This is a genomic window from Roseovarius sp. D0-M9 (assembly GCF_037083805.1).
Classification (GTDB): Bacteria; Pseudomonadota; Alphaproteobacteria; order Rhodobacterales; family Rhodobacteraceae; genus Roseovarius.
The window spans coordinates 1-48,869 of the sequence record NZ_JBAPKZ010000029.1; the positions used below are offsets into that span (position 1 = coordinate 1).

Consider the following 48,869-nt stretch of genomic DNA (forward strand, 5'->3'; position numbering starts at 1 on the left):
TCGCCGGTCGGCTCAAGCACCTGCCCGCGTCACCCTACGACACAACATCTGGTGTGGTCGTGAACTGACCGGAGACCCGCACACCCACACAAACCGCGAAGAAGCCCGAGTTTTTCGCCATGATCGAGGCGACGACGAAAGGATAGTCCACTCAGCGGCGCACCATCATCGCCAGACGGATCAGCGCGCGCTCGACCAGTGCCATCTGCGGCGCGGTCTGCCCGGCCGAGCGCAGCGCCAGATCCACTTCGGTCAAAACGCCCAGCGCCGATTGCAGGTTGGCCGCCCCCCAGGCCTGCGCCTGTCGCTGCATCCGGTCGCGGCGCGGGCCAAAGACGGGCGGGCGCATCCGCGCGATGCCCTGGCTGACGCCGCCGGGGTCAGATGCCGCCGTATAAAGCGCGCGAAAGTGCCGCGAGGCCGCAATGACGAGGGCCACGGGCTGCACGCCTTGGGCGCGCAAACGCTTCATCATCGGGCCGATCTCACCCGAGCGCGCTTCGGCCACGATATGCAACACATCGTCCAGATCCGCCTCGACCGAAGCGGGCGCGCAGGCGGCGATATCCTCGGGCGTCACGGGGCCATCATCGCTCAGCTTGTAAAGAGAAAGCTTGTCCATCGTCTGGCGAAAATCACCGGGGTCCAGTGCGCGCCCCAGGTCGTTGAGGTCGCGCATCGCCTCGGGTCCTATATTCTTCAGCCCGGATTTTTGCAGCATCGCCTCGATCTCGGCCCGGCTGGGCGGCTCGTCATAGATGGCGGCGGCATAGGCGTTCTTGTGCGCCTCGAAGGTCTTGCGCAGCTTGGACGTGGGCTTGAGCTGGCCCGCCGTGACGATGATCTGCGCGTCGCCCTCGCGCCAGTCCTCAAGCGCCGCGAGGATGGGCGCAGCCAACGCCTCGGTCGCATCCTCGACGAAGGCAACGCGCGGGCCGGGAAAGAAACTGGCGGCCTTGACCGCGTCATTGAGGCGCGCGGGGTCCTTGCGCAGCTCGCCCGCGGGCATGCGCGTGACGCGCATCTCCTCCTCACCGGTGGGCCCGGCAAGGGCGGCGATCACCTCGGCCCGGCGAAGCGCAATGCGCATCGCGTCGGCCCCATAGATCAGAAGGCCCGCACGCCCCGGCTCGGGCCGCGCGAAATAGCCAGCCGCGTCGCGCGGGCCAAGCTTCATAGCCCGGACTTGGGCACGGAGACGAGCAACCGGGTGATGATCTGATCCGCGAGGATCGTCATCAGGCGCTCGCGCGCATCGCGCTCGGCCGCCTGTGTCGCCACAGTCGAGCCCGATGCAGAATAACCGGTGAAATTATTGACCTTGCCGCTGGCGATAACCGCCTGCGTATCAAGGTCGCGCAGCGCATAGGTCGTCTCGCCAAGGAGGTTGTAGCGCGTCGTGACGTTGGCCCTGGAAATGGCAATCGCCTCACTGCCGATCGCGGTCGAATAGCTCAGCCCGTAGCGCCCCGGATTGGCGCGGCCCAGCCGCGTCTCCAGCTCGCGGGTCAGCAGGTAATCCTCGCGGGTGACGGGCGTGTCGACCAGCACCGCCCCTTGCAGCGCGTTACCTGCGCCACCCGGTCCATAGACCGGCGCAAACCCGCAGGCCGGCAAGGCAGCGAGCAAGCCAACGGCAAAGGCGCGGCGCGTGAGGCGTGTGCGGTTCACTTGTGGCTCCTCCGGGATGGTATTCAGACGACGACGTTGACGATCCGGCCGGGCACGACGATCACCTTCTTGGGCTGCCCGCCTTCCAGCGCCCTTTGCACAGCATCGGTCGCAAGCGCGATCTTTTCAACCTCATCCTTGGGCATGTCCTGCGGCACTTCGATCTCGGTCCGCCGCTTGCCGTTGATCTGGACGGGCAAGGTGATGGTGTCATCGACCAACATCGCGGCATCGGCCACCGGCCAGGGCGCCATCGCGACAAGGCCATCGCCGCCCAGCATATGCCACAGCTCTTCGGCCAGATGCGGCGTCATGGGCGACATCAGTTGCGCCAAAGTGCGGGCCGCCTCGCGTTTGGCTGCGCTGCCCGCCTCGCTCTTGGCGAGCGCGGCGGTAAAGGCATAAAGCCGCGCGATGGCCGCGTTGAAGCCAAAGGATTCGACGCCCGTGCTGACATCATGGATCGCCTTGTGCATCTCGCGCAGCAGCGCCTCGTCGGCTTCGGCGGCCTCCGGCGCATCGCTGCGGGCGATTTCGGAGGCGATGCGCCAGACGCGCGCCAGATGCTTGTGCGCGGCCTCGGCGCCGGCGGCAGTCCATTCGACATCGCGCTCGGGCGGGCTGTCGCTCAGGACGAACCAGCGCGCGGTATCGGCGCCATAGGCGTCGATGATGCCAATGGGATCGACGACGTTCTTCTTCGATTTCGACATCTTGGCCGAGGGGATGATTTCTACCTCGGTGCCATCCGCCAGTTTGCCGCCCGTTACATCCTCGGGCAGATGATAGACGGGGCGGCCACGATCGTCTTTCGTCTGGTAGATCTCATGCGTCACCATCCCTTGCGTGAAAAGCGCATCGAACGGCTCGACCGCGGATTTCGGCAGGTGCCCGGTGATCTGCATCGCACGGGCAAAGAAGCGACTGTAGAGCAGATGCAGGATCGCGTGCTCGATCCCGCCGATATACTGATCGACATTCATCCAGTATTCGGCATCCGCCAGATCGGTGGGCGTCTCCGCATGGGGTGCGGTGAAACGTGCATAATACCACGAACTGTCGACGAAGGTGTCCATCGTATCGGTCTCGCGCCGGGCCGCTGCGCCGCATTTGGGGCAACTCACGTTGCGCCATGTCGGGTGGCGGTCCAGTGGATTGCCCGGCACGTCAAAACTGACATCATCGGGCAAACGGATGGGCAGGTTTTCCTTGCGCTCGGGCACAACGCCGCAGGTGTCGCAATGCACGACCGGTATCGGACAGCCCCAATAGCGCTGCCGGCTGAGGCCCCAATCGCGCAGGCGGAATTTGGTCACGCCCTGCCCGACACCATTGGCCTCGCAAAACGCGATGGCCGCATCGATCGCCTCATGCGCGGTCTGATGCGCCTCGCCGGCAAAGCCGCGAATGTAGTAAACGGGTTGCGTCTTGGGCGGCACGAAGGCCTCGGCCAGATCCTCGTCCGCCTCTTCCGAGGGCAGGAAGGTGGGGATGATCGGCAGCTCGTATTTCACCGCAAAGTCAAAATCGCGCTGGTCATGCGCGGGGCAGCCAAAGACCGCGCCCGTGCCGTATTCCATCAGCACGAAGTTGGCCACATAGACGGGCAGTTCCCACGCCGTGTCAAAAGGATGGCGCACCGTCAGGCCGGTGTCATACCCACGCTTTTCCGCCTTCTCCAGCGCCTCTTCGGTGGTGCCGCCCTTGCGGCATTCGGCGGAAAACCCAGCCAGCGCCTCGTCCTCATGCTCCAGCCGCTTGGCGAGGGGATGGTCGGGCGAAATGGCCAGAAAGCTGGCCCCCCTCAGGGTATCGGGCCGCGTGGTATAAACCTCGATCCGGTCGAAGCCTTCTGGCGCATCGTTCAGGCCAAAGGCGAATTGCAGACCGCGCGATTTGCCGATCCAGTTTTCCTGCATCAGGCGCACCTTGGCGGGCCAGTTATCGAGCGTGTCGAGCGCGCCCAACAGTTCCTCGGCCATCTCCGAGATCGCAAAGAACCACTGCGTCAACTCGCGCCGCTCGACCTCGGCGCCCGAGCGCCAACCCTTGCCGTTTTCGACCTGCTCATTAGCCAGAACGGTCATGTCGACCGGATCCCAGTTGACGACCGCGTTCTTTCGATAGACCAGCCCCGCCTCGAGCATATCGAGGAACAGCGCCTGCTGCTGGCCATAGTATTCAGGATCGCAGGTGGCAAATTCACGCGACCAGTCGATGCTGAGGCCCAAGGGCTTCATCTGGGCGCGCATGTCGGCGATGTTGCCGTAAGTCCACTCTTTGGGGTGGCCGCCAATGGCCATCGCGGCATTCTCGGCGGGCATCCCGAAGGCGTCCCAGCCCATCGGGTGCAGCACGTTATGCCCTGTCGCCAGCTTGTGCCGCGCGATCACGTCGCCCATCGTGTAATTGCGCACATGGCCCATATGGATGCGCCCCGAAGGATAGGGAAACATCTCGAGCACGTAGTATTTCGGCTTGTTCCCGCCCGCCTTGGCGCAAAAGATCCCGGCGTCATCCCAGGCTTTCTGCCAGTTGGCTTCGATTTCAGCGGCGGAATAGCGGGACATGGCAGGCTCTTTCAATGGGCATTGGAACAGTGCAGCGCAATGGCGCAGATGCGTTGCCAGCGGTGATAGGGCGCACGGCGGCCAGCGTCCAGTGGGCCCGCACAAAAAGGCGCGGCGCGCGCAAGGCCCTTGGGGGGCTTTGCAGGACTTCGGCGGCTGCTATAACCGTCCGGGCGGGCAAGGCAGGCAGGCACGATGAACATCCTCTTTATCCATCAAAATTTCCCCGGCCAGTTCAAGCATCTGGCGCCGGCGCTGGCCGCGCGGGGCCATGGCTGCACGGCGCTGACGCTGAAGGTCAAGGAAGAGGTGACTTGGAACGGGGTTCGCGTGCTGCCCTATGCGCTGCCGAAACGACCGGCGCAGCAGACCCATCCATGGCTGATCGATCTGGACACCAAGGTGACGCGCGGCGAGGCGTGCTGGCGCGCGGCGCGGGATCTGGCGGCGGGCGGCTATGTGCCCGATCTGATCCTGGCGCACCACGGCTGGGGCGAATCGATGTTTCTGCGCGATCTGTGGCCGGGTGCGCGCATGGCGCTTTATTGCGAACTTTACCATCAGGCGGGCTATCCGCACCTCGATTTCGACCCCGAATTCAAATCGCGCGAGCCAGACGTGCAGCCCCTGCGCATCCGGCTGAAGAATCTGGGAAACCACCTGCATTTTCCGCTGGCCGAGGCGGGCATCAGCCCGACAGCGTTTCAGGCCGACACCTTTCCACCCGAGTTTCGCGACCGCATCACCGTCTGTCATGACGGCATCGACACGGACTGGTCCGCGCCCGACCCCAAGGTGACGCTCAGCCTCAAGGGACATCCCGAATACAGCCGCGATACCGAGATCATCACCTTCATCAATCGCAATCTCGAGCCGTATCGCGGCTATCATGTCTTCATGCGCGCGCTGCCGGACCTACTCCGCGCGCGGCCCAACGCCCGCGTCATCATCATCGGCGGTGATGAGGTGAGCTATGGCAGTGCCCCGCCCAAGGGCCAGACATGGAAGCAGATCTTTCGCGACGAGGTGCAGGGCCAGATCAGCGCCGAAGATTGGCGCCGCGTCCATTTTCTGGGGCGCATCCCGCACGACCAGTTCACGCGCGTGCTGCAAATCAGCCGCGTCCATGTCTATCTGACGTATCCCTTTGTGCTCAGCTGGTCCCTGATGGAGGCGATGTCCTGCGGCGCCGCCATTGTCGCCAGCGATACCGCGCCTGTGCGCGAAGTGATCGCACATGACAGGACCGGAAGGCTGGTTGATTTCTTTGATCGCAAGGCACTGGTGCGCGAGGTCTGTGATCTGCTTGATGACCCACTGGCGCGCGCGCGCCTTGGCACGGCCGCCCGCGCGCTGATGGTGGAACGCTATGATCTGAAGCGCACCAGCCTGCCCCGGCAGTTGGCTTGGGTGGACGAGGTCATGCAGATGCCACTGGTGACAAAGCCACCAGCGCCACCGCCGCCCGCCTGATATCAGAAGTTTTCGGCCTGAATGCGCAGTTGCCGGGCGCGCGTCAGGATAGCGTCCTCGACCGCGCGGCGCGTGCCTGCATCGACAGGACCGCTCTGCGTTGAAACCGAAACGTTGAGCGAGCGTGCATCCAGCGCCGGATCACTGATCAGGATCGTCGCGCGATACGCGCGACCGCCGCCCGGAGGCACGCCATAGCCGGTCGAAATGACGCCGGTGAAGGGATCAGCCGATTGGATGGGAAGGAAATCGAGCACCTGTAGCGACGCCGTCCAGAGATAGCGATTGACCTTTACGTCTGCGCCACCGCCACGAAAGATGTCGAGAATACTGGTGTCGGAGCCAACGCGCGCCGGGCCCTTGGCCTCCCTGCCGCCTTCGATGACGATCGCATCGGGATCAAATTTTGGCGGCTCGTCCCCGCAAGCGCCCAAAAAGACAAGAGCCGCAAAGGCGCAGACAGCGCGATTTACCGAAAGAAGCATGATGTTACCGTCCGACGTTACCTGTCCCTCTAGTAACCAACGTGCGCCGGTGGGGCAAGGTGTTTGCGCCAAGGTATCCCCACCTGCCACGATCGCGCTTTGCATCCCGGTGCCACGATGTTTATTTGAGACTGAAATCAATTCCAGCGAAAGAATGCCATGAGCCTTCAGGATATCACTGCACGCATGGACGCCGCCCTGGTCGCCGCCGGGCGCAGTGCGGGGGACGCGACCCTGATCGCCGTCTCCAAGGTGCAGCAGAACGCGCGCGTCGAAGCCGTCTTGGAGGAGGGTCATCGCATATTCGGCGAGAACCGCGTGCAAGAGGCCGCAGGAAAATGGCCTGAATTCCGCGAGAAATTCGATGGGATCGAATTGCACCTCATAGGGCCGCTGCAATCCAACAAGGTGCGACAGGCTTTTGATCTGTTTCAGACGATCCATTCGGTTGATCGGCCGAAACTGGCACGCACTATCGCGCGCATTGCCGATGAGGAAGGGCGCTGCCCCGACCTGTTTCTTCAGGTCAATACGGGCGAAGAAGATCAGAAAGCCGGCGTCGCGCCGGGCGAGGCCGACGCATTCATCGCGGAATGTCGCGCGCTGCAATTGCCGGTCAGGGGATTGATGTGCATTCCGCCCGCAAACGAAGAACCAAGCCTGCATTTCGCACTTTTGGCCAAGATTGCACGGCGCAATGATCTGGCCGGATTGTCGATGGGGATGAGCGGCGATTTCGAATCCGCAATCGCGCAAGGTGCCACGCATATTCGCGTGGGCAGCGCCATTTTCGGCGAACGCGATTACGGCTGAGGCATTTCTGCCCCAGCCGTGGGTGTCGCTGGAAAGGCGTCCGCAACTGAATGCGCCTGTGATTAGATGCGCCCGTGATTAAAGCAGCGTCACCCGAAAAGGGTCGCCGTGCGTTTAATCGGTGATTCGCATCGTTTCAATGTCGATGCCCTTCTCGCGCGCTTCCTTGATCCATGCAGGCGGGCGGCCACGGCCACTCCACGTAAGGCTTGGGTCGGTCTTGCTACGATACTTGGGCGCTGCAGGCGTGGAGGATTTCGGCTTGGGGCTGCTGCTCTTGGGCGTGGCCGTGCCGCCACCGGCGACGAGCTCGTCCAGCGAATAGCCCAATTGCTTGGCCTTGTCGCGCACGGCGTTCAACGCCTCCTTGCGCTGACGCTTGTCCCGGCCCGCCATTTCGCGGTCGACTTTTTTCTTGAGCGCCTTGAGTTCTTGAATGCTGAGTGATTTGAGATCGAATTTAGCCATGGATATCCCGCCGTTGTTTTTTCGTCTATTAATCCCAAATTATCCACAAGGCAAAAGAAATACGATAGTCGTCATGTGAAAATATCGCCAAAAACTAGAAATCAGGAACAACAACGCGTGTTTCTGGCGGAATTTCGCTCGCAAGATGAAAAAGATGATCGCGCCGCAACGCAAGGCAGCCTTCGGTCGGATATCCGGGGCGGCGCCATTGATGAATGAAAATGCAGGATCCTTTTCCGGGCACCGCATTCGGCCAATTCCAATCCGTCACCAGAATCAGATCATAAAGTGGATCGGCGCGGCGCAGCGCCTCGTGGCTGGGCGCATAGGGCGCGCGCACGGCCATGTTGTAGGCGGCATCATCGCTGGCATCAGACCACAGGTCACCCGGCAAGATTGCCTGCGCCCAAGGCGCGGGGCGCGCGATGCGGTCGGGCCTGTAAAGGGTCATGACCACCCGGTGCACACCCGCAGGCGTCGCACCGTCGCCCTCTCGCTTGTCGGCACGGATACCGCCGCGCCCGATGCTGCATGGATAAAGCCGCCTGCGGTGGCGCAGGCCAGTGGGCGTCAGGATCAGATCATTGAAACGCGCAGTCACACTAGGAGCCATGGTCTGCCTTTCTACAAGGATGCTTCGGGGCAAAAGCCCGGAGGGATGTGGTCCTGCCCTTCCAATATCAGATCTGCCATCACTTCGCCCACCTTTGGGGCCATGCCAAAGCCGATCTTGAAACCGCCGTTGGCGATGAACTGGCCGGGGTGCAGCGGATGTGCCCCCAGCATGGGCGCGCGACTGCGGCTGCGGGGGCGAAGGCCCGCCCAGCGCGCGATCACCGGCGCCTTCCTCAGCGCGGGCAGCGCGGTGCGCGCGGCGGCGATGACATCCTCCAGCAGCGCGTCCGTGCCCAGCCCGTCGAACTCACGCTCGGTGGTCGAGCCGACGGCAGTGGTGCCATCCTCATGCGGCACGATATGCACGCCGCCCGCAAAAAGCTGTGGGGCGTCCGGCATCGCAAAATCCAGCAGCGCCGCCTGCCCCTTGATCGGGGCGCCAACTTGCCGCGGGTGGGCGGCATTCAGCACCGCCAGATCCGCCGCGCCCGTGGCCCAGATGACAGCACCCTTATCCACGCCCTCGGGGAGGATGCGCCCGCCCCGCGCGGTGATGGCGGCGGCCAGCGCCGCACAGGCGCGGGCCGGATGCACCCGCGCGCTCAGGCTGTCATGGATCACGAGACCACTGGCGGTGGCGGGCGGATGGGCGAAGTCGGCCGCTTGCGCCACGCGCCAGACGGCGCGGCCCTGCCAGAGGGTGTCCGCCCCCTCTGCACGCGCCTGCGCCAGTTCCGCGCCGCCCTCGTCCAGCGGCTGCAGGCGGCCAGTGCGTGCATAGCCGGGCGAAAGGCCCCCGGCGCCAGCGACGCCGCGCCAGAAATCCTCGGCCATGAGCAGGCTGGCAAGCTGGAATGCTTTCTTGTCGTTCCAGTTTTCGGGCACATGCGGGGCGAGCGCGCCGACGATGCCCCCCGAGGCGCCCGCGCCCGGCCCGTTCGGGTCGATCACCTGCACACGCGCGCCGCGCAGAACGCAGGACCACGCTATAGCCAAGCCAAATACCCCTGCCCCGCGCACCGTTATATCGGCCATTGCCATCCCCCTCCTGCCGCTTCATGGTCGCGACATATCGCGCCCCGTTCCGCACCATTTCATAGAGGACCGCGCCATGCAGGACCAGCAGGCAGAGCTGGATTGGCGTCCGGGTGACGTGCCCGTGTCACGCCGCTTTGACGATCCGTATTTCAGCCTGAATGACGGTCTGGCCGAGACGCGGCACGTATTTCTGGACGGCAACGACCTGCCTGCACGGTTCAAGGACGGTTTTGCCGTGGCCGAGCTGGGCTTTGGCACCGGCCTGAACATGCTGGCCGCCGCCGAGGCATGGGAGGCGCATGGCGCGCCCGGCGCGCTGCACCTGACCTCGTTCGAAGCCTACCCGATGGCACCCGGCGATATGGCGCGCGCGCTGGCGGTCTTTCCCGCCTTGGGCCCGCGTGCCACACGGCTGCTGGAGGGGTGGCGCGCAGGCTGGACCGGCGGCGCGCCCCGGATCGACCTTGGCGGCGGCGTAACGCTCGATGTCATCATCGGTGACGCGCGCGAGACATTGCCGCGCTGGCAGGGCCGCGCAGATGCGTGGTTTCTCGACGGGTTCTCGCCGGCGCGCAATCCCGAACTGTGGGAGCCCGCCCTGATCGCGGACGTCTTTGCGCATACCGCGCCGGGCGGCACGGCAGCCACCTATAGTGCCGCAGGCCATGTGCGCCGGGCGCTGGCGCAGGCCGGATTTGACGTGGCCCGCACGCCGGGCCATGCGCGCAAGCGGCATATGACACAGGCAAGGATGCCGCGATGACAGAGCAGAACACCCGCCTCGGCATCTGGCTGATGATGGCAACGACGTTCGTATTTGCGGTGCAGGATGGCCTGTCGCGCTACCTTGCCGAGGAATACAACGTCTACATGGTCATCATGGTGCGATACTGGTTCTTTGCCAGCTTCGTCATCGCCATTTCAGCGCGGCGCAGGGGCGGCCTGATGGCCGCTGCGCGCACGCGCCAGCCCATCGTGCAAACGGTGCGCGCCCTGCTGCTGATCTCGCAGATCTGCATCATGGTCACGGCCTTTACCCTGCTCGGGCTGGTCGAGAGCCACGCGGTCTTTGCCTCCTATCCGCTGCTGATCGCGGCCCTCTCGGGGCCGGTGCTGGGCGAGCGCGTGGGCTGGCGCCGCTGGACCGCAATCGGTATCGGCTTTGTCGGGGTTCTTATCATCCTCAAGCCGGGGTTTGCCGTGTTCGACCCGGTCGCCATCGTGCCGCTGATCTCGGCGTTGATGTTCGCGCTCTACGGTTTGCTGACACGCTATGTGGCGCGGCGCGACACGGCTGCGACCAGCTTTTTCTGGACCGGGACGGTCGGGATGGTCGGCATGACCGCTGTTGGCGTATGGTTCTGGCAGCCCATGATCGGGGGGGACTGGGTGTGGATGGCGATGCTCTGCGTCACCGGCGTTCTGGGGCATTTCACGTTGATCAAATGCTATGAGGTGGCCGAGGCCAGCGCGGTGCAACCCTTTGCCTATTTGCAACTGGTCTTTGTCAGCATCATCGGCGTCTTTGTCTTTGGTGAAGAGATCCGCACGAATGTGGCCATCGGCGTCGCGATCGTGGTGGGCGCCGGGCTCTTTACCCTTTGGCGGCAGCGCAAGGTGGCCTGAGCCGGACGCGCGCCGCGCGGGGATATTGTCAATGGATGTTTTCCATTCTGAAAGAGATGGTTCCCAGAAAATGCGCATTTTGCATCTACCAACCGGTCTAACAAATAAATGGGATTTGTTGATGGCTTGGTTGCCGGTCCTGGCGGCATCCATGCCATCAACAGTGGCATCCCGCCTGCAATTTACCCGTCCTTAAACCCTGCGCTTCACCTGACCTCACGAGCGACTCGGTGGAAACGGATAGTATCAACATTGGACGAAAGGCTCGGGACGACACTGAGCGCCGCGTTGCGAGCCTCACGCTCGCGGGGCCGCTGAGGCCCGCATATGCCGGGGTCTTTCGAAAGATGTCGATGTCCAAGACTGCGGCTTGGGCCTGTGATCTGCCGCTCAACGGTTACAACCGTCACCTCGAGTTTACAGCAGGCTACAACATCGAAGCGTGCGACAATATCGGGAAAACTCGGAACTAAGAAATACCAAGCCGGTTACCTTACCAGGCTTGGACCAATTCGGAGAAATTTCCCGTGCAGACAGATCTGACAATCAACGGCACGCATCACCGGCTGGAGCTTGATCCAAGGACGACGCTGCTGGATGCCTTGCGCCATCATCTTGGGCTGACAGGCAGCAAAAAGGGTTGCGACCACGGGCAATGCGGGGCTTGCACGGTTATGGTTGATGGACGGCGCATCAACGCCTGCTTGACCCTCGCCTGCATGCATGACGGCGATGAGGTGACCACGATCGAAGGGATCGGTCAGCCAGATAATCTTAGTCCGCTGCAGCAGGCTTTCGTAAGCGAAGACGGGTTCCAATGTGGCTATTGCACGCCCGGGCAGATCTGCTCGGCCACAGCGATGCTGGAAGAGATCAACAACGGATGGCCGAGCCATGTGACGGACGATCTTGAAAATGGTGCAAATCTCACGACCGAGGAAATCTCGGAGCGGATGAGCGGCAATCTTTGCCGGTGTTCAGCCTATCCCAACATTGTCGAGGCGATCCGCAAGGCTGCGGGGCAAAGCGCATGAGACCTTTCGACTATACCCGCGCCAAAAGCGCTGCGGCCGCGACCCGGCAGGCGGCCAGTGGCGGCACTTTCATCGCCGGGGGCACCAATCTGCTGGACCTGATGAAGCTGGAAGTGATGGCTCCCGATGCCTTGATCGACATCAACCGGCTGGACCTCAACCATATCGAGGAAACCGACGACGGCGGCCTGCGCATCGGCGCGTTGGTGACCAACAGCGATCTTGCCAACGACATGCGCGTGCGCCGCGATTGGCCGGTGTTGAGCCGCGCCCTGCTGGCCGGCGCCAGCGGCCAGTTGCGCAACAAGGCGACAACGGGGGGCAACCTGCTGCAACGCACGCGGTGCCTTTATTTCTATGACCGAGCAATGGCCTGCAACAAGCGCGAGCCGGGCAGCGGCTGTGCGGCGCGGGAGGGGGTCAACCGTATTCTCGCGATCTTGGGCACGTCGGAGCACTGCATCGCCACGCACCCCAGTGACATGGCCGTGGCCATGCGCGCGCTTGGGGCCGAGGTGGAGACGCTGAAAGAAGACGAAACGACCCGTCGGCTCACGCTGGATGAACTCTACCTCCTCCCCGGCGACCGGCCTGATCGCGAAACTGTGCTGGAGGCGGGTGAGTTGATCACCGCCGTCGTTCTGCCCCCGCCTGTTGACGGGCGGCAAACCTACCGCAAGGTGCGCGACCGGGCGTCTTATGCTTTTGCTCTGGTTTCCGTCGCCGGGATTGTGGCGATGGAAGACGGCCGCATCACCAAGGCCGATCTGGCCTTTGGCGGGCTGGCCCCGAAGCCGTGGCGTGATGCGCAGGTCGAAGGCGTGTTGATCGGCGAAGCACCCTCTGAAGCGCTTTTCAACAAGGCCGCTGATCTGCTGCTCGCCGAGGCACAGGGCTTTGGCGATAATGATTTCAAACTCCCGCTCGCCCGCCGCACGCTCGTGTCGGTGCTCACGGAACTGACGCAGGAGGCGCGGATATGACCGAGCATTTCAAAATGGACGCCCCGGCAACGGAACGGCGACTGGATGACATGGCTCAGGGCCTCGTCGGCGCGCCGCTCGACCGGCCCGAGGGGCCACTAAAGGTTTCGGGCACCGCGACCTACGCGAATGAATGGCAGATTGAGGGCATGGCGCATGGTGTCATGGTCCGCGCGCCCGGCAATAGCGGTCGGGTTGTGCTTTCCAACCGTGACACGGTGACGAAAATGCCTGGCGTCCTTTCTGTGATCCAAGACGACCGTTTGCTGCGAAACCCCGCGCAGGGCACGGCCAACGCTGCCCCTATCCAAGGGCCGCACCACGTCGCCTACCTCGGCCAACTGATCGCCGTGGTGGTCGCAGAAAGCTTTGAACAGGCCCGCCATGCGGCGCAATCCTTGCAAGTAACGCTCGAGAACGGCCAGATGATGCCGGTCGATCCGGCGACCGCCGCGGTTGAGCTGCAGGAAGGTCAAGCGCTGGATCAAGGGGATCTTGAGGCGGCCATGCGTGATGCGGCCCACAGCGTCGATGTGGTCTATACCACTCCATCGCACTCCAGCTCGCCGATGGAGCCGCATGCCTCCATCGCGTCGTGGGAGGGCGACGACCTGACCCTGCGCGGCAGCTATCAAATGCTGAAATACAACCGCAACGAACTGGCGGATTCGCTGGGGATACACCCCGACCGGGTGCGGATCATCTCGCCCTATGTGGGCGGGGGGTTCGGCTCCAAACTGGGGCTCAGCCCCGAAGCTGTCGCCGCCTCTATCGCGGCGAAAGAGCTTGGCCGCCCGGTCTCGGTCGCCTTGCAACGCCCGCAGGTCTACGAGGCTACGATGCGCCGCTCAGAGACTCGCCAGCGGGTGCGCCTTGCCGCCGATGCCGAAGGACGGCTAAGTGGTTTGGGGCATGATGCGCGTGTGTCGAACCTGCCCGGAGAGACCTTTGCCGAGCCGGTGCTGCAAGGCTCACATTTTCTCTATGCCGGGGCCAACCGCAAAATGTCGCTTGAGTTGGCGCGTGTGCACCGGCTCTGCGCCGGTTCTGTCCGGGCGCCGGGCGAAGCCGTGGGCGTCACCGTGCTGGAAAACGCCATGGATGAGTTGGCGCATGAGATTGGCATCGACCCCGTCGCACTTCGCCTGCGCAATATCCCCGAGAAAGACCCCGAAAGCGGCAAAGACTTTTCCTCCCGCCGTTTCCGCGAGGCACTGGAAAGCGGGGCCGACGCCTTTGGCTGGGCCGACCGCCCCGGCGTGAAAGAGCGGCGCGAGGGCGAATGGCTGATCGGCTACGGCATGGCCTCGGCCGCGCGCATTAACGTGCTGATGGAAAGCCAGGCGCGCGTGACCCTGTTGCCCGACGGCACGGCGCGGGTTGAGACTGATATGACTGACATCGGCACCGGCACCTATGCAATCCTCGGCCAGATCGCTGGCGACATGCTGGGCCTGCCGCGCGAAAAGGTTGAGGTGGTCCTCGGCGACACCGCGCTGCCGCCGGCCTCTGGCTCGGGCGGGTCTTGGGGGGCGTCATCCAGCGGGACTTCGGTCTATGTCGCTTGCGATGCGATCCGCCGCCAATTGGCCGACCGGCTGGAGGTGAGTGAGCAGGACCTGATGCTAAAAGACGGTCGCGCGACTTATGCCAACCAGACCAAAACGCTCAGTGATGTCCTGCAGGGCGATGAGATCGCGAAGCTGGGCCATGTGCAACCCGGTGATACAACTGAGGCCGTGCGGCAGGCGACGTTTGGCGCCTATTTCTCCGAGGTCGCCGTCCACGCAGCCTCGGGCGAAACCCGCGTAAAGCGCATGCACGGCAGCTTCGCTGCAGGGCGCATCCTAAACGCCAAAACCGCGCGCTCGCAATGCTTCGGCGGAATGACCTTCGGCATCGGCATCGCGCTGACCGAAGAGCTGGCCTTTGACCCGCGCGATGGCCATGTGGCAAACCATAATCTCGCCGAATACCACATTCCGGTGAATGCCGACGTGCAGCAACTGACGGTCGAACTTTTGGAAGAGCGCGATGATTGGGCAAACCCCCTGCAGGCCAAAGGTATCGGCGAGCTCGGCATCTGCGGTGCGGCGGCGGCTATTACCAATGCCATCTACAACGCGACCGGCGTACGGGTGCGGGACTACCCGGCGACATTGGATAAGGTGATTGCGGGGATGTGAGAAAGCCGATGAGCTAACTAATCCTGTCGACGCTGCCGCCACGCCTTCGCCCCGCTCATCTGTCACCTGTCCCTGCTGCCCATAGCCTATGAAAGCCATTAATCACCTGTTTTCCGGCGGGATGAGGATCGCTCTTGCAGTAGGTCCAGCGCATCGGAATTTCGGCGGCCCCAATCGTAAACCAGATCGACCAAACCAACGAAGCGGTGTCCGAGCGAGGTCAGACTGTATTCCACGGCTGGCGGGACCGTGCCCTTGACGTGGCGGTCGATCAGGCCGCTGCGCTCCATCTCGCGCAGGGTCTGGACCAGCATCTTCTTGGAGATCCCAGGCAGGCTACGATGCAGCACCCCGGTGCGCGCCCGCCCGTCATGCAGCGCATGGAGCGTGTGCAGGATCATGCTGGTCCATTTTGTCGAGAAGATCTCGAGGACGCGGCGCGGCGCGCAATCCTCGCGCCATTCCCGCTCGTCGGTGCCGGGTTGCATGGTGGTTACCTCATGGTGCCTATGTCCCAATTCGGTGCCTTCTACCCGAAGCGCGGGCCCGCGCATAGATGTGGCGTGCAAAAACAAATTGGAGAGCGAGATGACGAAACGCGCATTGGTGGTTGGCGCCACTGGCATCCAGGGAAGCGCCGTGGCCGAAAGACTGGTCGGCGATGGCTGGAAGGTATTCGGCCTTGCCCGAACGCCCGGAGAACAGGATGGCGTGACGCCGGTCGCGGCGGATCTGCTTGATCCCCACACCCTCGACGCGGCGATCGCGGGCATCAATCCCACGCATGTGTTCCTCACGACATGGCTGCGGAAAGACACCGAGGCCGAAAATATCCGGGTCAACGCGGCGATGGTCCGCAACCTGCTCGACGCGCTGCGCCCCGCGAGCTCTGTCGAGCACGTGGCGCTGGTGACGGGCCTCAAGCATTACCTCGGCCCGTTCGAAGCCTACGGCAAAGGCACGCTGCCCAAGACGCCCTTCCGCGAGGACCAGGGCCGGCTTGAGGTGGAGAACTTCTATTACGCGCAGGAAGACGAGGTCTTCGCCGCCGCCGAACGCGACGGCTTCGGCTGGAGCGTCCACCGCCCGCATACCGTGATCGGAAAGGCGATCGGCAACGCCATGAACATGGGCACGACTTTGGCGGTCTATGCCGCGATCTGCCAGGAAACCGGGCGCCCGTTCCGCTTTCCCGGGTCGAAGGTGCAATGGGAGAGCCTCACCGACATGACCGATGCGCGCCAGCTTGCCGCCCAAGTGGCCTGGGCCGCAGTCACCCCGGAGGCGCGCAACGAGGACTTCAACGTGGTCAACGGCGATGTCTTCCGTTGGAGCTGGATGTGGTCGCGCATCGCCGATTGGTTCGGCATCGAGGCGGAGGAGTTCGACGGCACCGAGCGTCCGCTCGCAGAGCAGATGAAAGACGACGCGGAGCTCTGGTCCGAAATGGCCGCCCGCTACGGGCTTGCCGAGGCCGATCTCGCCCGCCTTGCCTCGCCATGGCACACCGACGCCGATCTCGGCCGTCCGATCGAGGTAGTGACTGACATGTCGAAGAGCCGCCGGATGGGCTTCACTGGCTACGTTGCCACCGACGCCGCGTTCTTCGATCTCTTCGAACGCCTTAAGGCTGACAAGATCATTCCGGCCCGCTGAAACCGGTGCGTCCTGGCCACGGGGTCGGTATCGACCGACGCCGTGGCCTCGCGTAGCGATCGGCTTCCGTTCAGGCCCGCGCCTGTCCGACGGAACTGAGCGAGCCGCAGAACGATCACCTTGTCCGCATTGCCGTCACTTATAGCCTTGCTATGCTGCAAGTTGCACGAATGGTTGGTTCGATGACGCTGCGGTGCAGCTTCTAATCTGAAAGCGAGGGTCCGGTCTGGGCCGTCTGCTAATTTTCCCTGTGTTTGCCCTGTGCATGAGACCCGCGCACCTCGCTAGCACTCTTGCATGGGCATACCAGTTCCGCCCGATTGGCCAGTCCTCCCCATCGGTCTAGCACCTCCCACATGTAACGCACCACGATCACCATCTGCATCAGTTGCGTCAATGAGTGTTCAAAACTGACCGGCTTTCAGTGTTTTATCTTGAAACATCGTTTTAATGGCAAAGCCCCAACCAGGCAGCCCTCATGTAGCGAGCCCGTCTGGGGCATAGTTTTTATCGCGTTTGTGTTTCTGTACAGCGTTTACTTTGCGCGCTGCCACGCGAGACGCTGTCACGTCCTGCCATGGGGGACGGTCCAGTTGATCACTGGGTTGATCGGAATGATCCGATGCGGATTCACCGTCTCGTGGCTGTAATGGTAGTGCCGCACGATGTGGTCGAAATGCACCGTCTCGGCGACGCCCGGCCATTGATACATCTCGCGCGTCCAACCCCAGAGATTTGGGTATTCGCGCAGCCAGGCCCGGTTGCATTTGAAATGTGTGTGATAGACTAAATCGAAGCGCACCATCGTGGTGAAAAGCCGCCAGTCGGCCTCGGTCAGGCGATCGCCGGTCAGATATCGGTTCTCACTCAAAATCCCTTCCAGCCAGTCCAGACTGTCGAAAAGCGCGTGAACCGGCTCAGCATAGGCCTCCTGCGAGGTCGCGAAACCGGCCTTGTAGACGCCGTTGTTGACGGTGTCATAGACCCGCGCGTTGATCTCGTCGATGCGGCCGCGCAGACCCTCGGGGTAGTAATCGTCCTGATTGCCCGTAACCGCGTCGAACGCCGTATTGAACATGCGGATAATTTCAGCGCTCTCGTTCGAGACGACTGTTTCCCGCGTCCTGTCCCAAAGAACCGGCACCGTCACCCGCCCGGACGCCTTTGGATCGGCGCGCAAGTAGATATCGCGCAGGTAGCGGGCACCGTAAAGATCGTCGCCGGTGGCCCCCGGAAAATCATCCCAAAGCTCCCACCCCTCCGACAGCATGTCGGGATGCACCACCGAAACACCGATATGCGGCTCAAGCTCCTTGATCGCGCGAAAGATCAGAGCGCGATGGGCCCATGGGCAGGCATAGCTGAGATAGAGGTGATAGCGCCCGCTCTCGGCCTTGAAGCCGCCATCACCCGATGGTCCTGGCTCCCCGTCGGTGGTGATCCAACTCCGCCACTTGGTTTCGCTGCGCTCGAAACGACCGCCGGTGCTCTCGGTGTCATACCCTTTGTCATGCCATTCGCCGTTGATCAGGATGCCCATGCTTTTCTCCTTGGATGCGCTTTCCGGTACTGCGCCGGCTAAAGGATGAGGCCGACATTTTGGATGAGACACCAGCCCTCGCGACCCTTTTGCCGCCAAAACGTCCTTGTGGAGCCCTCGGCCGAACCGGATGCCTTCGCAATTCAATCACTTCAACGCGCCCAAGCTCTCATCGGTTTCGTAGTCGCGACGCGCCACGGTCTACGGCCTGGTGTATGGCGGCTTCGCTGCACCAATCGGATGAGGGATTCACTGCCGAATCCAGCATGGTAGCTGGGGTCCATGAGCAGTTGAGCTAAACCTTGAAATTCTGAAGGGCATGCGCGGAACATCACCCCAAGGCGCTGCCGCCTCGACGAACGCCAGTCCAGAATGATCATTGCCAGCCGGACATTCTCCCTCATTTCGGATGAGCACATTGATATAGGGTCGTTGAGACGGCATGTCAGAGGCCAAACACCAGCGGGAGCTCAAAGATGCTGAAAACTCTTATCACAGCCGCGATCGTGTCGGCCAGTTTGTCCGCAGCCGCGACGGCGCAGGAAAACGAAACGCTGCGCGTCGGCATGTCGGGCGGCTATTTTCCCTTCACTTTCGTGCGGCAGGACGAGTTGCAGGGCTTCGAGGTCGACATGATGAACGCAGTGGGCGAGGAAACCGGCCTTGATATCGAATTCGAAACCATGTCGTTCTCGGGCCTTGTCGGCGCGCTGGAAGCGGGCAGGATCGACACCATCGCCAACCAGATCACCATCACACCGGAGCGCGAGGAGGCCTTCGCCTTCACGCAGCCCTACGTGATCGACGGCGCGCAGGTCGTCACCCGCGAGGGCAACGACGAAATCGAGGGCGTAGAAGACCTGCGTGGCCAGAGCGTCGCCGTGAATCTCGGCTCGAACTTCGAGCAGCTTCTGCGTGACCTGCCTTACGCCGATGAAATCGAAATCCGCACCTACGAGTCGAACATCGAGCAGGACGTGGCGCTTGGGCGCGTCGATGCCTTCGTCATGGACCGTGTGTCCTCGGCCCAGGTGATCCAGGAAAGCCCGCTGCCGCTGGAACTCGCTGGCGAGCCGTTTTCGGAGATCCGCAACGCGCTGCCCTTCCGCGACACCGAGGACGGTCGAACGCTGCGCGATCGCGTCAACGAAGCGCTGGCCACTCTGAAGGAAGATGGCACGCTCACCGGGATCTCGGAGAAGTGGTTCGGTGTCGACATTACCGCGCCGGTTTCCGAGTAACCTACGACATGCGGGCACTCGACTTCGACTACATGCTGGGTCTCGTGCCCGTGATCCTCGGCTATGTTCCGCTAACGCTGTTCATGGCGGTGGCGGCCATGGTCTGCGCGCTCGCTCTCGCCTCGCTCATGGCGGTCGAGCGGGTGATCAAAGTCCCCGGGCTTGATTGGCTGGTGATACTCTTCATCAGCTTCTTTCGAGGCACGCCGCTGCTGGTGCAGCTCTTTCTGTTCTACTACGGCCTGCCGCAGGTCTTTTCGTTCCTGGCTCAGATCAATGGTGTGACGGCCGCGATCATGGGGCTGACCCTGCACTTCTCGGCCTACATGGCCGAAGCGATCCGCGCCGCGATCATCGGCGTGGACCGGTCACAATGGGAGGCTTCGCAGTCCATCGGGATGACCCAAGGCCAGATGATGCGCCGGATCGTGCTGCCGCAGGCCGCGCGGATCGCGGCACCCACGCTGGTCAACTATTTCATCGACATGATCAAAGGCACATCGCTCGCCTTCACTCTTGGCGTGACCGAGATGATGGGCGCGGCGCAGAAAGAGGCTGCTGGCAGCTTTCTGTATTTCGAAGCGTTCCTCGTCGTCGCGCTGATCTACTGGTTCATGGTCGAGGTGCTGAGCCAGGGCCAGAAGATCCTCGAGACCCGCCTGAACAAGGCCTACGCGCGATGATTGGGATTCGCGGCCTGACCAAGCGCTTCGGTGGAACGACGGTGCTGAATGCGATCGACCTCGATATCGCGGCGGGTGAGAGGGTCGTCATCATCGGTCCGTCCGGGACGGGAAAATCGACGCTGTTGCGGTGCCTGAATTTCCTCGACCGCCCGGACGCGGGCACGATCACGATCGGGGATGTCTCGGTCGATGCGACGCGGGCCTCGAAGAAGGACGCGCTGGCCCTGCGACGGGCCACCTCGTTCGTGTTCCAGAACTACGCGCTCTTCGCCAACAAGACGGCAAAAGAAAACATCGTGGAGGCCCTTGTCACAGTCCAGCGCCAGCCCCGCGCCCAGGCAGAGCAACGCGCGCTTGCCGTGCTGGCCGAAACGGGCCTTGCCGCCAAGGCCGACAGCTACCCGGCGGCGCTGTCGGGCGGCCAGCAGCAACGCGTCGGTATCGGGCGTGCCATGGCGATCGGCGCCGACCTGATGATGTTCGACGAGCCGACCTCCGCTCTCGATCCTGAATGGGTCGGCGAGGTGCTCGATCTCATGCGCCGGGTGGCCGAACGGCGCCAGACCATGCTGATCGTCACGCACGAGATGCAGTTCGCGCGCGAGATCGCAGACCGCGTGGTGTTCATGGATGGCGGTCGTATTGTGGAGGCCGGCCCCCCCGGCGAGGTGCTTGACTCACCACAAGATGAGCGTCTCCGGCGTTTCCTGCGCCGGGTCGCTTGATTCAGAGTCCTCGACAGCGGCCAAGGCATGGCGATCAATGCCGGCCTGACCGATGCCACTTTCGGTGCTGCCAGCGAAGTTCAGCCTCGCATTCCAGTCTGGTCAGCCAGTCGAACGCAGCACGTAGGGGCTGCGTTCGACATTTATTCCACGACTACCTGATCGACACTGGTCAAGGTTTGATCGTTGATGTCGAGGCCGCGCGAGCGATCCCGCGGGCCGAGGTGCTGCTGTGGCTCAGCGCCACCTTAGAAAATGCTGCGCGATGCATGAACGTCCTGTGTGGTGAAGCTGCGGTGCAGCACCGAGGGCGCAAGCGAGCGGCGGCTATGGGCCGGGTCCGCCGCATCCTTTGACCGCTCCGTCCGCAATCTTGCGGAGACTGGCGCGGATGAAGTCACAACGGTCACACCGAGCACGTTTACGACCTCAAGGTCGACTGTTGCGAGCGCGGAACCCTTGTCCAGAAACTCACTTCCCATGCGCAGTAGGAAGGTTGAAAAGGCCGATGAACCTTCGGGCGATCTCCCAGTCGCCGGTAACACTCACACCGGCTGTTTCGGGGGTCACATCGCCGTAGAAGACAGCGGCCAGGGGCGGCGCGATTGCGGCCTCGAAATGCAGGTCGGGCGGCGCCGTCTCGCCGCGCTCCACCGGCATCGCGCCATTTGCGAGCCGGGCCGTGAACCGCGCGGTGCCGATCGCGAAAGAGGCGACTATCATCATGCCACGGGCTGCCTCGACGTCCAGCATCGTCCTCAGCGACAGCATAAAGGAAACGGGCGACAGGGGTAGGGTCGGGTCGTGCAGCGGCGAGGCGGCAGCCCAGCGGCCGATCTCCTGGATGATCGGCTCAGCCGCGTAGCCCCACTCCGTCAGGCCATAGAGCTGCGCGGGCGTGGGCTCGGGTGCCGTCGAGCGCCGCACCACGCCGCTGCCCTCCAGCCCAGCGAGCCGTTCGGTCAGCACCTTGGCGCTGATCCCCGGCAGGTTCGCGCGGATATCGGTAAAACGTCGGGGACCGAACATCAGTTCGCGGACGATCAACAACGACCAGCGCTCGCCCAGCAGTTCGAGGCCGAACGCGGCGCCGCAGGCATCGCCATACCAGCGTCCGTGGGGGCTTTTCGCCTGTTTTGTTTCTTTAGGTAATTTCATAGTTGCTTTTTGTAACTCCCCTCTCGTAGCCTGTCCATAGCGAATGCGACTCAGGAGGAACCGCAATGCCCCGAATGATCTTCGTGAACCTGCCGGTCGCCGACGTAGCGACGGCAACGGCTTTCTACGAGGCCATCGGCTTCGAGAAGAACGAGGCATTTTCGAACGCGCAGGCGAGCGCGATGGTCTGGTCGGATACAATTCACGTGATGCTGCTCGACCACGACTTCTACGCAACTTTCACCGACAAGCGCATCATCGACGCGCGCACGGAAAGCGGCGTCCTGATGTGCCTGTCCTTCGACGAACGAGAGGCGGTCGACGACATCCACCGCAAGGCGGTCGCCGCGGGCGGACGCGAGATGCGGGCCATCGAGGACCAGGGCGTCATGTATGGCGGCGCCTTCGATGATCCCGACGGCCACGGCTGGGAAACGCTCTGGATGGATGTGAATGCGGCTACAGGAAGCCCTGCGGAACAATCCGATGTCGGCTGATCCCACCATCACGGCCTTCCGCCGCTCGCCCGACAGAGGCCGTGGACTGGCCCGCGACATGCGCGTCCGATGGGCGCTTGAGGAAGTCGGCCAACCCTACGACGTCAGGCTGGTGTCCTTCTTCGAGATGAAGGAGGCGCAGGATCGGGCCCGCCATCCGTTCGGGCAGATCCCGACCTTTGAGGCGGGCGATCTGGTCCTGTTCGAATCCGGCGCGATCGTGCTGGAGATTGCCCGGCGTCATCTGGGCCTTCTGCCCGCAGACGCAGAGGGGCAATCCCGCGCCATTGCGTGGATGTTCGCCGCGATCGGCACGGTCGAGGCGCCGATCGTCGAGCGCGAGCAGGCGGGCTACTTGGAACGGGACCGCCCATGGTTTGCGGACCGCCAGTCGCTTCTTGACGCGCGCATCCGCGGACGGCTGGGCGACCTGTCGAACTGGCTGGGCGATGCGGCATGGCTCGACGGGCCATTCAGCGCGGGCGACCTCCTGATGGTGACCGTGCTGCGCCGCCTCGAGGGCACGAACATTCTCGAGGCGTATCCAAATCTCGCCACCTATGTCGCTCGCGGCGAAGCACGCCCCGCCTATGCTCGCGCCTTCGCCGCGCAGAAGGCCGTCTTCGACGCCAGCCACAAGGAGGACTCCCATGCCAATTGACCCCAATGCCCCGATCACCATCACCGCTTACGACTGGGTCCCGGACTTCGCCAAGGGACAGGTCCGCGACCTCCGGGTCCGCTGGGCGCTCGAGGAGGTCAGACAGGACTACGCCGTCCGCATCCTGCCCCAGGGCGGGCAGAAGGAAGCAGCGCACCGCGCGCTTCAGCCCTTCGGGCAGGTGCCCACCTATGAGGAGGGTGATCTGACCCTCTTCGAGAGCGGCGCCATCGTCTGGCACATCGCCGAGCGGTTCCCCGGGCTGATGCCCGAAGACCCAGCGGGCCGCGCCAGGTCGCTGGAATGGCTCTTTGCCGCGCTGAACACGGTGGAGCCGCCGATCATGGACTACGCCATCGCGACGCTTTTCGAGGCGGGTGAGCCGTGGTCGGCGCCGCGGCTGCCGTCCGTGGAGGCTCGGATCACTGAGCGTCTGGACGAGGCTTCGGCCCGCCTTGGCGACGCGGACTGGTTCACCGGTAGGTTCACCGCGGGCGATCTGATGATGGTGTCGGTCCTCAGGATCATCGAGGGGCCGGAACTGCTGGCCCCTTATCCCAACCTCGTCGCCTATTTGGCGCGGGGCGCCGACCGGCCCGCCTTTGGGCAAGCGCTGGCCGATCAGATGTCCGGCTTCACGGGCAGCCCGCCGCCCGGATTCGACGAATGGATGGCGGAACAGAAAGCAAGCACAGGAGTAATGACATGACCTATGTGGCCGGCTTCCTCACACCCCTCCCCGACGAGAACCGCGAGGCGTATATCTAGAGCGCCCCAATGGCCAACACTCGTCATCTCACTCTCCACCGGTTCTTTCTGGCCGGCATGACATGGCTCTTCGCCACCACGGCCCATGCCCAAGACCAGACGGGCCACGCCACGTCCGGCGATCTGGACATCTATTACGAAGTGCATGGGGATCTGGCAGCGGATGCCACGCCTTTCCTCGTCCTCCACGGGGGCATGGGGTCGATTGAAGGCGACTTCGGCGCCCTCCTGCCCATCCTCGCCGACCAGGCCCCCGTGATCGGAATAGAGCAGCAGGGCCACGGCCACACCGGCGGTCGTGACGCCCCGGTCTCCCTCGCGTCGATGCGCGCCGACACCATCGCGGTCCTCGACGCGCTGGAGGTGGAGCGGGTCCACGTTGTCGGCTTCTCCATGGGCGGCATGCTGGCACTGGAACTCGGCGTCGCCGCGCCCGACCGGATCGAGACGCTCACCGCGATCTCGGTCAGCCAGAACCTTGACGGCATGCACCCCGCCATCGGCGAGATGAACCGCAATCCCGACAGCGCGCCATCGCCCGAAGCGCACGACCTGATCCCGACCGAAGAGGACTTCGAAAGGATGCAGGCGGCATTTGCCGACAACCCGGACGGCCCGGACCAATTCCAGCGCACGTTCAGGCAATTGCAGTCCTTTATGGTCAGCGGCTGGGGCTGGAGCGATGATGAACTTGCGTCGGTCGACGTTCCAACCCTGATCGTGCTCGGCGACACCGATTTCATGAGGGTGGACCACGCCGCGCGGATGGCGGAGCTTGTTAGCGCCCAGCTCGCTGTCCTGCCGGATACGACGCATCTGTCGATCATGAGGCGGGCGGACTGGCTCGAACCCCTGATCGCGAACAGGATCGCAACCGCCGACGAGTGACCGCACGGCAAACCCCAAAAGGAGAACGACGATGACAAAACGCAAGGCGGCCGTATTCCTCCGGTTCGACACCGAGGCGAAGGCGGCGGCGGAGTTCTATGCCGCCACCTTTCCGGACACGCATGTCGACAATGTCATCCGCGTGGCCGAAGGCGCGCCGAACGCACCTGCCGGCACCGTTCAGGTGGTTGAAATGACACTTCTCGGTCTGCCCTACGCCCTGTTGAACGCCGGTCCGCATGTGCAGCCCAACGACGCCTATTCGTTGCAGGTCTACACCGAGGATCAGGCGGAGACGGACCGATTGTGGGATGCCATCGTCGGCAACGGCGGCGAAGCGATCATGTGCGGCTGGTGCAAGGACCGCTGGGGCTTCCGCTGGCAGATCACGCCGCGCGTCCTGATGGAGGCGCTATCCGACCCTGATCCCGCAGCCTCCGCCCGTGCACAAGCCGCCATGATGGAGATGAAGAAGATCGACATCGCGCGCATCAAGGCAGCCCGCAGCGGCGATCATTGAGATTGAAGGCGCGGGTATGTTTCCGGTAACTTGCCAACAACCAACCGATGCGCCTGAAAGGCGGACCTATAGCATTGCCTTCGCTGCCCGGTCGCTTTCGCTGCGCCTCACATCAACGACCGCTTCGGCTAAACCGCACCGCGGGCATGCTCTTAAGGTCAAAAGGCAGCTTTGGGTCAACATTTCCGTGCTAAGCGAACAAGATTTTGCCTATGCTGCGCTGCCTCCAATGTCGGCAGTGAGTCCTTTCTGACCAGCCTAACGTCGGGTTGTCGATGTGGGAGTCCCCGGTGGTGGCCTGGTAACTTGAATTCAAATACGCCACACCGTATTGTCCAAAAATCTGCTTTAGTTTTTTTGGCGTCACATCAGCATCAACGCCCGGTCTCTGTCCTGCCATCATCCGAAAAACGCGATCCAAACCGACTGTCCAGTTATCCATGTCTCCGCCAGACTTGAAGAGCAATGCGGTTTCTGCTCTGCTTGCCTCGTTCGGAATGACACCGGTTTGGGCGGCACCCCATTCCTTCATCTCGACGATGTCTTGCAGGGTTGTTTGGCCCTCTACCGCCCTGGCCTCTGCCATCTCGGGCAGGTCAGGGATAAAGAGTTGGAAAAGATCGTCGTCCGAGACGGTAGGCACCTCATCAAGGCGATAGATATCTGGTGCCTCTTGCCGCAGAAACGCCATCGAGCCTTTCTGATGGTACGTCACGTTGCTCCCAATCAAAACTGCCATGGAATAGGATTGCCCGTTCGCAGAACAGCTCTGCGCGAACGTCCGTATATTGGTGGTGTCGTGCGGGTCCATGGCCAGGAAGGGGCAGTGGATCTTGCGCCCCCTACCCTCGGGCGGTTTGGGCTACGCAAGAAGCCCAAGGTTACACCGCCTGGGATTCTGGCGATGCCCATGATGAACGCCTGTTTAGCCCCCATGATCGGGATGTGAGGTCACGGACATCCGCTCCCGCGGTCCTGGCTTGGAAAAGCGCGCGTCACCGCAGCGTGTAGGAGCGCACCGGATCGCGCACCGCGCGACGATAGTCCGACGGGCTCATGCGCATGTGCTTGAGGAAAACTCGGGCGAGCACCTGGTTGGACGAATACCCAACCTCGAGGGCGATCTGCGTGATCGGAAGGTTCGTCTGTTCGAGCAGGTCGCAGGCCTTCTCCACTCTCAGCCGGGTCAGGTAAACCCGTGGCGGCACGCCGACGCTCTGTTTGAACATGCGGCCGAAATGGTAGGGCGAGAGACGCGCCTCGGCTGCCAGTTCGTCGAGGCTGATGTCTTCCGAGAGCCGCGCATGCATCAGTTCCAGACAGCGACGTTCAGCCCAAGGGGCGAGGCCGCCCTTTGCCGACGTGAACGGTGTCCCATTCAACTGGCATAGCTCCGCAAGGATCACGAAGCCTGCCGCCCGGGCTAGGAGCCGCGATGGCACACCCTCTTCGTCGCACAGAGCCCAGAGATTCCGGAGCGCTGATCGGATTGCGTGCGATTCAAACGAGCCTTTGAAAAGGAGCAGATTCTTCACCGAAGCTCCGCTATTGGACGCTTCATCAAGCGCGCTCTGCCACTGCGCCACAGGAAACGACAAAGAACGAAGTCGGTGAGGGGAGTCCACGGACATCGTGGTTGCGAAGTCAGGAGCGTCGAGTCCCAAGTATCCCTTTCTGCTTTTCACATCGAAGAACCCGCCTCCCGAGTTGCCACGGATACGGCTGCCGCCACTCAAATCTTGATGCAGGACCAGGTCCGGCTGGGCAGGGCGAGACATATCCCCGCCCGGGCGAGCCGCTTCGATCAGTTCGAGGATTCCGCCTGGGCTCTTTCTACTGCGTATATAGGATGCCTGTTTGCCCTCGCGATACCATTGGGTGAAAGACGAATAGGCAGACATGTTCATTGCCGTCCCTCCAGAGCCGGAGGCGCGTGAAGCGAGGTCTGGCGCACCGGATCGCGCACCGCGCGACGATAGTCCGACGGGCTCATGCGCATGTGCTTGAGGAAAACTCGGGCAAGCACCTGGTTGGACGAATACCCGACCTCGAGGGCGATCTGCGTGATCGGAAGGTTCGTCTGTTCGAGCAGGTCGCAGGCCTTCTCCACTCTCAGCCGGGTCAGGTAAACCCGTGGCGGCACGCCAACGCTCTGTTTGAACATGCGGCCGAAATGGTAGGGCGAAAGACGCGCCTCGGCTGCCAGCTCGTCGAGGCTGATGTCTTCCAAAAGCCGCGCATGCATCAGTTCCAAGCAGCGACGTTCAGCCCAAGGGGCGAGGCCTCCGCGCGCCGAAGCGAGCGGCGAGCCTGCCAGGCGGCAAAGTTCGGCCAATATCTCGCAACCGGCTGCTTGCGCCAAAAGTCGCGATGGTGCGCCCTCCTCGTCGCAACGTTGCCAAAGCTGGCGCTGCGCGGATCGGATAGTGCCCGAAGTGAACGTACCGCGGTGCAATGCGCCGAAATCGAGGGAGGGTACCCGATCCGTGGCATCCTCGAGAAACTGCCGCCAGTACCCGACCGGAAACGATAAAGAGCGGATTTGGTGGTAGCTGTCGACGCTGACCGAGTTTGCGAAGTTGGGCGCGGTTAGCAAGAAATCGCCTGACCGGCTCGTCGCACTGAAGCGTCCGGCGCCAAGGTCAGCGTTAATGCCAAAGCCACCGATCAGATCGCAATGCAGCACAAGTTCAGGCACCGCAGGGTCCGACATGTCGACCGCGGGCAAGGCGGTTTCCATCAAATTGAGGAAGCCGCCGGGGGATTTCATCGTGCGAATATAGGTCGCAAAGGGGCCGTCACTGAACCACTGGTTGAAGGAGGAATAGCTCGGCGACGTCATCGTTTTGAATCTGCCGCCGCAAGCACAGCTCCTTGTATGTTCAGAAAGGTCTGGCGCACCGGATCGCGCACCGCCCGACGATAGTCGGACGGGCTCATGCGCATGTGTTTGAGGAAAACTCGGGCGAGCACCTGGTTGGATGAATACCCGACATCCAGAGCGATTTCCGTGATCGGAATATCCGTCTTTTCAAGCAGTTCGCAGGCCTTCTCCACTCTCAGCCGGGTCAGGTAGACACGGGGCGGCGCGCCGACACTTTGTTTGAACATGCGGGCAAAATGGTAGGGCGAAAGACGCGCCTCGGCTGCCAGCTCGTCGAGGCTGATGTCTTCCGAGAGCCGCGCATGCATCAGTTCCAGGCAGCGACGTTCTGCCCAAGGGGCAAGGCCGCCTCTGGCCGGAGCAAATGGCGCCCCGCCCAAGCGGCAAAGTTCTGCGAGGATCTCGCAGCCTGCCGCGCGCCCCAGCAGCCGCGACGGCGCCCCTTCGTCATCGCAGACAGCCCAAAGGTTCCGCAGCGCCGACCGGATCGCCGGAGAGTCGAACACTTGGCCGTAGACGAAGGAGGTGTCGAACGAGAACCGGCCGTCGGCGGCGTCGTCGAGCACGTCCTGCCACTGCGCCAAGGGAAACGCCACGCTGCGAAGCCGATGGTGTTCGTCATTGATCACCGTGGTCGCGAAGTTCGGCGCAACGATTGTGAAAGTGTCTTTCCTGGTCGCTATATCCAGGCGACCTCCTCCCAGGTCTCCCCTGAGACGACCTTTGCCAAGCATGTTCTCCACCAGAACGATGTCCGGCAGGGCCGGGCGGGACATGTCCCCGGCCGGTCGCGCCACCTCCAGCAGATCGAGGACTCCGCCGGATGATTTCCTGGCCCGCACGTAGGACGCATGTCGGCCCTTGCTGTGCCACTGGGCGAATGAAGACTGGGCATGCACGGTCATCGCCGTCCCTCCAGGGCCACACGCGCGCCAAGCAGGATCGGTGGGCGCACTGGATAGCGGACCGCGCGACGATAGTCCGAGGGGGCTCATTCACCGATGCTTGAGAAACACCCGAGCGAGCACCTTTTCACCGGCTGGTCGAGACGATACCGTTCCCTCCATATTGGAGAAATACCGGATGGAACGCAAGAGTATCGACGATAAAAAAAGAAGGCGGAAACCGAGCGGAGCAGCGATAATTCGTCCTGAATTGACGACCACGCTTTTCAGGGCGCTTTTCGAGGAATGGGCCGAGACCGGCTACACGGGAATCAGTCTGGAGCACGTCGCGGCGCGGGCGGGCGCCGGCAAGGCCGCGATCTATCGGCGATGGCCTTCGAAACTCGAGTTTGCATGCGATGCGATACAAAGCGTCGAGGTCATGTGGACGGGCTTCACGGATAAGGGGTCTTTTCAGGCTGATGTTCGTGAATACCTTCGAGCCACTCTCACGGTCCTGCGACATCCGCTGGTACGCCGGATCATCGCGGATATGGTTGCCGAACGCCTGCGATCAAGCGAACTGTCTACAATACTGGATGGTATCGTATCGGTGCGGCGGCAATTCGGACATCGGATGCTGGACCGCGCCATCGCCCGGAACGAACTGAGCGCGAACCTCGACAGGGAACTTGCGCTCGATCATCTTGTTGGACCGCTCTACATGGGCGTGATCAATCGGGGGATATCGATCACACGGGCGGATCTCGAAAAGCATGTCGTTGTCGTGAACGTCGCCATCAAGGCCTGTTGAATCAGCCGTTGGCGCATAGCCGATTGCCGCGACCAGATCTGCGGCATCGGTAAGCGTCGATTGTCGATCAAAGGTCAATCCATCCGCAAGAACGGTATCATCGCAGCAAGGTCTGCGACGCGTTTCCGCCACCGCGGACCCGCGAGACCGGGCCGCGCGCATCACGACCTGCTGCAAGCCCGAGCACGGACGGTCGACACGACACACCGGCAGCATAGGCTTCCCCGGTCGGGTGCCGGTCGCCCACACATCAAATCGCAAGAGCGGCATCCTCGCAGCAGGATCAGGAACGTGGCGTTGGCCGGCACGCGCTATAACACTCTCACGGCAATGCCTTGTGCCCAAACTGCTGCAAACCAGCATGATCACGAGACGGCGCTCGCAATAAGCCAGTGAACGGCATGGCCCAAACCAACAGGATTGAAGATGACTACCCAAGATGCCCTGACCCCACGCCTGACAACGACCGCCGGCGCGCCCGTCGCCGACAACCAGAACAGTCTTACCGCCGGGGCGCGTGGCCCGGTTCTGATGCAGGACTGGCAACTGATCGAGAAACTGGCCCACCAGAACCGCGAGCGGATTCCCGAGCGGGTCGTCCATGCCAAGGGTTGGGGCGCGCATGGCATGTTGCGGATCACCGGCGACATATCGCATCTGACCTGTGCAGCCGTGCTGCAACCCGGCGCCGAGACGGCGATGATCGCGCGCTTCTCAACCGTGGCAGGAGAAATGGGCGCCGCAGACCATGAACGGGACGTTCGTGGCTTCGCGCTCAAGTTTTATACAGAAGAGGGCAACTGGGATCTGGTCGGCAACAACACCCCGGTCTTCTTCGTGCGCGATCCTCTCAAGTTTCCGGACTTCATCCATACGCAGAAACGCCATCCGCGCACCAACCTGCGATCAGCCACCGCGATGTGGGACTTCTGGTCCCTCTCGCCCGAGAGCCTTCACCAGGTCACGATGCTCTTCTCGGATCGCGGCCTGCCCGTCAGCCCGATGCACATGAACGGCTATGGCAGCCATGCCTACAGCCTGTGGAACGACAAGGGGGAACGGGTCTGGGTCAAGTTCCACTTCAAGACCCGGCAAGGGCATCGCCACTATACCAACGCCGAGGCGGAGGATGTCGTGGGGCGCACCCGCGAAGGTTATCAGGAGGCCCTGTTCGGCGCGATCGAGGCCGGGGAGTTCCCGCAATGGACCGTGCAGGTGCAGATCATGACGCAGGACCAGGCGGAGGCGTTTGCGTTCAATCCGTTCGACCTGACCAAGGTCTGGCCTCATGCGGAGTTTCCGCCGACCGAGATTGGCATACTCGAACTCGACCGCAATCCCGACAACTACTTTGCCGAGATCGAGCAGCTTGCCTTCAGCCCGTCGAACGTCGTGCGCGGCATCGGCCATTCGCCGGACCGGATGCTGCAGGGACGGATCTTTGCCTACGCAGACGCCCATCGTTACCGGCTGGGCACCCACTTTGAGGCGCTGCCAGTCAACAAGCCGCGCTGCCCCGTGCATCATTACCACAAGGATGGAGCGATGCGTTTCTTCGATGGCCTGCCCAATCCGGATGCCTATTATGAGCCGAACAGCTTCGACGGTCCGCAGCAGGATGCATCATTCACCGAACCTCCGCTTGATCTGCATGGACCGGCTGCCCGGTTTGACCATCGGGACGGCAACGATGATTTCGCCCAGCCGCGCGCGCTGTTCCTGCTATTCGACGAAGGGCAGAGGGACCGGCTCTTCGCCAACATCGCCACGTCGATGCGCGGCCTTTCTGCCGACATCGCCGAGCGGCAGATCCGGCTGTTCCAGCAGGTCCATCCGGATTTCGGCGCGGGCGTCTGCTCGGCGCTCGATACGCTGGACCCACAATTCTGATCTAGCTCATATAGGAAAAGGGTGACGTGAATGCGTTGGACCCCAGCGAATGAACTGGACTGTCCCCATGATGTCGGCACAGATGTGATCGAAACCTTCATCGACCCGGACCACCGACAGGACTGCCAGGAAGCCCTGCGGACGACCCATGATTTATTGACCGGATCCCCTCGGGACAAATGGTGAAAGGAGAAGACGCGATGAGCACCAACTGGCCGCAACTCGACTACAATGGATGGCGTGAGACCTGTTCCGCCCTGCACCTCTATCTGCAGGTCGTCGGAAAATACCGGCTCGCGCACACGCCGTGGCTCAACCATTCGTGGAACGCGACGTTCTATGTCACACCTACAGGCTTGGCATCCTCGCCGATCCCGGACGGCCCGGGCATCGAGATCCTGTTCGACTTTCAAGAGCACAAGGTCGTGGGAACCTGCGGCAACGGCCACCGGGCCTCGTTCGATCTCGGGCCGACCACGGTCGCGGCGTTTCGTGCGGACTTTGTGAAGCTGATCACCGATCTGGGCGGCACGCCGACCTTCCACGACACCCCGAACGAGGTGCCCGATCCCGTTCCGTTCAGCGAAGACCATCGCGACCGGCCCTATGACCGGGACGCGGTGCAGCGATACCACCAGGCCCTGGTAGCCATCGACAGGGTGTTTTACCGGTTCCGGACGGCTTTCCTCGGCAAGTCCAGCCCCGTCCATCTGTTCTGGGGGGCACTGGATCTCGCCGTGACCCGCTTCTCGGGGCGCCGCGCCCCGCTGCATCCCGCCGGGATCCCGTCCCTGCCGGACGACGTGGCACAGGAAGCCTATGACCGTGAAGTGTCCTCCGCCGGTTTCTGGCCGGGCGGCAATGGCATCGACTACCCCGCGTTCTATTCCTACGCCTATCCTTCCCCCACCGGCTACCGGAGTGCGCCGGTGCAGCCCGATGCGGCCTTCTGGCATGACGGCCTGTCGGAATTCATGCTGCCCTACGATGCCGTGCGGGCCGCGCCAGATCCCGACGAGGCCTTGATGGCGTTCCTGGTCTCAACCTATGAGGCCGCGGCTGACCTCGGCGGATGGGACCGCGATCTTCTGGAATGTCCCCATGGGCGCCCGCGCCAGGTGCGCACGCCGACTGCCGCACCAACGACTGCGCCCTCGACGACGGATGGCACGGTCGAGCGCGATGATGGTTCATCGAAGGGGCGCTACAGGCTTGTCGTGGATGGCGCCCTGGCCGAGATGACCTACAGCCGCGTCGGCAAAAGCCAGATCATCATCGACCACACCGAAGTTCCTGACGCCTTGCGGGGCCGCAAGGTCGGAGAAAGACTGGTGCGACAGGCGATCGAGGACGCACGGCGGGACAAGGTCGTCATCATCCCGCTCTGCCCGTTCGCCAAGGCGATGATCGGTCGCCATCCGGAATGGCAAGACGTGTTGCCCCCGTCGAAAACCTGACGGTCGTGGATCGCCCTTGCGGGGTCACACCCCTTGGGCGATTTCCGAGAAACAGGCCTCCACGACTGTACTTTCGCGATCCGAGCGGCAAACTGTTCGAACCGCCACCCGATGCACCTCGCGTTGCGGTGGACAAGGACCCTACGCCCGCCGCCGGACTGACCTGGCGGCGAAACCTACAGCTTGATCGACGCCCGGCGCGGCCGCACACGGGCGCTGCACTTTGAAAGGAGCGGGCCAATGGCCACAGAAGGGTTGGGGCCGGTCATTGGCCCGGTCGTGGTGCTGATGGGGGCCGCGGTGATTACCGTGCCGCTGTTCCGGCGTCTTGGGCTGGGGTCGGTACTGGGCTACTTCGCCGCCGGGGCGCTGGTCGGGCCATCGGTGCTGGGACTGTTCACGGACCTCGACACGATCCTGCATTTCGCGGAACTCGGCGTGGTGATGTTCCTGTTCATCATCGGGCTGGAATTGCGCCCGCAAAAGCTCTGGGCGCTGCGGGGGCAGATCTTCGGGCTGGGGCTGGCTCAGGTGAGCCTCGCGATTGCCTTGCTCACGCTGGCGGGCGTTGTGGTGTTCGCGCTGCCACCGGTCATCGCCTTCATCGCCGGGGCGGGGTTCGTGCTCTCCTCCACCGCCGTGATCATGTCCACCTTGCAGGAGCGCGGCGAGATCGCCAGCCCCGAGGGGCAGAAATCCGTCTCGATCCTGCTCTTCGAGGATTTGCTGATCGTGCCGTTGCTCGCGGTGGTGGCCTTCCTGTCGCCGGTCGGTCAGGGCGAGGGCGGGCTTGGGCCGTTGGCACTCGCCTTGTCCGGCCTGATTGCACTGCTCGTGGCCGGGCGCTGGCTGCTCGATCCGTTCTTCGCCCTTCTGGCGCGCGCCCGCGCTCGCGAGGTGCTGAGTGCGGGCGCCCTGCTCGTGGTATTGGGGGCCGCGCTGCTGATGGAAGCCGTGGGCCTTTCGATGGCGATGGGGGCGTTTTTGGCTGGCGTCATGCTCTCCGGCTCCAGTTATCGCCACCAGATCGAAAGCGATATCGAGCCGTTCAAGGGCCTTCTGATGGGGCTCTTCTTTCTGGCGGTCGGCATGTCGCTGAACCTGGCTGTGGTGGCCGCGGAATGGCCACTGCTGCTGGCCATGCTGGTGGTCTTCGTGCTGGTCAAGGCGGCGGCCATCTATGCCACGGCGCGCGCCTTTGGGGGCGCAAACCTGCCTGCCTTGCGCCGGACCGCCATGTTTGCCCAGGGCGGTGAGTTCGCCTTCGTCCTCTATACCGCCGCACTCGGAGGCGCGGTCATCGACGCACGGTACAATGCGATCTTCTCGACGGTCGGGATCCTGTCGATGGCGATCACGCCGCTGATCCTGATCGCCGCCGACCGGTTCCTGCGTGATCAGGGCACTGGGCTGGACGGGGTTGAAGCGGCCGATGGGTTGCGTGGGCAGGTTCTGGTGATCGGCTTCGGGCGTTTTGGCCAGATCGCTCTGCAAATGCTGCTGGTGCGGGGTGCGCAGGTTTCGGTGATTGAGAACAACCCCGACCGCATCCGCGACGCTGCGCGCTTTGGCTTCAAGGTCTACTACGGCGACGGCACGCGGCTGGACATCCTGCGCACCTCGGGTGCCGCGCAGGCGGAGGTGATCCTGATCTGTGTCGATGACCGACGCGCCGTCAGCACCATTGTCGAGAGGGTCCAGCACGAATTTCCGAATGCCGCAGTGCTGGCGCGCAGTTATGACCGGAGCCATTCGATGGAGCTGATCCGCGCGGGCGTCAACTTTGAAATCCGCGAGACAGTTGAATCGGCCCTGCTGATGGGGGGCGAAGGTCTGCGCCGGCTTGGCTGGGATGAGACCGCAGTGACCGAGGCACTTGACGATGTTCGCCGTCGCGATGCACAGCGTCTGACGGAACAGGTGCAGGGCGACATCTTGTCCGGCCGTGACAAGATGCTCACGGCACCCGTGCCGGAGCCTCTGACCCTCGTTCAACCCGCAGCAAAAGGAGTTTCGGAATAATCATGCCGACAGTTTTGATCCAGCCGAAGCTTCCTCGATCCGCTTTCGGTCCTTGATCGACAACTCAAAGCTCTGATGCCTGGTCGCGGGCCCATCTACCGCTGAATATCGCGTTTTTTTCGCGACACGCGCAGTGACACAGGCCTTCTGGAGGTCAGAGATGATCGGCAGCGTCATGCCCCTGTCCGCCGCAAACATCATCGACGAAATATTACATCATTGGGCGCGAAGACCTAAAGGACTCTACACTGAAACAGAACATCAAGCGCAGCTGTCCAGCGGCAGCGCTTTCATGGACATCCAACCAGGTCCTTGCCCGGGTGCTATCCAAGCAACGACGCATGACCCCGGCCGACTATCCGCGTGCCGTTCGCGATCCGGTGCGCTCAATCACTTTCCAGCGGCTTCGAATGTCATCGGCTACAAGAGCAACGCCCCTCCTCTGAAGCGCTCACCTTGGGCCGGATTCAGGGGCGTAATCTTGGGCGTCCGCACCGCCCCTGCCACCCGCTGCTGCTCCAAACGCGGGTTGTTGACGAAGAGGCGCTGCCCGGCCGTACTTTATCGGGCCTCGGTGATCTGGAAATTGCGCGCGGATCGGTCTCTCGGGGCCGCGCGACACATCCCGGTTATTCCACCTCTTCGGCGGCCTGTCGGATCACATTGGCCACGTCGTCGGGATTTGTCATTGGCAGCATGTGACCGTTCTCGATATCCACGACAGTCGAACCAGCCCGCTCCGACATCTGGCGCTGCAGGTCGGGCGCGATGGTCCGGTCGAGGGTTGCGATGATCGACCAACTCGGTTTCTCGGTCCACGCCGCCGACTGTGTTTCGTATTCGAGGATCGCCGAGTTGGATGCGGCCTGCGACCTTGCCACGAAGATGGCGTCTTCATCGGACAGACCATTGCCAACGACCGAGAGGAAGGCGTCTTCCTGGATGAGGTAGTGGCCATCTTCGAAGACCGTGAGCATTTGAGACGAGAACTCGCCTGGAGAGGAGGCCAACAGGCCTCCGCCGCTTTCTCCGGCTTCGGGTTGGAACGCCGCGACGTAGACGAGGCCCCTGACGTCCGGGTCCACGCCAACTTCGCTGATCACGACGCCGCCATAGGAATGACCGACCAGCAGCATGGGACCGTCCTGAACATCGACGATCCGCTGGGCCGCGGCGATGTCATCTTCGGTGGACGTCAGCGGCATCTGCACGACCGAGATCTTGTAATCGTCTGCGGTCAGGCGGTCGTAGACGTCGCGCCAGGTGCTTCCGTCGACGTTCGCGCCGTGCACGAGAACGATGTTGTTCACATCGGCGCGCGCCGAGCCGGACTGCGCGGTCACGACGCCAACAGCCATAGCGCTGGACATCAGGAGAGTTTGCAGATTGTTCATGATTGGGGTCTCCATTTGATGTTGATGCAGGGAGGCCGGTCTGGGCGACCTGTCATGTCGGCATTCGGTTTTCGGGCACTGAGAGCGTATCGGAGCCGCCAGTTCCTTTCGGCAGAACGCGATCAAGGAAGTCGCGGACCAGCGTTGCGATTTCGCCGGCGTGGGTTTCCAATGCAAAGTGTCCGGCATCCAGAAGATGAACCTCAGCATTCGGAAGGTCGCGCTTGTAGGCTATAGCGCCTGCAGGGATGAATGCCGGATCGTGGCGTCCCCACGCCGCTAGGAGAGGCGGACGATACTCGCGGAAATATGACTGGAATTCCGGATACAGCGCCACATTGGTGCGGTAGTCACGGATCAGGTCGAGCTGGATGTCCTCTGCACCGGGCCGCGCCATGTAGGCGATGTCGAGTTCGTATCCATCAGGAGAAAGAAGCTCCGGATCGGCTCCAGTTCCGTATTGCCAGCTCCTGATCGTGTCGGGTGACAGCGACGGGCGGCAAGCTTCGCGATTCGCTTCGCTCGCATCGCGCCAATAAGCCTCCCACGGCCCCCACTGGTCGCTGAAACCATCGACATAGGCGTTGCCGTTCTGGCTGATGATCGCCGAAACACGCCCAGGGTGCCGCGTTGCCAGACGCAGACCAACCGGCGCGCCATAATCGAAGATATAAAGCGCATACCGGTCGAGCGACAGCGCCTCCGTGAAACCTTTGATCACGTCGGCGAGCCGGTCGAAGGTGTAGTCGAACGTCCCGCGTGGCGGTGCCTTGGTCTGGCCGAAGCCAGGCAGGTCCGGCGCAACAAGCCGATAGCGATCGGCCAGAAGCGGAATCAGGTCGCGAAACATGTGGCTGGCCGTCGGGAAACCATGCAACAGCAGGATAACCGGCGAGTCCGCCGGTCCTGCCTCGCGATAGAATACGTCGACTTCGCCGACTGGCTGGATTTGGTATCGTGTCTGTTTGATGTTGGAGTGCATCTCGAGTTTGCTCCAGATTGTTGAGAGTTCGCAGGGCGGCACTGAGTTCTGTCGTCGTCACCCCACGAAGGCCGCAGTGTCGACCAATGGTCGCTAGGCCTGGTCGGGAATGCGTGTGATTACCTTGATCTCGACATCAAATCCGGCGAACCAATTGACACCGATCGCTGTCCAGTTCGGAAAGGGCGGCCTCGCAGGACGCGGATGATGCGGATCGAATGACGTGTCGCTTGCGGTCGCACCAAGGACCGTGGGGCCCTGCGTGTTTGCGTGTTGAAGAAGCGAAGCAAGGCCATTGCGAAAAGACATGACTTCATCCTTGGTGGTTAGAGGACATCTGCGCCGTATCGTGAGCAGCCCGGACAATCGGTGCGGCCTCCGTGCCGAGAAGCTCGATGGAGCGCTTCATCGCCGCCGTCTCGAGCGAGGCCGTGCTCATTTGGAAGGTGATGCGTGAAATGCCGCCGAGCGTCTCGCTCGCCTTCAGCATCTTGGCGGCCACCGTTTTCGGTTCGCCGATCAGGAACGCACCTTCAGGGCTGGCCATGGCCTCGAACTGCTGGCGCGTCGGTGGCGCCCAACCGCGCTCTTTGCCGATCGTGCCGGTGAGATGCGCCCAGCCGGGGAAAAAAGCATCCCTGGCTTGAGCATCCGTCTCTCCGACGAAGCCCATCGCATGGACGCCCACGGCAAGTTTTTCCGCACTGTGCCCTGCGCGATGGCCGGCCTCGCGATAGAGATCGACAAGCGGGCGGAAGCGCTCGAAGGTGCCGCCGATGATGGCGATCATCAGCGGGAGGCCAAGCTCGCCTGCGCGCTGGAAGGATTGCGGCGTACCGCCAACGCCTACCCATAGCGGCACTCGCGCCTGATGCGGGCGGGGGTAAACGCCGACACCGTTGAGCGCCGCACGATGACGTCCATCCCATGTGATATTGGTCGTTTCGCGGAGTTTCAAAAACAGACCGAGCTTTTCGGCGAAAAGCGCGTCATAGTCTCGGGTGTCGAGGCCGAACAAGGGAAAGGCTTCGACAAACGAGCCGCGCCCCACGACAATTTCTGCGCGCCCCCTGGAAATGAGATCGAGCGTCGCGAATTCCTGAAAAACCCTTACGGGATCCGCCGCGCTGAGCACTGTGACAGCACTCGTCAATCGGATGTTTCTGGTACGAGCCGTGGCGGCTGCAAGAATGACGGCTGGCGCAGAATCGAGAAATTCGGCGCGATGATGCTCACCGATGCCGAAGACATCGAGCCCGGAAAGGTCGGCGACCTCGATCTCCTCCAGAAGGTCCGCCATGCGATCCGTCGCCGAGGGGAGTCGCCCGGTCGCAGGATCCGGAAGTATGGCCGCGAAACTGTCGATGCCGATTTCCATTGTGCGTCCTCTTGGTTATTTGTCGATCCTGATGGACCGCATCTAAGGGGTATCTCGCGGCTAGGCACGTTGCGGGCTTGCCAGATGGGCCGCTTCGTCAGGGTCGCCCCCATAGATACCGCTACTGGTTGCCGTTGTGGTCACCTGAGTGAGCGCTATCGTGGTGGCCACCACGTCCAGCGGGTCATGATTGGTCAGGTGTGCGAGTAGAAAAAGCGGATGATCGATCAGAAAAAGAACCGGTTCTTCTGGACGAAAAGAGGCGGCTAGGCCGTTACGCAAAGGCATCTCAATATCCTCGGTCTCGAGAGAAGTTTGACGTGTCCCTTGTAAACTAGCGAACGATCTTGAGCGCTGCGTTGCAGAGACTGCCGAGCCGGTGCCATTCTTGCTTCCTTTGCGCCGTGTCGCTGCGCGACGGCTTGAACGTTGCAGCTTGCACGAACCTTGCTTGTGATTGCGGCACCGAAGTCATCTTCCTCCCAGCGGGATTGAGCGGATGAGCATCATCCCGACGTCTTGCGGTGCCGTCACTCGCCGAACCTTCGCTCGAGTTGCATGGACCGGCTGCCCGGGTTCCACTATCGGGACGGCACCGACGATTTCATCGAGCCGCGCGCTGTTCTGCTGTTCGACAAGGGGCAGGACTTGGGCGACAGAGGGTCTTTGTGGTCTGCCCCCATCGAGTGGTCCAGTTTGATTTTGGGTGCATGGTCGGCCTTTGGTCTATCGGAACGATGCTTTCGGGCGCTGGTGGGCGGTATGCCAGAGCGCTGTGCGGTCTGACAGTGTCGTAGTGGCGGCGCCACTTCTCGATCAGAATCCGGGTCTCGCGTAGCCAGTAGAAGACCTCACCGTTCAGAAGCTCGTCCCGGAACCTGGCATTGAAGCTTTCGCAGTAGCCGTTTTAAAGGCCGTCTTGGCGCCCACCGCGCCGATCCAAGCGCGCGCCTTCTGGGCGACAAATTCCGTGCCGTAGCAGGTCGGGAAGAAGGGTTACTGATGCCAACCATTCTACCGCTGCGACCGTGCTGGTCGCCATCGACATTTCAAAGCATCGCCATGAGGTCCTGATCGCCGTTCCGTACCATTACGTGTTCGCCGATGCCAGTACTGCACCTTTGGCAGCCGACCCCCGCGCCCTCATCGTAGCATCGGCCCACCAAGCGAGCTCGTCCAGCATGCTTTCTAGTGACGGGTCCAGAACCGCCTCCACCTCGGACATCGGCAGATTTTCCCCCAATGGGGATACCTTCATGAATTCGCCACCACCCAGATGGACGGCATTGCGCAACGGAACCATCTGAAGTTCGATGGCGATACCGCGAAGGTGCTCGATCGCGCGCGCAGCGCCAACGCCACCGTATCCCATTGCCGCCATCGGCTTGCGGACCCATTCGGTGTAGGCCTGATCCAGTGCGTTTTTTAGCGCGCCGGTGATCGAGTGGTTGTATTCCGATACTAGAAAAATGAACCCGTCGAATTTGGCAAGTTTCTCCTGCCAGGCCACAGCGTGCGGATCTTGCGAGGGCATCCAGAGGTTCGACGCAGCCTCATCGAAAAATGGCAGATTTTGCTCGCGCAGATCCAACAGATCAAACGTCATGTCGTCACGTGCCTGCGCTTTCTCTTTGAGCCACGCGGCGGGTTTGTCGGCGAAACGCGCCGCGCGGGTTGACCCAATAATGATGGCAATATGTGGTTTTGACATTCGACAACTCCTTGCTGCGATTCCCACCGCAGGCCGAGTGTCTGTATGCAGTCAGGCGGCCGCCAGTGGGTAGTTGAAGCTCCATAGTAGGGTCCTGATAGCATGGCTTCGAAATGACTCCGGCGCATCCTTTGCTGCTATGGTGCCGGACTTGCGATGTCCTTCTGAAATTTTGCGCTGGGTTCGCCGAACGTGGTAGGAGGGAGGGCATGAAGCCCGCTGATCGTATCCCACCGGAGAGTGGTTTAACTTCACGATTCACCCGTTTGATCGGATGCGTCGATGCGATCTGCGCCCAGTGCAAGAGTAGGATGTCCATGTAGGCAACACTTCGTGGCCATGGGACTGCCCCAGAAGCGACGTGGCGCCTGCCTCCATCGCCCCACTGCAGCCAGGCTGGTCAGCCAAAAGCCCCCCCTGCCCCGTCCTCGACAGTGCGCAAATGAATACAGCCACTCTATCTGACCCAACTGCGCAGACCACGAAGCGCACATAGAACCGTCATAGTATACGATGCAGATGGGTGGGGGCATTTGCCACATCAGGTCACAGTGCAATTCTCCCGTCGGTCATCGTCACCTCCATATGGCACATAACCCAGGGACCCGAAGAGTGCATTTTTGCGATTGAGGGCGATGGGCATTTCCATCCAACAGCACGAGAGGCGCAGTTATCGCTCTCCCTGTGTTGCCAAATCGGGAACCCTGAATGGGGTCTTGAACACTTGTGAAGCTCGCCAGCGTTCATCATAATAATACGACGGCAATGACAGGAGGACCAACATGACCTGGACTAAACCGAAGCTGACAGAAATTTCATGCGGCATGGAGATCAACATGTACGCACCGGCCGAGGACGAGCACGACCCCGTTCTGTTCTGAACTCGGACAGACCGGAAGTGTAAAGGCCCCGTCCGAAGTTTTCGGGCGGGGCCTTTGCGTCAAGGCAGGGACATATGCGGATCATTGTGCTTGGAGCGGCGGCGGGCGGCGGTCTACCGCAATGGAATTGCGGCTGCGTCAATTGCGATGCGGCCCGCGCGGGGCGCATTCCGGCGCTGACGCAAAGCTCGGTCGCGGTCAGCGCGAACGGGCTGGACTGGGCCGTGCTGAACGCCTCGCCAGATATACGGGTGCAACTGGCGGCCACCCCCGCGCTGCACCCGACCGGCCCGCGCCAGATGCCGCTGCGGTCGGTACTGGTGACGAATGGCGATATCGACCATGTGGCCGGGCTGTTGACGCTGCGCGAAAGCCAGCCCTTTGATCTGTTCGCCACGCCCACGATCCATCAGGTGCTGGCCGAAAATCCGATGCTGGGCGCGTTGCGGCCCGATCTGGTCGCCCGCCGCACGATTGCGCTGGACCAAACTGTGACTTTGGCGCCAGGGCTTGAAGCAACGCTGTTCGCCGTGCCCGGAAAGGTGCCGCTCTATCAGGAGGGCGAGGTGGTCGAGACCGGGCTGGTGGGCGAGACGACCGTGGGGGTCGAACTGCGCGCAAACGGGCGCCGGGCGCTGTATATCCCCGGCTGCGCCGACATGCCCGACTGGCTGTCCGCCCGGATCGAAGGCGCCCATGCGCTGTTCTTCGACGGCACATTATGGGACAATGATGAGATGATCCGCATGGGACTGGGCACCAAGACCGGGCACCGGATGGGCCATATGCCGGTGACGCAGACGATGGGGGCACTGGCGCCCCTGACCATCGGGCAGCGCGTCTTTGTGCATATGAACAACTCGAACCCGCTGACCGATCCGGCCAGCCCCCAGACCGCCGAGGCCATCGCGCAGGGCTGGCGGATCGCCCGCGACGGCATGGAGATTTCGCTGTGAAGGATACCCACGACGCCCCCCAACCCCGCGACGATTTCGAGGCACGCCTGCGCGCCATCGGCGCCGCGCGCTATCACGACCGCCACCCGTTCCACGTCCGCCTGCATGGCGGCGGCTGCACGCCCGACGAGGTGCGGGCTTGGGTCATCAACCGCTGGATGTACCAATCGCGCATTCCAATGAAAGACGCGGCCTTCATGTCCCGTGTCGAAGACCCGGACCTACGCCGCGCCTGGCGCAAGCGGATCGAGGATCATGATGGCGGCGCTGCGGAAGGCGGCGGCATCCGTCGCTGGCTGGCACTGGCCCGCGCTGTTGGACTGGACCCGGATTATGTCGCAAGTGGCGTCGGCATCATGCCCGCGACACGTTTCGCTGTGGACGCCTATGTCCGGTTCGTCCGCGAGATGCCGCTGCTGGATGCGGTCGCGGCCTCGTTGACGGAACTGTTCGCGCCGCGCATTCATGCGCAGCGGATCGAGGGGCTGCTGGCGCACTACGATTTCGCCGATGACACCAGCCTGTCCTATTTTAAGAAGCGCCTGACCGAGGCGCCTGAGGATGTGAAATTCGGCCTCGATTATGTGCTGACCCATGCGGACACGGCGGAAAAGCAGGATGCGGCGGCGGCGGCGCTGACCTTCAAGACCGACGTGCTTTGGGCGCAACTGGATGCGCTGTGGCATGGTTATGTTGAGGGTAATATGCCGCCCGGCGCATGGCGTCCCGGCGAAGGGATGCTGCCATGACGCCGCTGATCGCGCCTCAGGACATCCCCTATCTGCCGCGCGGCGTGCGGTTGTCGGATGATCGCGTGCGAGGCATTCGCGTGCTGCAGGCGCCCGAACGCGCGATGCAACTGGACTCAGTCGGCGATGCGATCCTGTCGGAAGTGGACGGCGCGCGCAGCATGAGCGCCATCACCGCCGTTCTGGCCGCGCGCTACAACGCGCCCGAGGATCAGATCGCGGGCGATGTGCGCGACTTTCTGACCGGGCTGATCGAACGCCGCATGGTGTTTCTGCGAGACGCGGCATGAAGGATCAGGCCCATCAGCCCCGCGATCTCGACGGCAACCCCGTCACCCCCGGCCTGCCAATGGCGATGCTGGCCGAGGTGACGCATCGCTGCCCCTTGGCCTGCCCCTACTGCAGCAATCCGGTCGAGCTGGTGCGCGCGGGGTCGGAACTGTCGGCCAATGACTGGGGCCGCGTCTTCCGCGAGGCTGCGGCTTTGGGCGTGCTGCAGGTCCATATCTCGGGCGGCGAGCCGGGCGCCCGCCGCGATCTGGCGCAGATCGTGGGCCATGCGCGGGATGCCGGGCTGTATGTGAACCTCATCACCTCGGGGATCGGCATCACGCGGGCGCGGCTGGACGAGATGGACCGCGCAGGCGTTGATCATGTGCAACTGTCGCTGCAGGGCATCCGCCCCGATATGGCCGACCGCATCAGCGGGCATCCGGGGTCATGGGACAAAAAGATAGCATTCGCCGAGTGGGTGACGGAAATCGGCTTTCCGCTGACGATCAACGCGGTTGTGCATCGCCAGAACATGGAACGCCTGCCCGATATGGTGGAACTGGCCGAAACCTTGGGCGCGCGCCGGATCGAGGTGGCGACCGTGCAGTTCCACGGTTGGGCCGATCTGAACCGCGAGGCGCTGATGCCCACCCGCGAACAGGCGGCCTTCGCCCGCCAGATTGTGAACGAGGAGCGCATCCGCCTACGCGGCCGCATGGTCATCGACTATGTGCCCGCCGATCACCACGCGATCTATCCCAAGGCCTGCATGGGGGGCTGGGGCTCGACCGGCCTCAATGTCGGCCCCGACGGCATGGTGCTGCCCTGTCACGCTGCGCAGTCCATCGGCTGGATGCGGTTCGAGAATGTCTGCGACCGCAGCCTGTCCGACATTTGGCACCTGTCCGACAGTTTCAACGCCTTTCGCGGCACCGCATGGATGCCCGAACCCTGCAAAAGCTGCCAGCGGAAGGCCGTCGATTTCGGTGGTTGCCGCTGTCAGGCGATGGCGCTGGCGGGCGATGCGCGGGCGACCGATCCGGTCTGTTCCAAATCGCCGCTGCACGCGCAGGTCGTGGCCCGTGCAGATGCGGATGCCGCCGCCCAGACCACAGATTTCACTTATCGGAGAATGTCCAAGGGAGGTGAGTTTTGATAACGGAGCTGCTGCCGATTTGGTGGACAGTAGGTTAAGCTAGCATGCAGCGTGCCTCGAATTCCATTGGGTTGAGGTAGTCTTACAGTTGTTCAGACCGAACGAATTAGGGGTCGGTTTGTAAACCTTGAACAAATGGGGGAACGGGAACCCTTATGCGGAAACATCTTCCTCAACGCCATCGCCCTTACCGCGTTCGTAATCTTCGGATTTGAAAGTTGTAGGGATGACCCCTAAATCGCAACGCAGAGGCTTCTTGAAAGATAGTCCATCAGCGCCCTGACGCGAGCTATTTTAACCCGCGCCGGTGGAACCAAAAGATGTAGCCCAACCTCTTCATAACTATAGGCAGGACAAACAATTTCTAATTCGCCATTGTCTATTAGTTTGCTCACCATGAAATAGGGAGCGGCGGCGATTCCGATGCCTGCGCGAGCAGCCGCAATAGTCATGTGACTGTTGCTCGTTCGCAGGCGGGAATTCATCCGAACATTTTCGCACCCGTCACTTCCTTTAAATGTCCATGTCAGTGTGAAATTTGAATCCACTACGGCTTCACATTTTGTCAGATCGCTCGGGTGATTAGGGCGTCCGCTGGCGTCCAAATAGGTCGGACTGGCGACTATGACAGTGCGCATTTTTGTAAGACGTCTGGTAATCAAGCTTGAGTCGGGTAATTTACCCACATGAACGGCCAGGTCGAACCCCCCGGAAAACATATCCGCGCAATCTCCGAAATAAAGGTCGAGCTGTATTTGAGGGTGCTCCATCGCAAAAGCAGCCAGCAAAGGGGCCAAATAAGATTCACCGACACCAAGCGGAAATGCGGCCCTTATTGACCCTGATACTTCACCAACTGCCCTTCCTACTGCATCTTGGGCTTTCTCTAGCTGCGCAACTCCTTCCACCGCTTGAAGATAGTAGGTCCGACCAATATCGGTTGGAGAAGTTCCGCGCGCAGCGCGATTCAGTAACGTTGCGCCCAAAACATGCTCCAAACGGCTTATGCGGCGACTGATAATTGATTTGGCGACACCTTGCCTTGATGCAGCTTGAGCAATGCTGCCCGATTCAACCACACTCACAAAGGACCTTAGATCGGCGAATTCTATCTCTGATCGCGCTGACATAGTCACTTCCCATTTCAAGGTCTATAGTATGAGCGCCCTGATACGGGCGCCTCTGAAGCTGAATGAAATGAGAGGATTCGAAGAATCCGCTCAACTCCGCGTGGTTTTAACTGGTCCTGCGAACGCTGTTCCCAAAAACTTCGGCGAACAAATGATCACGTTATACGTGCAGTATATAACTGAGCCGCTTTCACTTTGCCTGCGTTGCAGAACTTGCTGCTATGTGGCAGATTTTTGCGCAATATGATTTCATGAGCGCCTTAGGCTCATGCGCGTGCCGCTGAAAAAAAACATGCGGTCATACACGTCTTTTAACTTTAATGTGCCTGCCGAACAACTCGACTGAGGGGTGTGCAGGGCCTGTTTCGGGTCAAGCTCAATGCTGTCGGGTCCGACAGCCGGTTGAAGGGAGCCTGACCCGAGAGAGTCAGTCGGCTGCGACGGTCTCGTCCGGAAGGCGGAACACCATCAGAGACGCGCCATTGTTCGGTTGCGGAATTTCCGGCGTGAGTTCGGAGAAGGCCAGACCATAGCCTGCCGGTACTGCGATATATTGCACTCCGTCGACCGAGTAGCTGACAGGGTAGCCCTGAGCGGAGGTGGGCAGTCTGGTTGTCCAGAGGACCTCGCCGGTGTCTGCATCATGGGCGTTGAAAACCCGGTCCACGCCGCCGCCGAACACAATGCCCCCGCCGGTGGCCAGCAGCGATCCATAAAGGGGCGAGCGCTGATCGTGGCGCCACCGCGTCTCGCCGGTGGCAACATCGACAGCCAGTAGGGTCCCGATCTCCTGCTCGCCCTCCGGTCCGCGGTCGGGCGCATGGGTAAAGCTGAAATCGGCCGATCCGTGATAAGCTCCGGTTTCGATATTCACTTCCTTCAGCGTGTAATCCATGCAGGTGTTGTTGTAGGCGATGAAGAAAAGATTACGCTCAGGGTCGACCGAGGCCCCGGGCCAGTTACGTCCGCCATAAAGCGATGGGCACACATGCGCGGTTTCCCCGACGGGCAGGATGATATCCTCGTTCAGGCGGGCCTTGCCGGTTTCCATATCGATGTCCTCGACGACATTCTGCGCGTAGGTTTCGCGTGCCCAGAGCAGGCGCCCGGTCTCGCGGTCCATGGTCCGTATGATCCCGCTTTTTCCGAACATGCCAAATATCACATCTGCCTCGCCTTCCGGCAGATCCGGGGACTTCCAGCGAATATCCTCGCCCGGGGTAACATTCGTTGTCAGGAGATGGCGTTCAAAGGCGGTATCCATGTCAAAATTATCAGCCGGAATGTGCTGCACAGCCCACTTGATCGCCCCCGTCGCCACATCTAGCGCGACAGTGGAATTGGTATGCAACTCGTCCTCGACTGAACTATCGCGCTGCGCCCGACCCCATGGCACCGGAACGGCGGTCCCGACATAAAGCGTTTTGGTCTGCACATCATAGGCTGGAGGCATCCAGACCGAACCGCCATGACGAGAGTCGGCAGGAACGTCGCCCCAAGTATCGCCGCCGGGGGTTCCCGGGCGGGCATTTGTGTAAAAGCGCCAGACCTCTTCACCGGTGTCTGGGTCATGTGCGGACACCCAGCAGCCGCCGGGATTATATAGTGCGCAGCCCGACATGGGAGCGATGACCAGCCCGTCCGCCACAATCGGCCCCGCGGTGTAGGCGTAGCCTTTTTCGTGGTCGGCAACCTCGACTTCCCACAGGATTTCTCCGCTCACGGCATCCAACGCCAAGAGATGCGCATCAGAGGTTCCAACCAGTATCTTGTTCTCATAGATCGCAATATTGCGATTGGCATAGCTGAGAACGAAGAGATCGTCGGGTAGCTCACGCTCGTAGGACCAGAACAGATCGCCCGTCGCCGCATCCAGCGCCTGAATCGTGTCTGCGGACTGGTTCAGATACATGATGCCGTCGTGCACGAGGGGCTGCACTTCCGTGCGCCGCCCGTTCAGTGCCCAAGACCAGGCCAATTGCAACTGGCCCACTGTGTCACGATTGATCTGGTCCAGTGCTACATACCCGGACAAGTCATAATCTGCGCGATAGGTCAGCCAACTGCCCTCAGGTGGGTCGATCAACATTTCATCGGTCACAGATCGAAAGTTGGCCAGAGGCGTAGGCAAGCTGTTTGCCGCGAAATAACGTTGCGTTTTGAGCTGCTGACCAGTGTCGCTAACAGTGTCTGCAAATGCGGGCAGTGCAAGAACCACAGAAATTCCAAGCATTGCAATCGCTGACTTGCAACCTTTTTCAAACGAAGAGAACACCTGTGCCAGAGTGGTCGTGTTTTTCACCACCATTTGCGGGTCGTGGCTGTTCAGGTTCGCGAGCTGATAGGGCTGATCGTCGATCAGAAACAGGACCGGGTCTTCGAAGCGACGAAGCGCGTCGTAGCCGTTTCGGAAAGTCATGGTGTCATCCTTTCATCTGGGGAAGAACTGAGTGGGGAACAACTGAGCTCTGTCGGTTAAATTAGGGACGATGCCTAAGCAGTGCGGCGCGCAAAATGTCGTGAAAGTGCCGATCTTGCTGCAATGTCGACTTGACGAAGTTCCGGCTTCCCTTGCTTGACGCAGACTGCCAAAGGCGTGCGCGAAACGATGCTGAGGGCATCGCCAAGTTGGGTGACGCCCCCGGACGCGATGTATCTTGTAGTGGCCATCGGCGCTCGCTCTGATCACCGGGTTCCCTCATCGCATCGAGAAAACCGCCGCAGCGACAATTTACCTCGCTTGACTTGGACAAGAGTGCATCGCCTGAACGACGCCAAATGGACAATAAGGTGCAATCCATGCGGCTCCGGTCATGGAACCGCCTCAGTGGCATGACAAAGGCCCGGACTGTTGGCGCTTCGCCGACTCGGCCCTACGATCGAGCTGTAATGCGTGTCTAGAGCGGGTTGCGTTCAATCAGTTTCATAACCTGCCGCCTTGAAGAAGTTGTAGCACTCTTCCTCAGTGAAGAGATCGCAGACGTGACCAACCGCGCGCCAGAGTTC

The 48,869-nt window shown here is 62.0% G+C and carries 47 protein-coding genes and 2 pseudogenes; 26 read left to right on the plus strand and 23 right to left on the minus strand.

Annotation, left to right across the window (positions count from 1 at the left end):
- Positions 1–151 precede the first annotated feature (151 nt).
- From holA to leuS, 3 genes are read right to left on the minus strand one after another with little or no spacing between them, the layout of a single operon-like run.
- Positions 152–1,177 (minus strand): DNA polymerase III subunit delta, encoded by a 1,026-nt coding sequence (gene holA, locus V8352_RS16435; protein ID WP_336425389.1) that lies wholly within the window; start codon positions 1,175–1,177, stop codon positions 152–154.
- The gene (gene lptE, locus V8352_RS16440; protein WP_336425390.1) at positions 1,174–1,671 is read right to left on the minus strand and encodes an LPS assembly lipoprotein LptE; all 498 of its coding nucleotides are present in this window, start codon (positions 1,669–1,671) and stop codon (positions 1,174–1,176) included. The genes holA and lptE overlap by 4 nt, the downstream gene beginning before the upstream one ends.
- Positions 1,672–1,694: 23 nt before the next feature.
- Positions 1,695–4,241, minus strand: a complete 2,547-nt coding sequence (gene leuS / locus V8352_RS16445; protein WP_336425391.1) for a leucine--tRNA ligase — start codon at positions 4,239–4,241, stop codon at positions 1,695–1,697.
- Positions 4,242–4,436: 195 nt separating this feature from the next.
- Between leuS and V8352_RS16450 the strand changes: the two genes are divergently transcribed.
- Positions 4,437–5,714, plus strand: a complete 1,278-nt coding sequence (locus tag V8352_RS16450) for a glycosyltransferase (protein ID WP_336425392.1) — start codon at positions 4,437–4,439, stop codon at positions 5,712–5,714.
- A gap of 2 nt (positions 5,715–5,716) precedes the next feature.
- On the opposite strand, the gene V8352_RS16455 is transcribed toward V8352_RS16450, so the two are convergent.
- On the minus strand, positions 5,717–6,199 hold the full coding sequence (locus V8352_RS16455) for a DUF3576 domain-containing protein (RefSeq protein WP_336425393.1): 483 nt from the start codon (positions 6,197–6,199) through the stop codon (positions 5,717–5,719).
- Positions 6,200–6,358: 159 nt separating this feature from the next.
- Between V8352_RS16455 and V8352_RS16460 the strand changes: the two genes are divergently transcribed.
- Positions 6,359–7,012, plus strand: coding sequence for a YggS family pyridoxal phosphate-dependent enzyme (locus V8352_RS16460; protein WP_336425394.1), 654 nt, complete (start codon positions 6,359–6,361; stop codon positions 7,010–7,012).
- A gap of 114 nt (positions 7,013–7,126) precedes the next feature.
- Here V8352_RS16460 and V8352_RS16465 read toward each other — a convergent pair whose 3' ends face one another.
- From V8352_RS16465 to V8352_RS16475, 3 genes are all read right to left on the minus strand, one after another.
- Positions 7,127–7,480: an H-NS histone family protein gene (locus V8352_RS16465; RefSeq protein ID WP_336425395.1), complete on the minus strand. Its 354-nt coding sequence runs from the start codon at positions 7,478–7,480 to the stop codon at positions 7,127–7,129.
- 94 nt (positions 7,481–7,574) lie between these two features.
- Positions 7,575–8,081, minus strand: coding sequence for a L,D-transpeptidase family protein (locus tag V8352_RS16470; RefSeq protein WP_442971056.1), 507 nt, complete (start codon positions 8,079–8,081; stop codon positions 7,575–7,577).
- A 23-nt stretch (positions 8,082–8,104) separates the two neighbouring features.
- Entirely contained in the window at positions 8,105–9,130 is a 1,026-nt protein-coding gene (locus V8352_RS16475) for an NAD(P)/FAD-dependent oxidoreductase (protein WP_336425397.1), read from the minus strand.
- Between the two features lie 76 nt (positions 9,131–9,206).
- Here V8352_RS16475 and mnmD point away from each other — a divergent pair, with 76 nt between their 5' ends.
- The 5 genes from mnmD (at position 9,207) to V8352_RS16500 (ending at position 14,962) form a co-directional block, all read left to right on the plus strand.
- Positions 9,207–9,896 carry a tRNA (5-methylaminomethyl-2-thiouridine)(34)-methyltransferase MnmD gene (mnmD, locus tag V8352_RS16480; RefSeq protein WP_336425398.1) on the plus strand — a complete coding sequence of 230 codons (690 nt, stop codon included), beginning with the start codon at positions 9,207–9,209 and terminating at the stop codon, positions 9,894–9,896.
- Positions 9,893–10,759: a DMT family transporter gene (locus V8352_RS16485; RefSeq protein ID WP_336425399.1), complete on the plus strand. Its 867-nt coding sequence runs from the start codon at positions 9,893–9,895 to the stop codon at positions 10,757–10,759. Before mnmD ends, V8352_RS16485 begins: the two co-directional genes overlap by 4 nt.
- Positions 10,760–11,286: 527 nt before the next feature.
- Complete coding sequence (locus V8352_RS16490) at positions 11,287–11,793, plus strand: 2Fe-2S iron-sulfur cluster-binding protein (RefSeq protein WP_336425400.1); 507 nt, start codon at positions 11,287–11,289, stop codon at positions 11,791–11,793.
- Positions 11,790–12,776, plus strand: a complete 987-nt coding sequence (locus tag V8352_RS16495) for an FAD binding domain-containing protein (RefSeq protein ID WP_336425401.1) — start codon at positions 11,790–11,792, stop codon at positions 12,774–12,776. The genes V8352_RS16490 and V8352_RS16495 overlap by 4 nt, the downstream gene beginning before the upstream one ends.
- Positions 12,773–14,962 (plus strand): xanthine dehydrogenase family protein molybdopterin-binding subunit, encoded by a 2,190-nt coding sequence (locus V8352_RS16500; RefSeq protein ID WP_336425402.1) that lies wholly within the window; start codon positions 12,773–12,775, stop codon positions 14,960–14,962. Before V8352_RS16495 ends, V8352_RS16500 begins: the two co-directional genes overlap by 4 nt.
- Before the next feature lie 98 nt (positions 14,963–15,060).
- Here V8352_RS16500 and V8352_RS16505 read toward each other — a convergent pair whose 3' ends face one another.
- Complete coding sequence (locus V8352_RS16505) at positions 15,061–15,450, minus strand: winged helix-turn-helix transcriptional regulator (RefSeq protein WP_336425403.1); 390 nt, start codon at positions 15,448–15,450, stop codon at positions 15,061–15,063.
- Between the two features lie 100 nt (positions 15,451–15,550).
- Here V8352_RS16505 and V8352_RS16510 point away from each other — a divergent pair, with 100 nt between their 5' ends.
- On the plus strand, positions 15,551–16,618 hold the full coding sequence (locus V8352_RS16510) for an SDR family oxidoreductase (RefSeq protein WP_336425404.1): 1,068 nt from the start codon (positions 15,551–15,553) through the stop codon (positions 16,616–16,618).
- 565 nt (positions 16,619–17,183) lie between these two features.
- Here the strand turns inward: V8352_RS16510 and V8352_RS16515 are convergent.
- Entirely contained in the window at positions 17,184–18,158 is a 975-nt protein-coding gene (locus V8352_RS16515) for a glutathione S-transferase family protein (RefSeq protein ID WP_336425405.1), read from the minus strand.
- Between the two features lie 476 nt (positions 18,159–18,634).
- Here V8352_RS16515 and V8352_RS16520 point away from each other — a divergent pair, with 476 nt between their 5' ends.
- The 4 genes and pseudogenes from V8352_RS16520 to V8352_RS16535 all read left to right on the plus strand — a co-directional run.
- Positions 18,635–19,399, plus strand: a complete 765-nt coding sequence (locus V8352_RS16520) for an amino acid ABC transporter substrate-binding protein (protein WP_336425406.1) — start codon at positions 18,635–18,637, stop codon at positions 19,397–19,399.
- A gap of 8 nt (positions 19,400–19,407) precedes the next feature.
- Positions 19,408–20,082, plus strand: a complete 675-nt coding sequence (locus V8352_RS16525) for an amino acid ABC transporter permease (RefSeq protein ID WP_336425407.1) — start codon at positions 19,408–19,410, stop codon at positions 20,080–20,082.
- On the plus strand, positions 20,079–20,810 hold the full coding sequence (locus tag V8352_RS16530) for an amino acid ABC transporter ATP-binding protein (protein WP_336425408.1): 732 nt from the start codon (positions 20,079–20,081) through the stop codon (positions 20,808–20,810). Before V8352_RS16525 ends, V8352_RS16530 begins: the two co-directional genes overlap by 4 nt.
- 45 nt (positions 20,811–20,855) lie before the next feature.
- Positions 20,856–21,037: pseudogene (locus V8352_RS16535) on the plus strand (IS5/IS1182 family transposase); the annotation flags it as partial.
- Between the two features lie 244 nt (positions 21,038–21,281).
- On the opposite strand, the gene V8352_RS16540 reads toward V8352_RS16535, so the two are convergent.
- The gene (locus V8352_RS16540) at positions 21,282–21,968 is read right to left on the minus strand and encodes a winged helix-turn-helix transcriptional regulator (RefSeq protein ID WP_336425409.1); all 687 of its coding nucleotides are present in this window, start codon (positions 21,966–21,968) and stop codon (positions 21,282–21,284) included.
- 65 nt (positions 21,969–22,033) lie between these two features.
- Between V8352_RS16540 and V8352_RS16545 the strand changes: the two genes are divergently transcribed.
- The 5 genes from V8352_RS16545 to V8352_RS16565 all read left to right on the plus strand — a co-directional run bounded on the left by V8352_RS16545 (position 22,034) and on the right by V8352_RS16565 (position 25,302).
- The gene (locus V8352_RS16545) at positions 22,034–22,465 is read left to right on the plus strand and encodes a VOC family protein (RefSeq protein WP_336425410.1); all 432 of its coding nucleotides are present in this window, start codon (positions 22,034–22,036) and stop codon (positions 22,463–22,465) included.
- Entirely contained in the window at positions 22,455–23,126 is a 672-nt protein-coding gene (locus tag V8352_RS16550) for a glutathione S-transferase family protein (protein ID WP_336425411.1), read from the plus strand. The genes V8352_RS16545 and V8352_RS16550 overlap by 11 nt, the downstream gene beginning before the upstream one ends.
- Complete coding sequence (locus V8352_RS16555) at positions 23,116–23,835, plus strand: glutathione S-transferase family protein (protein WP_336425412.1); 720 nt, start codon at positions 23,116–23,118, stop codon at positions 23,833–23,835. The genes V8352_RS16550 and V8352_RS16555 overlap by 11 nt, the downstream gene beginning before the upstream one ends.
- A gap of 68 nt (positions 23,836–23,903) precedes the next feature.
- Complete coding sequence (locus V8352_RS16560; protein ID WP_336425413.1) at positions 23,904–24,782, plus strand: alpha/beta fold hydrolase; 879 nt, start codon at positions 23,904–23,906, stop codon at positions 24,780–24,782.
- 31 nt (positions 24,783–24,813) lie between these two features.
- Complete coding sequence (locus tag V8352_RS16565; protein ID WP_336425414.1) at positions 24,814–25,302, plus strand: VOC family protein; 489 nt, start codon at positions 24,814–24,816, stop codon at positions 25,300–25,302.
- Positions 25,303–25,492: 190 nt separating this feature from the next.
- On the opposite strand, the gene V8352_RS16570 is transcribed toward V8352_RS16565, so the two are convergent.
- The 4 genes from V8352_RS16570 to V8352_RS16585 all read right to left on the minus strand — a co-directional run bounded on the left by V8352_RS16570 (position 25,493) and on the right by V8352_RS16585 (position 29,091).
- Positions 25,493–26,113 (minus strand): hypothetical protein, encoded by a 621-nt coding sequence (locus V8352_RS16570; RefSeq protein WP_336425415.1) that lies wholly within the window; start codon positions 26,111–26,113, stop codon positions 25,493–25,495.
- A 184-nt stretch (positions 26,114–26,297) separates the two neighbouring features.
- The gene (locus V8352_RS16575; RefSeq protein WP_336425416.1) at positions 26,298–27,209 is read right to left on the minus strand and encodes an AraC family transcriptional regulator; all 912 of its coding nucleotides are present in this window, start codon (positions 27,207–27,209) and stop codon (positions 26,298–26,300) included.
- Complete coding sequence (locus V8352_RS16580) at positions 27,206–28,144, minus strand: AraC family transcriptional regulator (RefSeq protein ID WP_336425417.1); 939 nt, start codon at positions 28,142–28,144, stop codon at positions 27,206–27,208. Before V8352_RS16580 ends, V8352_RS16575 begins: the two co-directional genes overlap by 4 nt.
- On the minus strand, positions 28,141–29,091 hold the full coding sequence (locus tag V8352_RS16585) for an AraC family transcriptional regulator (protein ID WP_336425418.1): 951 nt from the start codon (positions 29,089–29,091) through the stop codon (positions 28,141–28,143). Before V8352_RS16585 ends, V8352_RS16580 begins: the two co-directional genes overlap by 4 nt.
- 178 nt (positions 29,092–29,269) lie before the next feature.
- Here V8352_RS16585 and V8352_RS16590 point away from each other — a divergent pair, with 178 nt between their 5' ends.
- From V8352_RS16590 to V8352_RS16605, 4 genes are all read left to right on the plus strand, one after another.
- Complete coding sequence (locus V8352_RS16590; RefSeq protein ID WP_336425419.1) at positions 29,270–29,884, plus strand: TetR-like C-terminal domain-containing protein; 615 nt, start codon at positions 29,270–29,272, stop codon at positions 29,882–29,884.
- A gap of 426 nt (positions 29,885–30,310) precedes the next feature.
- A complete protein-coding gene (locus V8352_RS16595; RefSeq protein ID WP_336425420.1) occupies positions 30,311–31,774 on the plus strand; it encodes a catalase in 1,464 nt (487 codons plus the stop codon).
- A 200-nt stretch (positions 31,775–31,974) separates the two neighbouring features.
- A complete protein-coding gene (locus tag V8352_RS16600; protein ID WP_336425421.1) occupies positions 31,975–33,231 on the plus strand; it encodes a DUF5996 family protein in 1,257 nt (418 codons plus the stop codon).
- Between the two features lie 240 nt (positions 33,232–33,471).
- A complete protein-coding gene (locus V8352_RS16605) occupies positions 33,472–35,253 on the plus strand; it encodes a monovalent cation:proton antiporter-2 (CPA2) family protein (protein ID WP_336425422.1) in 1,782 nt (593 codons plus the stop codon).
- Between the two features lie 629 nt (positions 35,254–35,882).
- Here V8352_RS16605 and V8352_RS16615 read toward each other — a convergent pair.
- The 7 genes and pseudogenes from V8352_RS16615 to V8352_RS16645 form a co-directional block, all read right to left on the minus strand.
- On the minus strand, positions 35,883–36,647 hold the full coding sequence (locus V8352_RS16615; protein WP_336425423.1) for an alpha/beta fold hydrolase: 765 nt from the start codon (positions 36,645–36,647) through the stop codon (positions 35,883–35,885).
- 52 nt (positions 36,648–36,699) lie between these two features.
- Complete coding sequence (locus V8352_RS16620) at positions 36,700–37,629, minus strand: alpha/beta fold hydrolase (RefSeq protein WP_336425424.1); 930 nt, start codon at positions 37,627–37,629, stop codon at positions 36,700–36,702.
- A 93-nt stretch (positions 37,630–37,722) separates the two neighbouring features.
- Positions 37,723–37,938, minus strand: coding sequence for a hypothetical protein (locus V8352_RS16625; protein WP_336425425.1), 216 nt, complete (start codon positions 37,936–37,938; stop codon positions 37,723–37,725).
- Between the two features lie 4 nt (positions 37,939–37,942).
- Positions 37,943–39,007 carry an LLM class flavin-dependent oxidoreductase gene (locus tag V8352_RS16630; RefSeq protein WP_336425426.1) on the minus strand — a complete coding sequence of 355 codons (1,065 nt, stop codon included), beginning with the start codon at positions 39,005–39,007 and terminating at the stop codon, positions 37,943–37,945.
- Between the two features lie 60 nt (positions 39,008–39,067).
- Positions 39,068–39,295, minus strand: a complete 228-nt coding sequence (locus tag V8352_RS16635; RefSeq protein WP_336425427.1) for a hypothetical protein — start codon at positions 39,293–39,295, stop codon at positions 39,068–39,070.
- A 316-nt stretch (positions 39,296–39,611) separates the two neighbouring features.
- Positions 39,612–39,982, minus strand: a pseudogene (locus V8352_RS16640) (integrase core domain-containing protein); the annotation flags it as partial.
- Positions 39,983–40,097: 115 nt separating this feature from the next.
- Positions 40,098–40,718 carry an NADPH-dependent FMN reductase gene (locus V8352_RS16645; protein ID WP_336425428.1) on the minus strand — a complete coding sequence of 207 codons (621 nt, stop codon included), beginning with the start codon at positions 40,716–40,718 and terminating at the stop codon, positions 40,098–40,100.
- A gap of 782 nt (positions 40,719–41,500) precedes the next feature.
- On the opposite strand from V8352_RS16645, the gene pqqA reads away from it, so the two are divergent.
- The 5 genes from pqqA to pqqE all read left to right on the plus strand — a co-directional run bounded on the left by pqqA (position 41,501) and on the right by pqqE (position 44,733).
- Positions 41,501–41,599, plus strand: coding sequence for a pyrroloquinoline quinone precursor peptide PqqA (pqqA, locus tag V8352_RS16650; protein WP_336425429.1), 99 nt, complete (start codon positions 41,501–41,503; stop codon positions 41,597–41,599).
- A 74-nt stretch (positions 41,600–41,673) separates the two neighbouring features.
- Entirely contained in the window at positions 41,674–42,555 is an 882-nt protein-coding gene (pqqB, locus tag V8352_RS16655) for a pyrroloquinoline quinone biosynthesis protein PqqB (protein ID WP_336425430.1), read from the plus strand.
- Positions 42,552–43,304 carry a pyrroloquinoline-quinone synthase PqqC gene (pqqC, locus tag V8352_RS16660; RefSeq protein WP_336425431.1) on the plus strand — a complete coding sequence of 251 codons (753 nt, stop codon included), beginning with the start codon at positions 42,552–42,554 and terminating at the stop codon, positions 43,302–43,304. The genes pqqB and pqqC overlap by 4 nt, the downstream gene beginning before the upstream one ends.
- Positions 43,301–43,594, plus strand: coding sequence for a pyrroloquinoline quinone biosynthesis peptide chaperone PqqD (gene pqqD / locus V8352_RS16665; RefSeq protein ID WP_336425432.1), 294 nt, complete (start codon positions 43,301–43,303; stop codon positions 43,592–43,594). Before pqqC ends, pqqD begins: the two co-directional genes overlap by 4 nt.
- Entirely contained in the window at positions 43,591–44,733 is a 1,143-nt protein-coding gene (gene pqqE / locus V8352_RS16670) for a pyrroloquinoline quinone biosynthesis protein PqqE (protein WP_336425433.1), read from the plus strand. The genes pqqD and pqqE overlap by 4 nt, the downstream gene beginning before the upstream one ends.
- 233 nt (positions 44,734–44,966) lie before the next feature.
- On the opposite strand, the gene V8352_RS16675 is transcribed toward pqqE, so the two are convergent.
- A complete protein-coding gene (locus tag V8352_RS16675; protein ID WP_336425435.1) occupies positions 44,967–45,863 on the minus strand; it encodes a LysR family transcriptional regulator in 897 nt (298 codons plus the stop codon).
- A gap of 427 nt (positions 45,864–46,290) precedes the next feature.
- Complete coding sequence (locus V8352_RS16680) at positions 46,291–48,282, minus strand: pyrroloquinoline quinone-dependent dehydrogenase (RefSeq protein WP_336425434.1); 1,992 nt, start codon at positions 48,280–48,282, stop codon at positions 46,291–46,293.
- Positions 48,283–48,869: the final 587 nt, after the last annotated feature.

Bases quoted from the DNA above. Each gene is read 5' to 3' on its own strand.
- V8352_RS16460 (WP_336425394.1), top strand. From the start codon at position 6,359: ATGAGCCTTCAGGATATCACTGCACGCATGGACGCCGCCCTGGTCGCC.
- V8352_RS16485 (WP_336425399.1), top strand. From the start codon at position 9,893: ATGACAGAGCAGAACACCCGCCTCGGCATCTGGCTGATGATGGCAACG.
- V8352_RS16560 (WP_336425413.1), top strand. From the start codon at position 23,904: ATGGCCAACACTCGTCATCTCACTCTCCACCGGTTCTTTCTGGCCGGC.
- V8352_RS16590 (WP_336425419.1), top strand. From the start codon at position 29,270: ATGGAACGCAAGAGTATCGACGATAAAAAAAGAAGGCGGAAACCGAGC.
- pqqA (WP_336425429.1), top strand. From the start codon at position 41,501: ATGACCTGGACTAAACCGAAGCTGACAGAAATTTCATGCGGCATGGAG.
- V8352_RS16635 (WP_336425427.1), bottom strand. From the start codon at position 39,295: ATGCCTTTGCGTAACGGCCTAGCCGCCTCTTTTCGTCCAGAAGAACCG.
- V8352_RS16625 (WP_336425425.1), bottom strand. From the start codon at position 37,938: ATGTCTTTTCGCAATGGCCTTGCTTCGCTTCTTCAACACGCAAACACG.
- V8352_RS16570 (WP_336425415.1), bottom strand. From the start codon at position 26,113: ATGGACCCGCACGACACCACCAATATACGGACGTTCGCGCAGAGCTGT.
- V8352_RS16680 (WP_336425434.1), bottom strand. From the start codon at position 48,282: ATGACTTTCCGAAACGGCTACGACGCGCTTCGTCGCTTCGAAGACCCG.
- V8352_RS16645 (WP_336425428.1), bottom strand. From the start codon at position 40,718: ATGTCAAAACCACATATTGCCATCATTATTGGGTCAACCCGCGCGGCG.
- V8352_RS16515 (WP_336425405.1), bottom strand. From the start codon at position 18,158: ATGGGCATCCTGATCAACGGCGAATGGCATGACAAAGGGTATGACACC.
- V8352_RS16615 (WP_336425423.1), bottom strand. From the start codon at position 36,647: ATGAACAATCTGCAAACTCTCCTGATGTCCAGCGCTATGGCTGTTGGC.
- V8352_RS16620 (WP_336425424.1), bottom strand. From the start codon at position 37,629: ATGCACTCCAACATCAAACAGACACGATACCAAATCCAGCCAGTCGGC.
- V8352_RS16525 (WP_336425407.1), top strand. From the start codon at position 19,408: ATGCGGGCACTCGACTTCGACTACATGCTGGGTCTCGTGCCCGTGATC.
- V8352_RS16540 (WP_336425409.1), bottom strand. From the start codon at position 21,968: ATGAAATTACCTAAAGAAACAAAACAGGCGAAAAGCCCCCACGGACGC.
- V8352_RS16510 (WP_336425404.1), top strand. From the start codon at position 15,551: ATGACGAAACGCGCATTGGTGGTTGGCGCCACTGGCATCCAGGGAAGC.
- V8352_RS16475 (WP_336425397.1), bottom strand. From the start codon at position 9,130: ATGGCCGATATAACGGTGCGCGGGGCAGGGGTATTTGGCTTGGCTATA.
- V8352_RS16520 (WP_336425406.1), top strand. From the start codon at position 18,635: ATGCTGAAAACTCTTATCACAGCCGCGATCGTGTCGGCCAGTTTGTCC.
- V8352_RS16585 (WP_336425418.1), bottom strand. From the start codon at position 29,091: ATGACCGTGCATGCCCAGTCTTCATTCGCCCAGTGGCACAGCAAGGGC.
- V8352_RS16455 (WP_336425393.1), bottom strand. From the start codon at position 6,199: ATGCTTCTTTCGGTAAATCGCGCTGTCTGCGCCTTTGCGGCTCTTGTC.
- V8352_RS16555 (WP_336425412.1), top strand. From the start codon at position 23,116: ATGCCAATTGACCCCAATGCCCCGATCACCATCACCGCTTACGACTGG.
- leuS (WP_336425391.1), bottom strand. From the start codon at position 4,241: ATGTCCCGCTATTCCGCCGCTGAAATCGAAGCCAACTGGCAGAAAGCC.
- V8352_RS16550 (WP_336425411.1), top strand. From the start codon at position 22,455: ATGTCGGCTGATCCCACCATCACGGCCTTCCGCCGCTCGCCCGACAGA.
- V8352_RS16500 (WP_336425402.1), top strand. From the start codon at position 12,773: ATGACCGAGCATTTCAAAATGGACGCCCCGGCAACGGAACGGCGACTG.
- V8352_RS16600 (WP_336425421.1), top strand. From the start codon at position 31,975: ATGAGCACCAACTGGCCGCAACTCGACTACAATGGATGGCGTGAGACC.
- V8352_RS16595 (WP_336425420.1), top strand. From the start codon at position 30,311: ATGACTACCCAAGATGCCCTGACCCCACGCCTGACAACGACCGCCGGC.
- V8352_RS16575 (WP_336425416.1), bottom strand. From the start codon at position 27,209: ATGAACATGTCTGCCTATTCGTCTTTCACCCAATGGTATCGCGAGGGC.
- V8352_RS16565 (WP_336425414.1), top strand. From the start codon at position 24,814: ATGACAAAACGCAAGGCGGCCGTATTCCTCCGGTTCGACACCGAGGCG.
- pqqB (WP_336425430.1), top strand. From the start codon at position 41,674: ATGCGGATCATTGTGCTTGGAGCGGCGGCGGGCGGCGGTCTACCGCAA.
- V8352_RS16465 (WP_336425395.1), bottom strand. From the start codon at position 7,480: ATGGCTAAATTCGATCTCAAATCACTCAGCATTCAAGAACTCAAGGCG.
- V8352_RS16675 (WP_336425435.1), bottom strand. From the start codon at position 45,863: ATGTCAGCGCGATCAGAGATAGAATTCGCCGATCTAAGGTCCTTTGTG.
- V8352_RS16545 (WP_336425410.1), top strand. From the start codon at position 22,034: ATGCCCCGAATGATCTTCGTGAACCTGCCGGTCGCCGACGTAGCGACG.
- V8352_RS16580 (WP_336425417.1), bottom strand. From the start codon at position 28,144: ATGACGTCGCCGAGCTATTCCTCCTTCAACCAGTGGTTCAGTGACGGC.
- pqqE (WP_336425433.1), top strand. From the start codon at position 43,591: ATGAAGGATCAGGCCCATCAGCCCCGCGATCTCGACGGCAACCCCGTC.
- mnmD (WP_336425398.1), top strand. From the start codon at position 9,207: ATGCAGGACCAGCAGGCAGAGCTGGATTGGCGTCCGGGTGACGTGCCC.
- V8352_RS16630 (WP_336425426.1), bottom strand. From the start codon at position 39,007: ATGGAAATCGGCATCGACAGTTTCGCGGCCATACTTCCGGATCCTGCG.
- holA (WP_336425389.1), bottom strand. From the start codon at position 1,177: ATGAAGCTTGGCCCGCGCGACGCGGCTGGCTATTTCGCGCGGCCCGAG.
- V8352_RS16450 (WP_336425392.1), top strand. From the start codon at position 4,437: ATGAACATCCTCTTTATCCATCAAAATTTCCCCGGCCAGTTCAAGCAT.
- V8352_RS16605 (WP_336425422.1), top strand. From the start codon at position 33,472: ATGGCCACAGAAGGGTTGGGGCCGGTCATTGGCCCGGTCGTGGTGCTG.
- V8352_RS16495 (WP_336425401.1), top strand. From the start codon at position 11,790: ATGAGACCTTTCGACTATACCCGCGCCAAAAGCGCTGCGGCCGCGACC.
- V8352_RS16530 (WP_336425408.1), top strand. From the start codon at position 20,079: ATGATTGGGATTCGCGGCCTGACCAAGCGCTTCGGTGGAACGACGGTG.
- V8352_RS16505 (WP_336425403.1), bottom strand. From the start codon at position 15,450: ATGCAACCCGGCACCGACGAGCGGGAATGGCGCGAGGATTGCGCGCCG.
- pqqD (WP_336425432.1), top strand. From the start codon at position 43,301: ATGACGCCGCTGATCGCGCCTCAGGACATCCCCTATCTGCCGCGCGGC.